Here is a 57,045-nt window from a genome sequence, read left to right as displayed (position 1 = left end):
GTCCTTGGCCTCCCGGAGCGTCACGTCGGCGATCGGCCAGCCGTCCGGGCAGCCCTTGGCGGTGGCGGCGTCGCCCTGGGAGTCGCGGACCACCGCGATCCCGACGAAGATCACGGCGAGGACCGCCAGCAGACCGACGACAACGAGTGCCCGCACTCGCGCAAAACTCATCTGGGCGCTCCCCGGACTCCAGGTGGGTGGCGGCGGCCGCCGGCGGGCCTGCCGCCCGCCCGGCCGTCGGATACGCCGCTGAGGTTAACGGTTGTCCGGCCGTCGCGTGGAAACAGCCGGACATGCCGGCGCGCCACCTCCGAACCAGGTACTACTACCCCTATCTTCGTGTCGCCTGAGTCACATTGGGAACAACTTCCCGTGCGGGGGCGTACATCTCTGCCACGAGGGCGGTATACATGCCTCGCCCGAAGGGGGGGTAAGGTACCGCGCTCGCCGGGGGAGTTTCTCTGGCGGCTTTGACCGGCGGATTGTCGGGTCGGGTGACCGACACAACGGGTGGCCGGCCAGCGGAACCGGAACAGCGTCGTTCGGCGTTACAACCGTACGACCACATCGAAATGGGAGAGTGAAACCGATGGCCACCGACTACGACGCCCCGCGTCGCGACGAGGTCGACCTCGGCGAGGACAGCCTGGAAGAGCTCAAGGCCCGGCGCGTCGACTCACAGTCGGGCGCCGTGGACGTCGACGAGGCCGAGGTGGCCGAGAGCTTCGAGCTGCCCGGAGCCGACCTGGCCGACGAGGAGCTCACGGTCAAGGTACTGCCGATGCAGCAGGACGAGTTCCGCTGCGCCCGCTGCTTCCTGGTGCACCACCGCAGCCAGCTCGCGGTCGAGCGCAACGGCGAGCTCATCTGCCGTGAGTGCGTCTGACCTCGATCCACACCAGCGGCGGCTCCTGAACGGGGCCGCCGCTGTCGGCGTCCCCGTGCACCACTGCTGGAGAACTGCTTGACTCGGAGCGGGTAACCGAACCAGCGACCCGGAGGTCGAGGGCGATGAGCGAGCGAGGCGACGCTCCCGGGCGCGACCCGGAGGAACTGGGCGCCACCGTGGCGGCGTTGACCGCCGACGACATCGCGCCGGCCCGGCGCCGGCAACTGCTCACCCGGCTGGTCGGCCAGGCCCGTGCCCGTGGCCTGGGTGACCTGTTCAAGCCGCGGGCGGCCGTGCGCTGGATGGTCGACACCGTCACCGAGATCGCCCCGCACGTGCCGATCCGGGACCTGGCGACCCTGCGTCGGCACTTCGAGGGCCTGGACGACGAGGCCCTCGCCGACCGGCTGGTCCGCAACGCGGCCCGGGCGACCGCCGGCGTGGGCGCGGCCGGCGGCGGAGTGGCCGCCGTGGAGTGGACTGTCACACCCACCCTGCTCTCGGCACCGGTGCTGCTCGCCGCGGAGACCATCGCGGTGGTGGCGATCGAGCTCAAACTCATCGGCGAGCTGCACGAGATCTACGGCGTGGCGCTGCCCACCGGCCGTGGTCCCCGCGCCGTCGCGCTGGTGCAGTCGTGGGCCAGCCAGCGCGGGGTCAACCCGATGATGCCCGGAGCGGGAATCGGTGCCGTGCTCGGCACCGCGGCCCGCCGTGAGCTGCGCGACACCCTGCTGCGCCGGTTCGGGCGCAACCTCACCACGCTCGGGCCGTTCCTCACCGGGGCGGCCGTCGCCAGCTACCTCAACCGACGGGCCACCCGCGGGCTCGGCGACCAGGTCCGCGACGACCTGCGGCGCAAGCGCCGCGCGCTGCCCGTGCCGCCGCGCTCCCTGCCCGACGCGCCCTGACCCGCACGCGAGCCGCTGCGGCGCCCGCGGTCAGCGCCCGTCGCGGGCGGCGAGGACCGCCTCGGCCAGTTCGACCGGGTGGCGGGTGCTCACCACCCAGAACGGGGTGGGGTCGTCCGGGTCGTCCAGCACCACCTGCACGGCGCCGCCGATCCACGGGCGCTGCACCACGAACGCCAACGGGTCCGCGCCCACCCCCAGCACCTCGCGCCGGCCCGCGGCGTCGAGCGGCACCACGTCGGCCACGTACCGCACGGGGAGGTGGGCGTCGTCGACCAGCAGCTCACCGTCCCGGACGGCGACGCGGATGCGGCCCAGCCACCAGAGCCCCACCACGGTCAGCGGCAGCAGCACCGCGAACGGCAGCCAGGCGCGCACGCCGGGCGCGCCCATCCAGATCTCGGCGGCGAGCAGGCCGGCGGCGGCCAGCCCGGCCAGCCAGAGCCACCACGGCAGGGCGAGCCGCTCGGAATGCTCCGCGCGGCCCGGCCGGGGCGGCGCGGTCGAGGACGAGGACGGCGACAGGCTCACAGTCCGAGGGTACGGCGGACGCCGGCCCGGGTACCCGGCAGGATGGCAGGGTCACCGCCGTACCGGACGGAAGAGGGGAACCGTGACCGACGTCGTACCCGTGCCCGTACGGCAGCTCGACCCCGAGCTGCCGCTGCCCGCGTACGCCCATCCGGGCGACGCCGGGGCGGACCTGGTGGCCGCCGCGGACGTGGAGCTGCCGCCCGGCGGCCGTGCCCTGGTCCCGACCGGGGTGGCGATCGCCCTCCCGGAGGGGTATGTGGGCCTCGTCCACCCCCGGTCGGGGCTCGCGGCCAGGCTCGGTGTGACGGTGCTCAACGCGCCCGGTACGGTCGACGCCGGCTACCGGGGGGAGATCCTCGTGAACCTGATCAACCATGACCGGGCGACTCCGGCGAAGATCTCCCGAGGCGACCGGATCGCCCAGCTCGTTGTGCAGCGGGTGGCGCGGGCGCAGTTCGAGCCGGTGGCCGAGCTGCCCCCGTCCCGACGCGGGACGGGCGGGCACGGCTCCACCGGCGGTCACGCCGGTCTGGTGCCGCGGCCGGCGGACCCGACCGGGGACGGCCGGCGCAGCGAAGAGGTGACAGGGTGAGCGCGGAAAGCGGAGGGCGGACGAAGTGATCTTCTCCCGGAAGCGGGCCGAGGCCGGGCGGCACGCCCGTGACGAGCGGACCACCGAGGTCCTCGACGAGCACCAGATCGAGCAGGCCACTCCGGTCCCCGCCCGTGGCCCGTACGACATCTCCGAGGCGCCCTCCGGCGTGACGCGGCTCGACCTCGGCAGCCTGCACATCCCGGCGGTGGCCGAGGTGGAGGTGCGGGTGCAGGCCGACCAGCAGGGCGTCGTCCAGCAGGTGGTGCTGGTGCACGGCCAGAACGCGTTGCAGCTCGGCGTCTTCGCCGCACCCCGGTCCGAGGGGATCTGGGACGAGGTGCGCGAGGAGATCCGCCAGTCGCTGATCAACGACGGCGCGGCGACCGAGGAGGTCGAGGGGGAGTACGGCACCGAGCTGCGGGCGCGGGTACGCACCCCGGACGGCGTGACCGACCTGCGGTTCGTGGGTGTCGACGGCCCGCGGTGGATGGTGCGGGGCGTCTACCAGGGCGCTGCCGCCACGGACCCGGGAGCGGCCGGGCCGCTGGCCCTCTGCATGGAGGGTCTGGTGGTCGACCGGGGCCAGGAGGCCAAGCCGGTGCGCGAGCCGCTGCCGCTGCGGTTGCCGCGGGAGGCCACCGACGGCGAGGCCGCCGGCCCCGACGGTGGGCGCCCGGCGGAGCAGCCGCGGCAGGTCTGACCCGGCGGGTCACCGGTCCGCCGGCGCCGGCCGGATCGGCGTACGCTGGCGGGACGGTCCGGGCGACACCGGGCACGGGCCCAGTGCCGGCGCGGCCGGTCAGCGAGGAGAGGGTGACGCGGAGGTCATGACGACCGACGAGAGCCGAGGGTCGCTGCGGAGCATCCTGCGACGGTTCACCGCGAGCGAGGCCGAGATCGAGGCGCAGGAGCTGCAGCGGGAGAGCGCCGAGTGCGGCGGCGTGCCGGCCCGGCAGTGCTCGCGGGGTCAGGTGGTCTCGGTCAGCGGGCGGCTCCGCACGGTGGTCTACACGCCGCGGACCAACCTGCCCACGCTGGAGGCCGACCTCTACGACGGCAGCGACGTGGTGACGCTGGTCTGGCTGGGCCGCCGGCACATCGCCGGCATCGAGCCGGGCCGGCACCTGACCGCCCGGGGGCGGGTCGCCGTACGGGACGACCGAAAGGTCATCTACAACCCGTACTACGAACTGGACAACCCGAAGTGACCGCGCGGGAGCCGATGACCACCGGACAGCAGCGGGCCGCGCAGCCGGAGACCACCCCGGAGGACGAGGAGCGCCTGCCCACCATCGCCGAGCAGATGGCCGATCAGCTCGGTGGGTGGCGGGGGCTCGTGGAGTCCAGCATCCCGGTGGTGGTCTTCGTGGTGGCCAACATCATCGGCGAGCTGCGCCCCGCCGTCGTCGCCTCGGTGGCCGTGGCGTTGCTGATCGCCGTGCTGCGCCTGGCGCAGCGCCGCCCCATCCGGCACGCGATCAACGGGCTCTTCGGCATCGCCATCGGCGCGGCCATCGCCTGGCGTACCGGCGACGAGCGCGACTTCTACCTCCCCGGCATCCTCTACGGGGTCGGCTACGGGCTGGTCCTGCTGCTCTCGGCGGCCATCCGCCAGCCGCTGGTGGGGTGGATCTGGTCGGTGCTGGTCGCCAAGGGGCGGTCCGAGTGGCGCGACGACCCGCGGCTGGTGCGGACGTTCACCGGGCTCACCGTGCTCTGGGGCGTGGTCTGGCTGGCCAAGGTCGGCGTGCAGGCCGGGCTCTACCTCGCCCACCAGGACACGGCGCTCGGCGTGGCCCGGCTCGCGCTGGGCTACCCGCCGTACGCGCTGCTGCTGCTGATCACCGTCTGGACGGTGCGACGGGTGACCCGGGAGCCGCAACCGGAGCCGCTGCCCCGAGGCTGACCGGCCGCCCGCCCGGGAAACGGCGGACGGCTGGCCGCGCGGGTCAGCTCGACTCGCGGGTGCGCTCCACGCTGTCGGGGCCGAGGATCACCGCGCGGACGTCGTCCTCCACCTCGGCGGTGCACACGAAGATCAGTTCGTCGCCGGCCTCGATCGGGTCGTCCGGGCTCGGCACCAGCACCCGCTTGCCGCGCAGGACGGCCACGAGCGCGGCGTCACGGGGCAGCGGCACCGCGTGGAGGGGCTGCCCGACGTAGGGCGCGGTCGGCGGCAGGGTGATCTCGACAAGGTTCGCCTCGCCCTGGCGGAAGGTCATGAGCCGGACCAGGTCGCCGACCGTCACCGCCTCCTCGACGAGCGCGGCCATCACCCGGGGCTTGCTCACCGCCACGTCGACGCCCCACTGCTCGGTGAAGAGCCACTCGTTCTCGGCCCGGTTGACCCGGGCCACCACCCGGGGCACCGCGAACTCGGTCTTGGCCAGCAGGGACACCACCAGGTTGACCTTGTCGTCCCCGGTGGCGGCCACCACCACGTCGCAGCGCGCGATATCGGCCTCCTCCAGGCTGGTCAGCTCGCACGCGTCGGCCAGCACCCAGTCGGCGGCGGGCACCCGGTCCGGCCGGAGCATCTTGGGCTGCCGCTCGATCAGCATCACCTGGTGGCCGTTGTCGATCAGCTCCTGGGCGATCGAGCGCCCCACGTTGCCGGCGCCGGCGATGGCGACCCGCATGGCTCACTGCCCTCCTTCCGGCGGCGTCGACGCCACCGACGTGACCGTTGTCACGATGTCATCGGTGACCAGCATGAAGACCTGGTCACCCTCCTGTACCACGGTCGACGTGGTGGGCAGCGTGCCGATGCCGAAGCGGATCAGGTAGGCCACCCGGGCCCCCACCGCCTCCTCCAGCGCGTGCACCGACCGGCCGATCCAGTCCTTGTGCACCGGCACCTCGACGATCGACACCGTGCTGGTCGGGTCGCGGAAGATCTCCACGTTGCCCTCCGGCACCAGGTGCCGCAGCATCCGGTCGGCGGTCCAGCGGACGGTGGCGACCGTGGGGATGCCGAGGCGCTCGTAGACCTGGGCCCGCCGCTGGTCGTAGATCCGGGCGGCGACCCGGGAGACGCCGAACGTCTCGCGGGCCAGCCGGGCGGAGATGATGTTGGAGTTGTCACCGCTGGAGACGGCCGCGAAGGCGTCGGCCCGTTCGATGCCGGCCTGGCGCAGCACGTCGCCGTCGAAGCCGGCGCCGGTCACCGTGATGCCGGCGAAGTCCGGGCCGAGCCGGCGGAAGGCGTCGGCGTCCTGGTCGATGACCGCGACCGAGTGCCCGCGCGCCTCGAGGCTGTGGGCGAGGGTCGAGCCGACCCGCCCACATCCCATGATCACGACATGCACGCTTCCCTCCCAAGCTGCGCGCCCGTCCGCACGGGACCCGTCGTGTGCGAGCCTGCCATGTCCCGGCCGGGAACGGGGACCGACGGTACCGCGCCGGCGCGCACGCACCTTGATCGCCCACCCCCGCACTTCCGCCCGGGTGGACGTACCCTTGGCGTTCGTGGCCAGTCCCACCTCGCTGCTGAAGCGGCTGCTCGTCGGTCGACCGTTCCGGTCCGACCGGCTCCAGCACACCCTCCTGCCGAAGCGCATCGCCCTGCCGGTCTTCGCGTCCGACGCGCTCTCCAGCGTCGCGTACGCGCCCGACGAGATCCTGCTGACGCTGTCGATCGCCGGGGCCTCGGCGTACTTCTACTCGCCGTGGATCGCGCTCGCCGTGGTCGTGGTGATGCTCACCGTGGTGGCCAGCTACCGGCAGAACGTGCACGCCTACCCCTCCGGCGGCGGCGACTACGAGGTGGCCACGGTCAACCTCGGGCCGAAATTCGGCCTCGGGGTGGCGAGCGCGCTGCTGGTCGACTACGTCCTGACGGTGGCCGTGTCGGTGTCCTCCGGGGTGGCGAACCTCGGCTCGGTGGTGCCCTTCGTGGCGACCCACAAGGTGATGATCGCGGTCATCGCGGTGGTGCTGCTGACCGCGGTGAACCTGCGCGGGCTGCGCGAGTCGGGCACGGCGTTCGCCATCCCCACCTACGGTTTCGTGATCGTGATCGGTGGGATGTTGCTCACCGGCCTGATCCGGGTCTTCGTGCTCGGCGACGACCTGCGCGCGCCCAGCGCCGACCTGGTCATCCAGGCAGAGCACAGCGTCACCGGGTTCGCCCTGGTCTTCCTGCTGCTGCGGACGTTCAGTTCGGGCGCCGCGGCGCTCACCGGCGTGGAGGCGATCTCCAACGGCGTCCCGGCGTTCAAGCCGCCGAAGAGCCGCAACGCCGCCACGACCCTGCTGCTGCTCGGCGCGATCGCCGTGAGCATGCTGGTCGGGATCATCTGGCTGGCGCGGCTCACCCACCTCCAGTTCGTCGAGGACCCGGCGAAGCAGATCGTCGCCGGCCCCGACGGCTACGTGCAGAAGACCGTCACCACCCAGCTCGGTGAGGCGGTGTTCGGCTCCGGGTCGATCCTGCTCTACGTCGTGGCCGGGGTGACCGCGCTGATCCTCTTCCTGGCCGCCAACACCGCCTTCAACGGCTTCCCAGTGCTCGGCTCGATCCTCGCCCAGGACCGTTTCCTGCCCCGGCAGTTCCACACCCGGGGCGACCGGCTGGCCTTCTCCAACGGCATTCTCTTCCTCGCCGCCTTCGCGATCTTGCTGATCGTCGGCTTCCAGGCCGAGGTGACCCGGCTCATCCAGCTCTACATCGTCGGGGTCTTCGTCTCGTTCACCGTCTCCCAGGCCGGCATGATCCGGCACTGGAACCGGCACCTGAGGACCGAGCGGGATCCGGAGGCCCGCCGCCGGATGCACCGCTCGCGGGCCATCAACGCCTTCGGCATGGGGCTCACCGGTGCCGTCCTGGTGATCGTGCTGGTCACCAAGTTCCTGCTCGGCGCCTGGATCGCGATCGCCGCGATGGCGGTGATCTACGGGCTCATGCTGGCCATCCGGCGGCACTACGACCGGGTCGCGGAGGAGCTCACGCCGCCGGACGAGGGGCGCGCCGTGCTGCCCGCCCGCAACCACGCCATCGTGCTGGTCAGCAAGCTGCACCAGCCGACGCTGCGGGCCATCGCGTACGCCCGCGCCACCCGGCCCGACACCCTCACCGCGGTGACGGTGAACGTCGACGACAAGGACACCCGGGATCTCCAGGAGGAGTGGGAGCGGCGGGAGCTGCCCGTGCCGCTGACCGTGATCGACTCGCCGTACCGCGAGATCACCCGGCCGATCCTCGACTTCGTCGCCAACACCCGCCGGGAGTCCCCCCGCGACGTCGTCACGGTCTTCATCCCGGAGTACGTGGTGGGGCGCTGGTGGGAGAACCTGCTGCACAACCAGAGCGCCCTGCGGCTGAAGACCCGGCTGCTCTTCGAGCCGGGCGTGATGGTGACCAGCGTGCCGTGGCAACTCGCCTCGACCGCCAACAAGGACCTGAGCCGGCTGGACGCCACGCTGACCCGCGGCCCGGCCCGCGGGCCACGGGTGGCGCCCCGGAGCACGCTGCCGCCGAGCGTGCCCCCGATGGTCTCCGCGCCACCCGGCGAGTCGGGCGGACCGGGTGACGGCCGTGACTGAGCCGGACCGCGCCCCGGCGGGCGGCGAGACGGCCCGCGAGCGGGGCCTGGCCGAGGCGGAGCGGGTCGAGCTGACCGTCGGCCCGGTGGCCCCGGGTGGGCACTGCGTGGCCCGGGTCGACGGGCAGGTGGTGTTCGTCCGGCACGCGCTGCCCGGGGAGCGGGTCGTCGCCGAGGTGACCGAGGTGCACCGGGGGTTCGTCCGGGCGGACGCGGTGACGGTGCTGGAGGCCTCGCCGGACCGGGTCGAGCAGCCCTGCCCGTACGCCCGACCGGGCCGCTGCGGGGGCTGCGACCTGCAGCATGTGGCGCCCGAGGCGCAGCTGCGGTGGAAGGCCGCCGTGGTGCGCGAGCAGCTCGTGCGGCTCGGCGGGCTCACCGACGCCGAGCTGGACGCCCTCGGCGTACGCGTCGAGGCACTGCCCGGCGGGCCGCTGGGCTGGCGGTCGCGGGTCCGGTACGCGGTGGACGCCGCGGACCGCGCCGGCCTGCTCAAGCACCGCTCGCACGAGGTGGTGCCGATCGACCGCTGCCTGATCGCCCACCCGGCGATCCAGCGGCTGCCCGTGCTGGCGGCGAGCGGCACCCGCTGGCCGGACGCCGAGGCGGTGGAGACGGTGGCGTCCACGGGCGGCGACGTGGCCGTCGCGAGTGTCGTCGAGGGCGTCGCCACGCCCGTGCGCGGGCCAGCCACGGTGCGCGAGGTGGCGGTTGGCCGGGAGTGGACCCTTCCGGCGACGGCCTTCTGGCAGGTGCACCCGGCCGCGGCCGACACCCTGGTCGAGGCGGTGCTGGAGCTGGTGGACCCGCGGCCGGGGGAGTCGGCGTGGGACCTCTACGGCGGCGCCGGGCTCTTCGCCGCCGCGCTCGCCGGGCGGGTCGGTGACGCCGGCCGGGTCACCCTGGTGGAGGCGGCCGAGCAGGGCGTCGCGGCGGCCCGGGAGAACCTGCGGGACCTGCCCCGAGTGGAGGTGGTCGCGGCACGCGTCGAGACCGCGCTGGCCCGCCGACGCATCACCGGGCCGGTCGACGTGGTGGTGCTCGACCCGCCGCGCACCGGGGCCGGTTCCCGGGTGGTCCGGGAGCTCGTGGCCGCCGGGCCGCGGGCGATCGGCTACGTGGCCTGCGACCCGGCGGCCTTCGCCCGGGACGTCCGCACCTTCGCCGAGGCGGGCTGGCGGCTGGCCGCGCTGCGCGGGTTCGACCTGTTCCCGATGACCCAGCACGTCGAGCTCGTCGGGCTGCTGCTCCCGCCCCGCTGACCGGGCGGCGGCACCGGATCCGAGGACAGGGGACCCCTCATGAAGATCGTCGGGCTGATGTCGGGCACCTCGTACGACGGGGTGGACGTGGTGGCCGCCGAGTTCGCCACCGAGGGGGAGACGCTCTGGCTGCGCCCCCTGGGGCATCGCGGCCTCGACTACGACGACGAGCTGCGGGCGCGGATCGGCGCGCTGCTGCCCCCGGCGGCCACCACGGTCGAGGCGGTCTGCCAACTCGACAACCGCCTCGGTGAGGTCTTCGCCGAGGCGGCCGCGGTGGGGCTGGAGCTGGCCGGTGGGTCGGCCGACGTGGTCGTCTCGCCCGGGCAGACCGTCTTCCACTGGGTGCGGGACGGTACGGCCCGCGGCACCCTCCAGCTCGGGGCCGTGGCGCGCGTGGCCGCGCGGGTCGGCGTGCCGGTGCTCAGCGACCTGCGTTCGGCGGACATCGCCGCCGGTGGGCAGGGCGCCCCGCTGGTGCCGGCCTTCGACGCTCTGCTGCTGGCGCCGGACGCGGACGGGTCGGTCGGGGACGCCCCACGGGCCGCGCTGAACCTCGGCGGGATCGCCAACCTCACCGTCCTCGCCCCGGGCGCGCCGGTGCTCGGGTACGACGTCGGGCCGGCGAACGCGCTGCTCGACGCCGCCGCACGGCGCTTCCTCAGCCGGCCGTGTGACCTCGACGGGGCGCGGGCGGCCGCCGGCCGGGTGCATCCGGGGCTGCTCGAACGGCTGCTCGCCGAGCCGTACTACGCCGTCGCGCCGCCGAAGTCGACCGGCAAGGAGCTGTTCCACGCCGGTTACCTGGACGACCGGCTCGCGGCGCTCGGGGAGCCGGTGGCCGCCGACGACGTCCTGGCCACGCTGACCGAGCTGACCGCCCGGGTGGTGGCCGCCGAGTGTGATCGGCACGGTGTGGTGGAGGTGATCGCCGCCGGCGGTGGCGTACGCAACCCGACCCTGTGCGCGCGGCTCGCCGCGCTGGGCGCCGGGCGCTGGCGGCTGCGGACGACCGACGAGCTGGGCGTCCCGGCGCAGGCCAAGGAGGCGTACGCGTTCGCGCTGCTCGGCTGGCTCTCCTGGCACGGCCTGCCCGGCGCGATCCCCTCGGTGACCGGGGCGTCCCGCGCCGCCGTCCTCGGCTCCTGGACGCCCTCCGGTCCGGGCCCGCGACCCGCCGCAGCGGTGCCGCCGCGCCGGTTGCGCGTCCGCCCCTGACCGCCCCTGGTCGGCGGCCCGCGACCGGCCGCGCACCGACCGTTCCCGTGTCGGGTCGGGCTGCGGAGTGTCGGCTGGCCGATAGACTCTGCGGTCATGAGTGTTGAAGAGGACACGGCGAACCACCGCCGGCTGCTGGGCACGGTGCGCGGTCCGCAGGACGTCAAGCGGATGTCCACCGAGCAGTTGGGCATCCTCGCGGCCGAGATCCGTGACTTCCTGATCGCGAAGGTGTCCCGCACCGGTGGGCACATCGGTCCCAACCTCGGCGTGGTCGAGCTCACACTCGCGCTGCACCGCGTCTTCGACTCGCCCCGCGACCGGCTCCTGTTCGACACCGGCCACCAGGCGTACGTGCACAAGATCCTCACCGGCCGTCAGGCCGGTTTCGACAAGCTGCGCCAGCGTGGCGGGCTCTCCGGCTACCCCAACCAGGCCGAGAGCGAGCACGACCTCATCGAGAACTCGCACGCCTCCACGGCCCTGTCGTACGCCGACGGCCTGGCCAAGGCGTACGCGCTGCGCGGCGAGTCGCGCGCGGTGGTCGCCGTCGTCGGCGACGGCGCGCTCACCGGCGGCATGTGCTGGGAGGCGCTGAACAACATCGCGGCCGCCGGCAACCCGCTGGTCATCGTGGTGAACGACAACGGCCGCTCGTACGCGCCGACCATCGGCGGCCTCGCCGACCACCTCTCCTCGCTGCGGCTGAACCCGGGCTACGAGAAGGTCCTCGACACCGTGAAGGACGCCCTCGGCTCGACCCCGCTGGTCGGCAGGCCGATGTACGAGGTGCTGCACGCGGTCAAGAAGGGCATCAAGGACGCGGTCGCCCCGCAGGCGATGTTCGAGGACCTCGGCATCAAGTACGTCGGCCCGGTCGACGGCCACGACGTCGCCGCCGTCGAGTCGGCGCTGCGCGCGGCGAAGCACTTCGGCGGCCCGGTCATCGTGCACGCGGTCACCCGCAAGGGCTACGGCTACCGCCCCGCCGAGGAGGACGAGGCGGACTGCCTGCACGGCCCCGGCGCGTTCGACGCCGAGACGGGCCAGCTGGTCGCCGCGCCGTCGGTGAAGTGGACGCACGTCTTCGCCGACGAGCTGGTCGCGATCGCCGACGAGCGACCGGACGTCGTGGGCATCACGGCCGCGATGGGTGAGCCCACCGGCATCGCCACCCTGGCCCGCAAGCACCCGAAGCGGGTGTACGACGTGGGCATCGCCGAGCAGCACGCCGCCACCTCGGCGGCCGGCCTGGCGCTGGGCGGCCTGCACCCGGTCGTGGCCGTCTACGCGACCTTCCTCAACCGCGCGTTCGACCAGGTCCTGCTGGACGTGGCGATGCACAAGCTGCCGGTGACCTTCGTGCTCGACCGCGCCGGCATCACCGGCCCGGACGGGCCGAGCCACTACGGCATCTGGGACATGTCGGTCTTCGGCGTCGTGCCGGGTCTGCGCATCGCGGCGCCCCGGGACGCCGCCACGCTCCGCGAGGAGCTGCGCGAGGCGGTCGCCGTCGACGACGGCCCCACCGTGATCCGCTTCCCGACCGGCACCGTCGCGGCCGACCTGCCGGCCGTGCGCCGCGTCGGCCCGGTCGACGTGCTGGCCGAGTCGACGCGTACCGACGTGCTGCTGGTCGCCGTCGGCGCGTTCGGGCACCTCGGCATGGAGGTCGCCGCCCGGGTGGCCGAGCAGGGCTACGGCGTCACCGTGGTCGACCCGCGCTGGGTCCGTCCGGTCCCGGCCGAGCTGGTCGAGTTGGCGGCCGGGCACCGGCTCGTGGTCTCCGTGGAGGACGGGGTGCGGGTCGGCGGCGTCGGCGACGCGCTCGCCCAGGCGATGCGGGACGCCGACGTCCGGGTGCCGCTGCGTGACCTGGGTGTGCCGGCGGACTGGCACGCCCACGGCAGCCGGGCGCAGATCCTGGCCGACCTGCGGCTCACCGCGCAGGACGTGGCCCGCGACGTCACCGGCTGGATCTCCGGCCTCGACGGCGCGCGCATCGAGTCGGTGCGGGTCACCGCCGACGACGCGGCCGCGCAGAACTGAGCGCAACGGCGGCGGGCGGCCCCGACGGGCCGCCCGCCGCCGCGTTCGCGCCCCACGTGCGGCGCGCCTCGTCGATCACGCAGTTGTGGCACCTCACGAGGTGGCATGAGCGGACGTTCCGGGAACCACCACTGCATGATCGTCGGGCGTAGCGGGCGGGTGGGCGTCGCGGGGGGCGGGTGGGTCAGCGGCCGCCGATGGAGCGGTAGTGCGTCTTCTCCGCGCCGGCCAGGCTGACGGTCTCGGCCCGCTCCGGTTCGGGGAGCACCACCAGCCCGGGCCGTTCGACCAGCAGCGGCTGCCCCGGCGGCACCGACAGGGAGCTGTCCCGGTTGGGCCGCCAGGTCAACACGACCAGCGCCTGCTCGGACACCGGCAGGCGGTAGGCCTGCAACTGGTCGACCCGGTCGGCGGGGGACACCACGGGGGCGCCGCCGTTCGGCGGCCGGTAGACCACGGCGGTCATCGTGTCGGTCGCGCTCTGCCAGGTGAGCTGCTCCAGCTCGCCCGGCTCGCCCCGGCCCACGGTCAACTCACCCAGGGACCGCACGGCCACCTTCGCCATCGGCCACGACTCCGGCACCGCGCCCGGCGCGTCGAGGTCGCCGATCCGGCGCGGGATGCTGCCGAACGGGCCCTCCTCGCCGGCCAGGGCACAGGTGTCCAGCCCGGTCAGCGCCCGCCGGCCGGAGCCGGTCTCGTCGCGCACCAGGGGATAGGCCGGGTCGGCGATGTCGGTGCCGAGGTCGAGCAGGCGATCCGCCTCCCGCCCTCGCGGCAGCGACTCGGTGGACCGCAGGCTCGCCGTGACGGAGACCGCCCGGCACGCCGGCACGTCGACCGGGGCGCTGACGCCGTCCGTGGTCGCGACGGCCCGCCCGTCGGGACCGAGCAGGCCCCGCACCCGGTTGGAGACGAGGTAACGGCGCCCGGTCGCCGTCTGCACCGGCACCACGTCGGAGTAGACCAGGTAGCCCGGGTCCGTGTACTCCCGGGCCCGTACGACGGTGTAGCGGTCGCCGTCGCGGGAGAGCTGCAGCAGCCAGGAGGCGGCGTGGCCGGGCACCTCGGCGGCGACCAGGGCCAGCGGAGCGCCGTCGACCTCCCCGGAGAAGAGGATGCCGGACGAGGGGACGTGCACCCGGTCGTCCGTCGGCGACCGCCACGCGCGTACGGCGTCGGTGATCCGCGCGGTCGCCGTCGCGTCCTCGATCAGGTTGCCGCGCGCCGGCCAGACCGGGAGCGCGCCGTCGAGGCTGTCGTAGCCGGCGCGCAACTCGCCCGGCTGCCGGTCGGCGACCGGGCCGCAGGCCGTCACGGCGAACAGCGCGGTCAGCAGCGCGGTGGCCGTCGTGCCGCGTCGGCGGACTGGAGCCACCTGTACGCCCCCGATCGCTCGCCCGGTCTAGGAAGCGTCATAGTACGAGATGTCCGACGAGTGCGGGCGGGGCACCTCGGGTGGTACCGGAGGCGCAGACCGGACGGCGCACCACAAAGGACCGACGCCACGATTTTCCCGCCTTTTCACCGCTCGGGTAGACTCCGCCGACTGTGACGCCTGTCGAGCCCCGCGCCGCATCCACCCTGGATAACGATGCCGTGGCGGGCGTCCGATCCGATCCGGCCGGGGGTCTGGTGACCCCCGCCGACGACCAGCGCGACGGCCCGGCCGCGGTCGCCACCGTCGACACGCCACCGGCCCGGCCCGAGGACCCGCCTCCGCTCACGGAGGCCGGCCGGGCCGACGTCACCGCCACCGAGCCCACCGACGACCCGTCGTCCCCGCGGACGCCCCGCCGACCGGCAGGGGCGCTGGCGTTCCTGCGTGACCGCCTCGCCACCCGCCGCCGGCAGGACCTGGCCGTGTACGGCCTCTTCCTGCTCGCCGCGCTCTGGGTGACCAGCCGCATCTGGGCCGATCCGGCCGGCCGGGTGGCCTCGCTCTACAGCAGCGACCCGGCTCAGGTGCAGTTCTTCCTCGCGCACTCCGTGCGGGTGGTGCTGCACGGCGAGTTTCCGTTCTACACCGAACAGTTCAACTACCCCGACGGGGTCAACCTGATGGCCAACACGGCCATCCTGGCGCTCGGCATCCCGATGGTGCCGGTGACCCTGCTCTTCGGACCGGCGGTCTCGTTCGTGCTGCTGGTCACGCTCGGCCTCGCCGGCACCGCCGCCGCCTGGTATTTCGTGCTCTCCCGGCACCTCGTCCGCACCCCGCTGGCCGCGGCGGTCGGCGGGTGGTTCTGCGGGTTCTCGCCGGCGATGCTGTCGCACGCCAACTGGCACCCGAACATCATCAGCCAGTACCTGCTGCCGTTCATCGTCTGGCGGGTGCTCGTGCTCACCCGGTCCCGGCGGCCGGTCCGCGACGGGGTGCTGCTCGCCCTCCTGGTGACCGTGCAGGCGTTCATCAACGAGGAGATCCTGCTCTTCACCGCGCTGGCCTGCGGGGTCTTCCTGCTCGCGGTGGTCGTCCAGGAGCCGGCCCGCTGGTCGGCGGCGTGGCGACCGCTGGCCGCCGGGCTGTCCGCGTGCGCCGTGGTGGCGGGAGCGCTGCTGGCGTACCCGCTCTACGTCCAGTTCGCGGGCCCCATGGCGTACCACGGGCTCAGCGACGCCGTACGCGACTACGGCAACGACATCGCGGCCTTCTTCGCCCCCGGGTCGCCGACGATCGGCGGCAACGAGCGGGCGAACGTCAACCTGGCCCCGAACTACTCGGAGGAGAACGCCTTCTTCGGGTGGAGCCTCGGCCTGCTCGCCGTCGGCATCGTGCTCTGGCTGCGGCGGGACGTGATCGTCCGGGCGCTCGCGGCGACCGGCGTCCTGTTCGCCGTGCTCTCCCTCGGCGAGCGGATCTCCTGGTGGCACCGGGAGCTGTTCGTCGGCCCGTGGGAATGGCTCGTACGGCTGCCGCTGCTCGACGCGGTGGTGCCGACCCGGTTCGGCCTCATCACCTCGGTGATGATCGGCATCCTGTTGGCGTTCGCGGTGGAGCGGGCCTGGTCGCTGCGGCTGCCGGACCGGCGTACCGCCCGGACGCTGACCATCGCCGGCCTGGTGCTCGCGCTCCTGCCGATCGCGCCCATGCCGCTGCGGGTGGTCTCCCGCCCGCCGGTGCCGACGTTCATCACCGCGGAGCGCTGGCGGGCGTACGTGGGGCCGGACCAGACGCTGGTGCCCATCCCCGTGCCGAGCATGGGCAACACCCACGGCATGCGCTGGGCCGCCGCCGCGAACCTCGACTTCAAGATCCCGGGTGGGTACTTCCTCGCCCCCCGCAACGGCAACACGGGGGACCCGGGCCGCTTCGGCGGGCGCCCCAGCGGGCTGGGACGCCTGCTGGAGGAGGTGGCCACGACCGGGCGGGCGCCGAAGCTGGACGACCGGCAGCGCCGCCGGTCGCTGGACGAGCTGCGGCACTGGCACGCCGCGGTCCTGGTGCTGCCGGTGAGCCAGCAGAACGCCGAGGCGCTGCGCCGTACCGTCGAGCAGCTGGTCGGCCCCGGCCGCCGGGAGCTGGACGTCTGGGTCTGGGACGTGCGGACGCTGACCGGCCGCACGGCCTGATGCCCGCCGGCACCGCCGCGCCGGTCCGGGCGCCGGCGGACGCGCGCCGTCCCCGCCATCGGGCGTGGACGGTGGACGCGCTGGTGGTCGCTGGCTACCTGGGCCTGGCCGTGCTGCTCACCAGCGGGCAGTGGCGCCGTCCGGACCGGCTGTTCCACCAGGCGGGCGACCAGATCCTCTTCGAGTGGATGCTGGCGCACGCGGCGCGGTCGGTGACCCGGCTGGAGAACCCGCTGCACAGCACGGCGCTGAACGTGCCGGACGGGGTCAACCTGATGGCGAACACCTCCGTGCTCGGCCTCGGCGTGCCGTTGACCCCGGTCACCCTGCTCCTCGGTTCGCAGGCCGCCTTCGAGGTGGTGGTGGTCTGCTGCCTGGCGGGCACGGCCACCGCCTGGTACGTGCTGCTGCGCCGCCGCCTGGTCGCCGCCCCGGCGGCCGCCGCGGTCGGCGGGCTCTTCTGCGGGTTCGCGCCGGGAATGGTCGCCCAGGCCGGCGCGCACCCGCACATGGCCGCCCAGTTCCTGGTGCCGGCGATCCTCGCGTGGGTGTTCCGGCCCGAGCCCGGTCCGGCGATCCGGCCGGGCGTCGTGCTCGGCCTGCTGGTCACCTGGCAGGTGTTCATCGGCGAGGAGACACTGGCTTTCCTGGCCCTGGCCGCCGGCGTGTTCGCGGTCGGGTACGCGCTCGCCGACCGCGCCGCCGCCCGCCGCGCCGCACCGGCCCTGCTGGGCCGCCTCGGTGTCGGCGCGGTGGTCGCCGGGGTGCTGCTCGCCTACCCGCTCTGGTTCCAGTTCCGCGGCCCGCAGCACTACCGCGGCGTGCCCTTCCACGCCTACAGCTACCAGCTCGACGCGGCGTCGTTCACCGCCGCCGCCCGGCAGACCGTGTTCGGCGACGAGCACCCGCCCGGGCTGCTCGCGCCCAACCCGACGGAGGAGAACTCGTTCTTCGGGCCCGTCCTGCTGGTGCTCGCCGTGGTGATCGCGATCCGGCTGTGGCGGCGTCCGCTGGTCCGCGCCCTCGCCGGCTGCGGCCTGCTCTTCGCGCTGCTCTCCCTCGGGGCGGAGATCCGGGTGAACGGGTCGGGCACCGGGGTTCCCGGTCCGTACCGGCTGGTGGCCGGGCTGCCCCTGCTCGACCTCGCGGTGCCGGCCCGCCTCGCGCTGGTCTGCGTGCCGGTGCTGGGCGTCCTGCTGGCGCTCGCGCTGGACCGGCTGCACCCGCCCCGCACCCCGCCCGTGCCGCCGTCGCCCGCCGGGTCGTCCGCGCCCGAGGTGCCGTCCGCGCCGAGCCACCCGAGCGCCCGGGCCCGGCTGCTCTGGACCGGCGCCGTCGTGGCGGCGCTGCTGCCGCTCGTCCCGACCCCCGTCCGCACCGTGCCCGCCGCGCCCGTCCCGGCGTTCCTCACCGACGGGCGGTGGCGGGCGTACGTGCCGCCCGGTCGGACGGTGGTCCCGCTGCCGCCGGTGACCGGCGCGGCGGTCAGCCCGGGGATGCTGTGGTCCGCGCGGGCCGGGCTCGCGTTCGACGCCCCCGGCGGGTACTTCATCGGGCCGAGCGCGCCGGACGATCCGACCGCCCGGTGGGGCGCCCCGGACCGCCCGACCGCGGTCCTGCTACGGCGGGTGGCGGACACCGGTCAGGTACCGGTGATCACCGACGCGCACCGGTGGCAGGCCGTCGAGGACCTGCGCCACTGGCGCGCGGCGGTGGTGGTGCAGGGCGACCTGCGGCACGGCGAGGCGGTCCGGCGTGCGGTCGACGCCCTGCTCGGCCCCGGGCAGGAGATCGACGGCGCCCGGGTGTGGGACGTCCGGGACCGGGTGCGCTGACCCGGTCCCGCCGCCGCTGCGACCGCCGGGGTCAGCCCACCAGCGGGCGTACGTCCCAGAGCCAGACGTCGTCGACCCGCTGCGGCGGCCCGATGAGGCCGGTCATCAGCTCCCGCAGCACGGCCTCCTTCGGGTGGGCGCCGAGCACCACCACCGAGGCCCGCCACCAGCGCAGGTCCTCGACGGCCTGCCGGCGGTTCTCCTCGGTGAGGGCGGGCACCGTGCCGGAGTCCATCGTGGCGTAGACGAGCGTGCTGGTGGGGCGGTTCGGCGCCCCGAAGACGCCCTCGCCCCGCTCGTTGGGGCCGATGAAGTAACCGGCCGGGATCGGGAACTCGTGCCCGGTCAGGGCGCTCCACCGCAGCGTGGGCAGCCCGTGCACGTTGCTCGGGATCGGCAGCGGCACCAGGGTCCGTCCGGCGGGGACGTACGGCCGCCAGCCACCGGCGGTGATGAAGTGCGGTGGCGGCTCCACCGGCTGGGCCGGCAAGGGCCGGGGAACGAGCGGCAGCAGGGCGAGCGTGATGGCCGCGTACCCCACGGGCCGCCACCACCGCCGACGGGCCGGGGCGGGGACGGCCCGCTCCGCCGCCGGTCCGGGCTCGCCACCGCGCGGGATCGGCACCCGGGCGGCGCCCCGGCGGCCGGCGGGGGTGAGCGCGTCCCAGGCGAGCGCGAGCAGCACGCCCACCGCGGCGGCCACCACGAGGGTCAACCGGGTCGGCATCATCATCTCGACCAGCGGCAGGTCGTCGGGGATGTAGCTCCACGGGCCGTTCACCGCGGTCTCCTCGCCGCCCAGCCGGATGCGGGGGCCGAGGGCGGCGACGGCGAAGAGCACCGTGAGCACCGCCAGGATCCGCGCCGCCAGCGACCGGCGGACGAGCAGCACGAGGGCCACCACGGCGACCACCACCAGCGGCCAGCCGAACCAGGAGTTCTGCTCGGTCAGCCCGATGGTCTGCTCGACGGCCGGATCTCCGGCCAGGGTGTCCCGGGGGAAGGTGACGAAGGCCGCCAGGTCCTCGCCCCAGTTGTGGAACACCCCGCCCTGCAGGCCCCGGTAGGACTGCGGCCCGTTGAACTGGAACCAGATCGGGTACGCCGTGAGCAGCAGCGCCACCCCACCGGCCAGGCCGAGCGCCGCGGCGAACGTGCCGGCCACGGCCCGCGTGGCGGCCGGTCGCTGCACCGCGTACGCGAGCACGACCACGAGGCAGGCCAGCGCCGTGAGCAGCAGCATCTCCTCGTTGATGAAGATCTGGTACGCGACCAGCAGGCCGAGCGCGAGCCCGTTGCGCCGCCACCGGCCCGGCTCCCCGAGGCGCAGCACCCGCGACACGATCACGGGCAGCAGGAAGTTGGAGACGAAGTTGGGCTGCCCGTTGGCGTGGTGCACGATGCCGGGCGCGAAACCGAGGAACGCGCCGCCCACGAAGGCCGCCCCGCGCGAGCGCACCAGGTGCCGGGAGAGCATCCAGTAGCTGGTGGCGGCGGTGGCCGCGAGCGCCCCGCCGAGGTAGAGGGCGTACATCACCTGCGGGCCGAGCAGCATGGTCAGCGGGGCCAGCGGCAGCGTGACCCCGAGCAGCGAGGTGTTCGCCATCATGTTCACGCCGAGCGGGGCGTTCTGCCGCGCGGTGAACAGCGGGTTCTCCAGGTGCCGCACCGAGTACGCGCCGTGCGCGAAGAGCCACTCGAACCAGCTGTGGTCGGTGGGCAGGTGCGAGGAGACGCGGCCCTGCACGTCCGCCCAGTAGTTGAGGCAGACGAAAACCCCGAGCACCACATAGGCTCCGAGGGCCAGTACGTCGGAGCGGGCCGGTCGGCGTCGGGGTCGCCGCGGCGGACCGACCTCGACCGGGTCGGTGTCGGCAACTGGTTCGAGTGAGGGGTCTACCACCGGCACGGCCACGACGCGCCATCGTACAGGCCGGATCCGGGGTATTTGCCGGGCCGGTGCGGCCGCGGCCGGTATGCCGGACGTGCGGTCCGGCGCAGCGCCCGACGGGGAGGGGGTGGCCGTGGGCGTCATCGACCTCGGCGAGCTGCGCGAGGGCCCGGACCTGCACCAGAGTCCACCCCGGTCGCGGGCGCGCGCGTCCCGGCGTCCGTTGTGGACGGCTCTCGTGACGCTGCTCGTCCTCGCGCTGCTCGCCACCGACCAGCCGGGGCCGACCCGGATGGCCGCCGTGGTGCCCGGTCCGCCCGGCGCCCGGATGTTCTTCGCGGGGAACCTGCTCGTCGTGGTGGAGCCGGCGGCGCCCGGCGTCCCGCGGGAGGTGGTCGCCTACCCGCTCCCCGGGCGGGCGGGTCCGGTCGTCCAGCGACCGGAGCCTCGGTGGCGGGCGCGGTTGCCGGTCACGGGCGACCCGGTGCGGGTGCGGCTGAGCCAGGCCGTGCTGCTGGTCGCCACCTGGGGCGAGACGCAGCCGGTTCCGGAGACGACGATGCTGGACGCCCGGACCGGGCGGATCGGGTGGCGGCAACCCGGCATGGGGGAGCTCGACGCCGACGGGCGGCTGGTGCTGTGGGCCTTCGGCGACTCCGATCCGGGCGTCCGCGCGGTGGACGTCGTCACCGGTCGGGAACTCTGGTCGGTGCCCACCGTCGACCGCCAGGTGCGGTACGGCATGCGCGACGCGGTGGTCGAGCGGCTGGTGCTGCTCGGGGACGACGGCGGGGTCGAGGTGCGTGCTCCCGCGACCGGCGCCCTGCTGCGCCGCGCCGACCTCGACCTGCCGGGTGTGGACCAGCGCGTCGAGGTGGTGGGCGACCTGCTGCTGCACCTCGACGGTCCGACGGCCGCGGTGACCGCCTACGACCTGGACCGGCTGGAGCGACGATGGACGCTGGCTCTGCCGCTGGCATCGTTCTTCGAGAGCTGCGGCGCCTGGCTCTGCGCGCGCGGGGCGAACGGCGGGCTCCGGGTGCTCGACCCGGTGACCGGCGCCGTCCGGTGGAGCGCGGCCGGGAGGACGGAGTTGGTCACGGCCCGGGAGGAGGCGCTGCTCGTCCTGCCCGACCGCGCGGCCGTCAGCGCGTACGCGGTGCTCGACGCGGCCACCGGTCGGCAGCTCGCCGCGCTGAACGCCAACGAGATGCCGGTCTCGATCGATGACCCGGTCGACCCCCTGGTCGGCATCCGACGCCGTCCCGGCGGCCGCCTGGTCGTCGTCGGGGTGGACGTCGCCTCGGCCCGCGTACGGACCCTCGACGTGATCACAGGGGGCGGCACCGACTGTGTGGCCGGTCCGGGGCTCACGCTGGTCTGTCGGCGCCCGGACGGCACGTCGTACGGCGTCTGGCGGTGGTCGTGGTGAGCACGCCGATGATCGACCTCGGTGAGCTGCGGCACGAGCCGGAGCCGGAGGACCTGCCCCGCCCGCCCCGGTCCGTGGGCCGGCCCCTGCGCTGCGCGCTGGTGCTGCTGCTCGCCCTGACCGCCCTGGCCGGCGGCGCGCCGGCGCCGCGCCGTGACGTGATCGTGCTGCCGGCGGTCCTCGGCGCCCAGTCGATGGTCGCCGAGGACCTGTTCCTGGTGATCGACCCGGTCGGTCCGCAGGGGCGGCAGCGGCGGCTCGACGCGTACCGGCTGCCCGGCGGTGAGCGGGCGTGGCAGGTGCCGCTGCCCGTGCAGGGCCGGTACTGGGGAATGCTGCCGCACGGCGAGCTGCTGCTCGTGACCGGCTACCAGGTCACCGGGGACGCGGGGCCGGGGGCCACTACCATCGCGCTCGACCGGCGCACCGGGGCCCGCCGCTGGCAGCAGCCGGGCAGCCCGATGCCGCTCACCGACGGCTCCCTCCTGCTGGAGACCGGCGACGAGGAGCGGGGCAACACGTTGCGGGCGGTCGACCACTGCTGCGGCACCGTGCGCTGGCGCCGCGACTTCCCGACCGGCCAGGTCAGCTACCAGCTCGACGAGGAGAGCGGCGCCGACCGGTTCGTGCACAGCACGCTCGACGGCCGGGTCGAGGTGGGTGACCTGGCCACCGGTGCCGTGGGCGCGACCGCCGACCTGTGGGGGCCGGCCGACGACCGTGACGTCAGCGTGCAGGTGATCGGTGACCTGCTGCTCACGGTCGGTGGCAACCCTTCCGCGATCACGGCGTACGGCCTGGACCGGCTGGAGCGGCGCTGGCGGACCGGGGTCGACGACGCCCTCTACGCGGCCAACTGTGGCCGGGTCATCTGCGTGCAGGGCCGTGGCGAGGGTGTCACCGCCCTCGACCCGGCCACCGGCCGGCGGCTCTGGGCCGACGAGCGCTGGGGCGGGGTCTGGCCGAGCGGGGACCGGCTGGTGGCCGGTGTGGTGAACAACTCCGGCGGCGGATCGGGCACCGAGCTGCTCGCGGTGCTCGAGCCGACGACCGGGCACGTCCTCGGCTGGTGGGGGCACTGGCAGTTCGCCGGGCCGGGCCGGTTCGACGACGCGTTCCTCGGCATCCGGCCGCATCCCGACGGCGGGCTGCTCCTCGCCGAGCTGCGCATCGCCGACGGGACGACCCGCCTACTGGACGTGCTGCCCGACGCCGCCGGGGACTGCCAGCTCGCCGAGGACCTGCTCATCTGCCGGCGGGTGGACGGCGACTTCGGGCTCTGGCGGTTGCGGCGCTGACCCCGGCCGGCGGTCACCAGTTTGCCTGGGCCGGCGGTGGGGGCAGCGGCACCTCCGCCGGGCGGATGACGTACGCCGTCCCGCCGCTGCCGCGCTGCCACACCGCCTCGAACCGCTCCCGGTCCACGATCCGCCGCACCGCCTCGTCGTCCGGCGCGTACGGGTCGTTGAGCACCGGGTCGCCGTCCACCGTGAAGCCGACCAGCACGATCAGGTGGCCCTTGGTGTCGTACTCCAGCCCGGGCACCTCACCGGCGCGGAACGCGGCCGACACCACGAGCGGGATGCCGGCCGCGACGAACGCCTCCGCCTCGGCCAGCGATCGCAGTCGGGTCACGAACGCGTCCACCCCGTGCAGTCCGGCGTACGCGGTGTTGAAGGCCCAGTTGCCGGCCCCGTCGTAGGAGTGGTCGAAGCAGTGGCGGGCCGCGTGCACCACCATCGGGCGGTGCCCCGGTGGGTCGACCCAGGCGTACCGCTCGGCGGGTGGGGCGGCGCCCCAGAACGAGAGCACCATCGACACGCAGGTGGGACTGCACCAGGAGTCGCCCCCGCCGCCCCAGCGCGGGTGGGGGCCGTGCAACCGCTGCGAGTACCGCGGCACGTCCAGCACGACGCCGCGGGCGCCGCCGTCCGCCTTCCCCGCCGCCGGGCCCGGCTCCGCGGCACGGTCACCGGGCGCCGACCCGCCGGCTCCGCCGGGGGGCGGGGTCGCGTCCGGGCGGCCGGTGGCGACCGCGCCGACCGTACGCAGCACCGGGGTGGACGCGCTCCCGGCCGGCCGGAACAGCGTCACCCGCACCTGCCAGCCGGTGACCGTCGCGTCGCCCACGATCAGCGTGTCGGTGTCCACCCGGGCGGCCGCGTCGCGCTGGCCGGGCACCGACGCCCGGCGCACGGTCCGGTCGTCGGCCGCCCAGCGGCCGAGCACGTACCAGCCGGTGGCGGGCCCGTCCCCGTGCCAGCCGCGCAGCTCCACCTCGACCCAGCAGCCGTCGGCAGTCTGCGCCGTCCAGGACGGCACCACCTCGGCGACGGCGAAACCGACCGGCACCGGCGGTGCCGTCCAGCTGCCCCACTCGTACGCCCGCTCGTCGCCGGCCGGACCGAGTCGCACCCCGGCCGGCTCGGCGAGCACCAGCCCGTTCCCGCCGGCGCGCACCCCGGTCGTGACGCCGGCCCCCTCGTCGGCGGGGAGCCGGAAACCGCGGTAGGCGATGTCCCGCGTCCGGGGCGGGGCTGCTGTGGTCATGGCACGTCCGTTCCGTCGCTGAGCCGAACCCCCGGAAGCATCGCGTACGCCGCCGGCGCCCGGCAACGGCGCCCGGACGCCGCGGTGAGGCACGCTGGTTTGGCGACCGGCACTAGGTTGTCGGTGGTCAGCAGCGAGGAGACGGTCATGCGGGTACTGGTGGTGGAGGACGAGCGCAATCTCGCCGACGCGATCGCGCGCGGGTTGCGCAAGCGGGGCATGGCGGTCGACGTCGCCTACGACGGCGACACCGGGCACGAGATGGCCTTCGTCACCCGCTACGACGTGGTGGTGCTGGACCGTGACCTGCCCGGGGTGCACGGCGACCAGATCTGCGCGGAGCTGGCCGCCTCGGATTCGCTCACCCGGGTGCTGATGCTCACCGCCAGCGGCACCGTGGCGGACCGGGTGGAAGGGCTCCAGCTCGGCGCCGACGACTACCTGCCGAAGCCGTTCGCCTTCGACGAGCTGGTCGCCCGGGTGCAGGCGCTGGGCCGGCGGGCCACCCCGGCCGCGCCGCCGGTGCTCTCCGTGGCCGACCTGGTGCTGGACCCGGCCCGCCGAGTCGCCACCCGCGCCGGCGTGCCGATCGACCTCACGAACAAGGAGTTCGGCGTGCTCTGCGAGCTGCTCAAGGCGCGCGGCGCGGTGGTCTCCAGCGAGGAGCTGCTGGAGCGGGTCTGGGATGCGAACACCGACCCGTTCACGACGATCGTGCGGGTCACCGTCATGACGCTGCGCAAGAAGCTCGGCGACCCGCCGCTCATCGAGACGGTCGTGGGGGCCGGCTACCGCACCGCCGAGGTGGCCGCATGACCGGCCGACCCCGGCTGCGCCCCACCCTGCGGCTGCGGCTCACCCTGCTCAACGGCGTGCTGCTGGTCGGCGCGGGGGCGATCCTGGTGCTGCTGGCCTGGCTTCTGGTGCGCGACGCGCTGCGCCCGACCGACGAACTGCTGCCCGGCACCACCGTGGTGCTCGCCGACGGCCGGTCGCTCGACGCGGCCGAGTGGCAGCGGCGACTGGTCGACGTGTCCTCGGCCGAGCTGCTGGTCAAGGGTCTGGTGGCGCTGCTGGCGATCAGCGTGGTCGGGGTGGCCGGGGCGTACGCGGTCGCCGGCCGGGCGCTGCGCCCGCTGCACCAGGTCACCGCCACCGCCCAACGGCTCGGCGAGGCGACCCTCGACCAGCGCATCGGCTACTCGGGCGCGGACGACGAGGTCGCCGAGCTGGCGAAGACCTTCGACGCGATGCTGGACCGGATCTCGGCCGCGTTCGACGCGCAGAAGCGCTTCGTGGCCAACGCCTCCCACGAGCTGCGGACGCCGCTCGCGGTGATGCGTACGGAGATCGACGTGACGCTGAGCGACGACGAGGCGGACATCGGCGAGTACCGGCGGATGGCCACCGTCGTCCGGGACGCCTCGGAACGCGCCAACGGGCTGGTCGACGCGCTGCTGGTGTTGGCGCGCAGCGAGGCGCAGGCCGGCCACCGGCTCGGTCGACGCACCGAGTGTGACCTGGCCAGCGGCACCGCGAACGCGCTCTCGGCGGTGCGCCGGGAGGTGGAGCGGATCGGCCTGCGGGTGCAGACCTCGCTGGAGACGGCTCCCGTCGTGGGCGACCCGGGGCTGCTGGACCGGCTGGCCGGCAACCTCATCGAGAACGCGGTCCGCTACAACCACCTGCACGGACGGCTCTGGGTGCGTACGGGCAGCGACGGGCAGCACTCCTGGCTCGTGGTGGGAAACACCGGCTTCGAGGTGGACCCGGCGGACGTGCCCGGACTCTTCGAGCCGTTCCGGCGCGGCGGGCGGGAGCGTACCGGGGCGCGCGGCTCCGGGCTCGGGCTCTCCATCGTCCGCGCGGTCTGCGACGCGCACGGTGGCACCGTGCGGGCGATCGCGCAGCCCGGCGGCGGCCTGGAGGTGACGGTCACCCTACCGGCGGCCGAGGTGACCCCGGCCGTCGCGGTCGAGGGACGGACCGGGCCGGAGGCGGCGGGCCGTTGACCCCCGGCCGCCGGGGTTGCGTCGGGCCGTCGTCTCCGGCGATCATGAGGGCCGTCAGCCCGGCGGCGGGAAGGAGGTGCGGTTGATGACCACGACGATCCGTCCCGCGCCCCGTCCCGGTCTCCGCTGACGCCATCCGGTCACGCGGGGCGCGTCCTTCCACCTCGGAGGAGCAACCGTGAGTGCACGGATTCACAACATCAGCATCGACTGTCACGACACCTACGCCCTGGCCGGCTTCTGGGCGCAGGTCTTCGAGTGCCCCCGCCAGCCCGACGACTTTCCCGGCGACCCGGAGGCCATGCTGCTGCCGCCGGGCGGCCCGGAGGTGCTCTTCCTGGCCGTCCCCGAGGGCAAGGCGGTGAAGAACCGGCTCCACCTCGACCTGGAGCCGACCGACCGGACCCGGGACGAGGAGGTCCAGCGGTTGCTCGGCGTCGGCGCTACCCGGGTCGCCGACCACCGGCGGTCGGACGGCTCCGGGTGGGTCGTGCTCGCCGACCCGGAGGGCAACGAGTTCTGTGTGCTCCGCAGCGCCGCCGAGCGCGCCCGGACCGCGACGGAGCCGGGCGTCGCGGCGGCGGGCGCGGAACCGACCGGCGCCACGGTGGACTGAACGGCGGAGGGCCCGGGTCACCCACGCGGTGACCCGGGCCCTCCGGCACTGCTCAGCGCTTCTCGATCTCACCGCGCATCGTGACGAAGTCCGCCTTGACCTCCTCGGCGGTCTTGAAGAAGACCACGATGGCGCCGACGCTGCCCCGGTCCGCCCAGACGCAGACACCCAGCGGCGCGCTCTCCGCCTTGCCGTCGCCGCATCGGGCCTCGCCGCCGAGCGGGCCGGCGGCCACGGGCGTCATCTCCGTGACGGAGAGCTCGGAGCCGAAGCCGGCGACCGCGTCGTCCAGCTCCTTCTTCGGGTCGGCCATCACCCCGGACATGCCGACCACCATCACCAGGTCCTGCTTGGCGGGATCGCCGTAGAACGCGCCGACGGTGCTCGTCTCGCCCTCCGCCGTGGCCTTCATCTCGGCGACCATGCCGTCGGAGAGAGCCTGCAGCTCCGGGTCGGTGATCTTCGGGCGGCCGCCGAGCGTCTCCGGCGTGACCAGCCGCGTCTGGGCCGCCTCGACGCCCTCGGTCACGTCATCCTTGATCGCGAACCAGACGGCGGCCCCACCGCCCAGGCAGAGCACCAGCACCGCGGCGACGGCGATCAGGATGATCTTCCCGGCGCCGGACTTCTTCGGGGCCGGCGGCGCGACCGGCGTCTCACCGTACGGCTGGCCACCCTGCGCGGAGGCGAACCCACCCTGCGGCGGGTAGCCGCCGGGCTGCGGCCCCGGCTGGCCGCCCGGCTGCGCGGCGCCCGGGTAGCCGCCACCCTGCTGCCCGGGGTAGCTGCCGCCCTGTTGGGAGTAGCCGCTCTCCTGCTGCGGGTAACCGCCCCCCTGCTGGCCGGGGTAGCCACCACCCTGCCCACCGGCGTAGCCACCGCCCTGCGCGGGCGGGTGGTTGCCGCCCTGCTGGCCGGGGTAGCCGCCGCCCTGCCCGCCGGGGTAGCCGCCCTGCTGCTGCGGGTAGCCGCCCTGCTGGGGATAGCTGCCGCCCTGGTGGCCCGGGTGACCGGCGGGGCTCTGCGGGTAGCCGGGGTGGCCGCCCTGCTGCGGGTAGCCCTCCGGTTGCTGGTGCCCCGGGTAACCCCCCTGGGGTGGCGGGTACGAACCGTGCCCCGGGGGCGGGGGATAGGAGTCGGCGGGCGGGTACGACATGGGTCAGCTCCCAGATCAGTCAAAGCGGAACGGGTGATCTTATCCAGGTCGACGCCTCCGCCGCTGTCCGCCGAACGGTCCGCCCTGCCCCCACCGGGGGCTGATGGGGTCGCCCTGCCGTCGCCGCGGGACATCCGGCCCCCCGGCGGCCGGAAAGACGATCGCGGTGGCCGGTGGCGTCCGATGGGGACGCCGCCGGCCACCGCGACGCGGGGGAGCGGGACGGGGTCAGGCGGGCAGGCTGGCCGCCCCACGCGGCAGGAACCGCTGGCCGGTCACCCGCTCGGACGTGCCGGTCCGGTCCAGGTAGGGCGTGACACCGCCCAGGTGGAACGGCCAACCGGCACCGAGGATCATGCACAGGTCGATGTCCTGCGCCTCGGCCACCACGCCCTCGTCGAGCATCAGCCGGATCTCCTGCGCCAGCGCGTCGAGGGCGTCCTGCCGGACCTGCTCGGCGGTGCGCGGGCTGTCCCCCACCACCAGCAGCTTCGCCACCTCCGGGTTCACCTCGTCGTCGACGACGATGGGCTGGCCGGAGTCGGCGATCCGCTTCAGGTTCTCGCTGACGCCGAAGCGGTCCGGGAACGCCGCGTGCAGGGTCCCGCCCACGTGGTAGGCCACGGCCGGGCCGACCAGTTGGAGCAGGGCGAGCGGTCGCATCGGCAGACCCAGCGGGTCCAGCGCGCTGTTGGCCACGTCCAGCGGGGTGCCGGCGTCCACGGCGGCGAAGACGCTGCCGAGGAAACGGGTGAGCAGCCGGTTGACCACGAACGCGGGGGCGTCCTTCACCAGCACCGAGGACTTCTTGAGCTGCTTGCCCACCGCGAACGCCGTGGCGAGCGTGGCGTCGTCGGTGCGCTCGCCCCGGACGATCTCCAGCAGCGGCAGCACCGCGACCGGGTTGAAGAAGTGGAAGCCCACCACCCGCTCGGGGTGCTCCAGGTCCTCGGCCATCGCCGTCACCGAGAGGCTGGAGGTGTTGGTGGCCAGCACCGCCTCCGGCTTGACGATCTTCTCCAGCTCGGCCCAGACCTGCTTCTTCACGGCCAGGTCCTCGAAGACCGCCTCGATGACGAAGTCGGCGTCGGCGAAGACGCTCTTGTCGACCGAGCCGCTGACCAGACCGTACAGCTTGGCGGCCGTGCCCTTGTCCATCCGGCCCTTGCTGACCTGCTTCTCGATCTGGGTGTGGACGTAGCCCACGCCCTTGTCCACCCGGGACTGGTCGAGGTCGGTCATCACCACGGGCACCTGGAGGCGGCGGGCGAACAGCAGCGCGAGCTGGCTGGCCATGAGGCCGGCGCCGACGATGCCCACCTTGGTGACCGGGCGGGCGAGGCTCTTGTCCGGCGCCCCGGCCGGGCGCTTGGCCCGCCGCTGCACCAGGTCGAACGCGTACAGGCCGCTGCGCAGCTCCTCGGAGAAGATCAGGTCGGCGAGCGCCTCGTCCTCGGCCGCGGTGCCGGCGGCGAAGTCCGCGTCCTTCGCGGTGTCGAGCAGGTCCAGTGCCTTGTAGGCGGCCGGGACCGCGCCGTGCAGCCGCTGGTCGAGGGTCTGCCGGGCGAAGTAGAGCACGCCCGCCCACATGTCCCGGTCCACCTCCGGCCGGGTCACGGTGATCTGCCCGCGCACCACGCCGGCGGCCCACTCCAGCGACCGCTCCAGGAAGTCGGCCGGCTCCAGCAGGACGTCGGCGATGCCCAGCTCGGCGGCCTGCTTCGGCTTGAGCATCTTGTTCTGCATGAGCGGGTTCTGGATGATCACCTGGGTCGCGGCCGGGATGCCGATCAGGTTCGGCAACAGCTGGGTGCCGCCCCAGCCGGGCACCAGCCCGAGGGAGACCTCGGGCAGGGCCAGCGCCGCGGTGCCGGCGGAGAGCGTCCGGTAGTGGCAGTGCAGGGCCAGCTCCAGGCCGCCGCCCATCGCCGCGCCGTTGACGAACGCGAAGGTGGGGACCGCGCTGTCCTTCAGCCGGGCGAAGACCCGGTGGCCCAGCCGGCCGATCTGAAGCGCCTGCTCCCGGTCGGCGAGCAGCGGCAGGCCGGTGATGTCCGCGCCGACGCAGAAGACGTACGGCTTGCCGGTGACCGCGATGAACGCCGGGTCGGCCGCGAGGGCGGCGGTGATCGCCTCGTCGAGGCTGGTCAGCCCGCCCGGGCCGAACGTGTTCGGCTTGGTGTGGTCGAAGCCGTTGTCCAGGGTGATCAGGGCGGCGGGACGGTCCAGCCCCGGTACGTTCACCTGCCGCAGCAGGGCCTTGGTGACGACCTCGTTCGGTGCGGCGAGCGCGCTCACTTGTTGCCCTCCCAGTGGGGGTTCTCCCAGATCACGGTGCCGCCCATGCCGATGCCGACGCACATGGCGGTGAGGCCGTAGCGCACTTCGGGGTGCTCGGCGAACTGCCGGGCGAGCTGGGTCATCAGCCGTACGCCGGAGGAGGCGAGCGGGTGGCCGATGGCGATCGCGCCGCCCCACTGGTTGACCCGCGGGTCGTCGTCGGCGATGCCGAAGTGGTCGAGGAACGCGAGCACCTGCACGGCGAACGCCTCGTTCAGCTCGAACAGGCCGATGTCGTCGATGGTCAGGCCGGCGATGCGCAGCGCCTTCTCGGTCGAGGGGACGGGGCCGTAACCCATCACCTCGGGCTCGACGCCCACGAAGCCGTACGACACGAGCCGCATGGCGACGGGCAGGCCCAGCTCGCGGGCGGTCTCCTCGGCGGCGATGAGGCTCGCCGTGGCGCCGTCGTTCAGGCCCGCCGCGTTGCCCGCCGTCACCTTGCCGTGCGGGCGGAACGGGGTCTTGAGCGTGGCGAGCTTCTCCATCGAGGTGTCCCGCGGCGCCTCGTCCACGGTGGCCAGACCCCAGCCGGTCTCGGGGTCGCGCACCGCGACGGACACCAGGTCGCCCTGGAGCTTGCCGTTGGCGTACGCCTTGGCGGTCTTCTGCTGCGAGGCGAGCGCGAAGGCGTCGACGCGCTCCTTCGTGATGTGCGGCAGGCGGTCGTGCAGGTTCTCCGCGGTGGCGCCCATGACCAGCGCGGACGGGTCGACCAGCTTCTCCGCGATGATCCGCGGGTTCGGGTCGACGCCCTCGCCCATCGGGTGGCGACCCATGTGCTCGACGCCGCCGGCGATGGCGATGTCGTACGCGCCCATGGCGATGCCACCGGCCACGGTGGTCACCGCGGTCATCGCTCCCGCGCACATCCGGTCGATGGCGAAGCCGGGGACGGTCTTGGGTAGACCGGACAGCAGCGCGGCGGTCCGGCCGATGGTGAGGCCCTGGTCGCCGATCTGGGTGGTGGCGGCGATGGCCACCTCCTCGACCCGCTCCGGCGGCAGCTGCGGGTTGCGGCGCAGCAGTTCGCGGATGCAGCGGATCACCAGGTCGTCGGCGCGGGTGTTGGCGTACATGCCTCCCGCCTTGCCGAACGGGGTGCGGACGCCGTCGACGAAGACGACGTCCCGAACTTCACGGGGCACTGGAGCCTCCTTATCGACCATGATTCGGCGTCGCGCCGCCAGGCGGCACGACTGACGAACGAGGGTCGCCGGCACGGGCGTGGTCCCTCGGATGCTACTTGCCAGTAACCAAAGCCGACACCACCCCCCGTGTGGCCCACCCCACACCCCCGGGACGCCCGGCGCGGCGGGGATCAGGCCTCGGTCGGGGCGGGCGGGTCCGTGAGGGCGGTCGTCAGGTCGGCCACGAGCAGGTCGATCTGCCACTCGCGCGCACCGAACCCGCGCAGCGTCTCCGCCACCGTCGTCACGGTGACCTCCTCGGGCGGCACCCAGGCCAGCCGGCGCACCGAATCCGGGGCGATCAGATTCTCGGCGGGCAGCCGGTGCTCGCCGGAGATCCGCAGCACCACCTCCCGGCACCGGGTCAGCCGTGCCGCGGCCACCGGGTCGCGCTCCGCCCACCGGTGCGGGGGCGGCGGACCCTCGACCACCGGGGCGACCGGCAGCGCCTCGTCCGGCAACTGCCGCGCGTCGTCCAACGCGGCCAGCCAGGTGCGGGCCAGCCGGCGTACCGACCGACCCCCGAAGCCGGGGAGGGTGAGGAGCGTCTTCTCGTCCTTCGGGTCCAGCTCGGCGGCGGCGATGATCGCCGAGTCGGGCAGCACGCGACCCGGCGCCGCGTCGCGCCGCGCCGCGATCTGGTCCCGCGCGTACCACATCGACCGGACCCGGGCCTGGGCGCGCGCCCCCCGCACCCGGTGGATGCCGGAGGTGCGCCGCCACGGCTCGGCGCGCACGCGGGGCGGGCGGGCGCCGGTGCGGACCAGCGCGGCGAACTCCTCCGCGGCCCACTCCGACTTGCCCTGACGGGTCAGCTCCTCGTCGAGCGCGTCGCGCAGGTCGACGAGGAGCTCCACGTCGAGCGCCGCGTACGTCAGCCACGACTCGGGCAGCGGGCGGGTCGACCAATCGGCCGCCGAGTGGTGCTTCTCCAGGGTGAACCCGAGCAGCTGCTCGGTCAGCGCGGCCAGGCCGACCCGCTCGAATCCCGCCAGCCGAGCGGCCAGTTCGGTGTCGAAGAGCCGGCGTGGTCGCAGCCCCAGCTCGGCCAGACAGGGCAGGTCCTGACTGGCCGCGTGGAGCACCCACTCGGCCTCGCCGATCACCTCGTCGAGCGCGGTGAGGTCGGGCAGCGGCAGCGGGTCGATCAGGACGGAGCCGGCGCCCTCGCGGCGCAGCTGCACGAGGTACGCGCGCTGGCTGTAGCGGTAGCCGGAGGCACGCTCGGCGTCGAGGGCGACGGGGCCGGTGCCGGCCGCGAAGCGGGCCACGACCTCGGCGAGCTCCTCCGGGGTGGCCACCGGTTGCGGTGTGCCCTCGCGGGGAGCGGTCAACAGCACGGGCCCGCCGGAGGTCTGGTCGGTCCCCGCGCCCGCCGGCTCCGGCTGAGCCGACGGCGAGTGGTGCGGTTCGTCTCCCGGACGGCTTTCGGCGGCCCGACGGCGCAGGGGTGGTTCGTCGGTCACCTGACAACCCTAGTGCGCGCGGCGAACCCGCGGGTGCAGCCGGGTCCGGTGCGTGTCCGTCCGGTGGCCGACGGCAGCCGTCGGAGGCCGGACATCGGGGGAGACAAAGCCCGTTCGCGCCGGTACGGTCCATCGAGCCGCGTGCGGTCCGGGGACGGCCGCAGGCGGTGGCACCAGGCGTTACGGGGGAAGGTGGCGATCATGACGGCTGGCTACGGTTCGGCTGGCTACGACCCGGCGGAGGAGCGGTCGGAGCGGCTCGATTCCGACGACGCCGCCGCGGCTCCGCCGGCCGAGCGCCCGGGGCCCCTTCCGCCACGGATCGAGCCGCGCGTCACCGCACCCGCCTGGCCGGCGCCGGCAGCGCCCGCGCCCGCGCAGCCGACGGCGTACCCGTCCGGGCCCGTGCTGGGGCAGCCGGGCCCGTCCGGCCCGGTCGGGGGAGCGCCCGCGCCAGGGCAGTCGACGGCGTACCCGTCCGGGCCGGTTCCGGGGCAGCCCGGCCCCTCCGGCCCCGTCCCGGGAGCGCCCGCGTCCCCGGCGGCGACGGCGCCGCACCAGCCCCCGGGGCCGGTCCCGGCCCAGCCCGGGCCGACCCCGGACGGGTGGGCGTCGCCGCCGCACACCGGGCAGTGGGGCGTGCGGACCTCCGCCGCGCCCGCGCCCGCGCCCGGACCGTTCGGACCCGCCGCTTCCGCGCCGTCCCCGGCCGGCAGCCCGTCGGCGGGCCCGGCCGGCGTGCCGGCGCCGGGCCCGGGACCGGCCGGTGGACCGGCGCCCCTGACCGCACCCGCGGCCGCCGGGCCGGCCGGTCCGCTGCCCCCGGCGGGGCCCGGATGGCCGCCGAGCACCTATCCGGGGCAGCCCGCGGGCGCCCCGGGCTACCCGGGTCAACCGGCGGCTCCGGCGCCGCGGGCCCGCCGCGGGCGGTGGCTCACGGTGGCCGCCACGCTGGTCGTCCTGGTGCTGGCCGCGTCGACCGGATTCCAGGCGTACCAGATCGACCGCCTCACCGACCGGCTCGCGGCCACCGACGAGCGGCTGGCCGAGGCCCAGAGCGGCGACGGCGCGCGCCTCGACGGCCTGGAGCAGCGGGCGGAGGCGCTGGAGAAGCAGGCCGGGGCGACCTTCAACCCGGAGGCCGTGGCCGGCGCCGTGCTGCCCAGTGTGTTCCGGGTCCGCGCCGGCCAGTTCACCGGCACCGCGTTCGCGGTCGGCAAGCCCGTTTCCGGTGGCGGGACGAACCTGTTCACCAACTTCCACGTGGTGGAGGCGACGTACGAGGCCGGTGACCGGGAGGTCTTCCTGGAGCGCACGGACCAGCGGTTCCCGGCCACCATCGTGAAGGTCGACAAGACCAACGACATCGCGCACCTGCGCACCACCGGGCGCTTCACCGGCCTGGTGGCCGCGCCGGAGGCCGTGAAGTCCGGCCAGCAGATCGTCGTGGTCGGCGCGCCGCTGGGGCTGGAGGACAGCGTCACCACCGGCGTGGTCAGCGCCTTCCGCGACGCCCGGGACGGCTCCGGGCCGGTCATCCAGTTCGACGCGCCGATCAACCCGGGCAACTCGGGCGGCCCGGTCGTCAACGGCAGCAAGCAGGTGGTCGGCATCGCGACCGCCAAGGCCCGCGACGCCGAGGGCATCGGGCTCGCCGTCCCGATCAAGATCGCCTGCGACGGCTTCAAGATCTGCTGACGCCGACCCCGGCCCGGGTACGCCCCGCACCGTCGTCCGGGGGCGCCCGCGCGCTCGGTGATCCGGGGCGCCGAGCCGCGTCGCGTCCCGTCCCGGGACGCCGCGGGCCACACCCGACACCCGACCCGGTCGTGTTGACCGGCCGTCGTACCACTGAAGGTCCGTAGCGCTGCGCGCGTGGACCGGTCCACCTGGAGGAAGAGATGACCCAACCACCGACCGGGCCGGAGGGCTTCCCGCCGGCGTACCCCGCGCAGCCACCGGCCGCGCCCGGTCAGTCGCCGTCGCCCGGCACATACCCGCAGCCCGGGCCGTACGGGCCCACCCAGCCGACGCCCCCCGGGGTGTACGGCTCGGGGCAACCGCACTCCGCCCCCTACGGTGGCGGTCAGCCCACCGCGCCGATCCCCACCCAGCCCACCGGTCCGACCGGGCCCGCGACGCCGGAGCCGCCGACGCAGCCGTTCTCCGCGCCGCCCGCCGCCGGCTATCCGCCCGCCAGCGCCCCGCCGTACGCCGGCCAGGTCTCCTCCCCGCCGGTCTCCGGTCCCCACTACGGTGCACCGATGTCCGCGCCGCCCGGGTCGGCCCCGCCGTACGTCCCGCCCGCGCCGAGCGCCGGCAGGGGCCGTTCGGTGCTGGTCCTGGCCCTGGTGGCCGCCCTGCTCTTCGTGCTCGGTGGCGTGATGACCGGCCTGTATGTGACCAAGAGCAGCGAGCTGGACCGGACGGAGCGGCGGCTCACCGCCCAGGTCGGTGAGCGCGACGGCATCATCGAGGCGAACGCCAAGGAGATCGAGAAGCTCAAGACCGACCTGCGGGGCGTGCAGGACCGGCTGGCCGACACCGAGCAGGACCTCACGGGCACCCGTAACGACCGGGACGAGCAGGCCCGGCAGAAGAAGGTCATCGCCAACTGCCTGGACAAGCTCACCACCGCGCTCGGCGCGGCGGCGGCCGGCAACAAGAGCGCGTACGACAAGGCCATGAGCGGCATCGACAAGGTCTGCGACGAGGCCGAGAACTACCTCTGACGCCGCCCCGAGGGGTCAGGCCGCGCCGGCGGGGCGACGCTCCGGCAGCGCGGTCACCCCGGGCGGCGGCAGCCCGGCCGTCGAGGCCAGCAGCGCGCACCACGCCAGCAGGTGCGGGGCCAGGTCGTCGTCGACCGGTGTCCAGGAGGCGCGGATCTCGATGTCGCCGACGGCGGGTGGGCCGGCCAGCTCGCCGAACCGGGTCGACATGGTCTGGGTGACGGTGCCGCCGATGGCCCGGTGCGTGGCGTCCTGGGCGTCCAGCGCGTCGGTGAGCCACGTCCAGCCCACCCCGGGCAGCAGCGGGTCGGCGGCGAGGTCGACCTCCAGTTCGGCGGTCACGTAGGTGACCAGCCGCAGGGTGCCCTGCCACGCCTCGTGCCCGGCGGGGTCGTGGAGCAGGATGAGCCGCCCGGTGGCCACCTCGTCCCCGTCGCGGAGCACGCTGGCGGAGAGCGCGAAGGCGTACGGGGCGAGCCGCTGGGGCGCGCCCACCTCCTCCAGCACGATCTCCGACCGGGGCGCCGCGGACCGCAGCCCCGCGACCGCGCGGGCGAAGGTCTCGGGGAGCGCGATCGGGGGGGCCATGCCGGCAGCCTATGCCTCCGCCTCGTCCGGGGTCGTGACGGCGCGCCGAGGCCGCCCGTGGCGACCGGCGTGGAGGGAGGCCCCGCCCCGCCGGATCCGTTGACCGCCCGCCGTTTCCGCGCCGGGCGGGGCGGGTCACAAAGTGGGGGCGGGCCCGACGGGCACGTCCCGGCGCGTGGCACGATGGCCGCGATGAGCACGGACAGCACGGGCATCGCCGCCCGAGACGGAGAAACCGCCCCCGCCGGCCCGGGCGACTCGCCCTTCGTCCGGGCGTGCCGCCGCGAGGCCGGCCCGTACACCCCCGTCTGGTTCATGCGCCAGGCCGGCCGCTCCCTTCCGGAGTACCGGGAGATCCGCGCGAACGTCGCGATGCTGGAGTCCTGCCGGCGCCCGGAGCTGGTCACCGAGATCACCCTCCAGCCGGTCCGGCGGCACGGCGTCGACGCGGCGATCCTGTTCAGCGACATCGTGGTGCCGGTCGCCGCGGCCGGCGTGGACCTCGACATCGTGCCCGGCACCGGGCCGGTGGTGGCCGAGCCGGTCCGCACGGCCGAGGATGTGGAGCGGATCCGCCCGATCGGCCTCGACGACGTCCCGTACGTGGACGAGGCGGTCCGGCTGCTCGTCGCCGAGCTGGGCGACACCCCGCTGATCGGCTTCGCCGGCGCGCCGTTCACCCTGGCCAGCTATCTGGTCGAGGGTGGCCCGTCGCGCACCCACGCGCGGACCAAGGCCCTGATGTACGGCGAGCCGGAGCTGTGGCACGCGCTCTGCGCCCGGCTCGCGGAGGTCACGCTGGCGTTCCTGCGCGTCCAGGTGGCGGCCGGGGTCTCCGCGGTGCAGCTCTTCGACTCCTGGGCCGGCGCCCTGTCCGAGGCGGACTACCGCCGCTACGTGCTGCCGCACTCGGCGAGCGTGCTCTCCGGGCTCGCCGACGCCGGGGTGCCGCGGATCCACTTCGGGGTGGGCACCGCCGAGCTGCTCGGCGCGATGGGCGAGGCCGGCGCGGACGTGGTCGGCGTCGACTGGCGTACGCCGCTGGACGTGGCGACCCGCCGCGTCGGGCCGGAGCGGGCCGTGCAGGGCAACCTCGACCCGGCGGTGCTGCTCGCACCGTGGCCGGTAATCGAGGCCGAGGTGCGCCGGGTGCTGGAGGAGGGCCGGGCCGCGCCGGGACACGTGTTCAACCTGGGCCACGGCGTGCTGCCGGAGACCGACCCCGACGTCCTGACCCGGGTGGTCGCGCTGGTGCACGAGATCACCGCCGCCGCGGCCGAGCGGGGCTGAGCGGCGTGCGGCGGCCCGCGCGGGTGGCGGTGGTCGGTGGTGGGATCGCCGGCCTGGCCGCCGCCGTGCGGCTGCGGGACCGTGCCCCGGAGGGCACCGAGATCACCGTGTACGAGCGGTCCGGCTCGCTCGGTGGCAAGCTGCGCACCGGCGAGCTGGCCGGTCAGCCGGTGGAGTTCGGCGCCGAGTCCTTCCTGATGCGGGATCCGGCCGGCGGGGAGTCCGCCGCCGTGGCGCTGGTCCGTCGGCTCGGGCTGGCCGACCGGATCGTCCACCCGACGGTCGGCCAGGCGGCGCTCGCCGTCGACGGGGCGCTGCGGCCCGTCCCGGGCGGCACCCTGGTCGGCGTACCCGGGGACTTGGCCCGGGTGACGGCGGTCGCGACGCCAACCGCGGCGGCCGACCGCGACGAGGGCCGGCCGCTGCTCGGCCCCGACGAGGACGTGAGCGTCGGCGCGCTGGTGCGGGCCCGGTACGGCGACGAGGTGGTCGAGCGGCTGGTCGACCCGATGCTCGGCGGGGTGTACGCCGGCCGCGCCGACGACCTTTCGCTGGTCACCACGATGCCCGCGCTGGCCCGGACGGCCCGGGTGGAGCACACCCTGGTCGGTGCGGTCCGCGCCGCGCAGGCCGCCGCGCCGCGCGCGCCGGGCGCCCCGGTGTTCGGCACTCTGGCGGGCGGACTCAGCACCCTGGTCGAGGCGGCGGAGCGGGCCAGCGGTGCGACGATCCGCCGGGACGCGACCGTGCGCGAGCTGGTGGCGACGCCCACCGGCTGGCGGCTGACCGTGGGACCGACCCGCGACCCGGAGCTCGTCGACGTGGACGCCGTGGTGCTGGCCGTGCCCGCGCGCCCGGCGGCGCGGCTGCTCGCCGGGCCGGCGCCGGAGCTGGCCGGCACGGTCGGCGCCCTGGACTACGCGAGCGTCGCCCTGGTGACCCTGGCGCTGCCGCGGCCGCCGCTGCCGGAGCTGTCCGGTTTCCTGGTGCCCAGCACCGAAGGGCTGCTGATCAAGGCGTCCACGTTCTTCACCACGAAGTGGGGGCACCTGCGCCGCCCGGACGGGCTGGCCCTCGTCCGTGCCTCGGTCGGCCGCTACGGCGAGGAGGCGCAGTTGCAGCGCCCGGACGAGGACCTTGCCGCGACCGTGCACCGGGAGCTGTCCGCGGTGCTCGGTACGCCGCTGCCCGCGCCGGTGGCCGGGCACGTGCAGCGGTGGGGCGGCGCGCTCCCGCAGTACACGCCGGGGCACACCGATCGGGTGGCCGGGGTGCGCGCCGCGCTGCGGGCGAGCCACCCCACCCTGGCGCTGGCCGGGGCCGGGTACGACGGCGTGGGCATTCCCGTCTGCATCCGCTCCGGCGCGACGGCGGCGGACGAGATCATCACTGCACTGGGAGGATCGGGGACATGACCGAGCAGAGCAACGCGGCCCGGCTGCGGGAGCTGAACGCGACCATCCGCTACACCATGTGGTCGGTGTTCCGGGCCAGCAGCCCGCTGCCGTCCCTGCGGGACAACGTCCGGGGCGAGGTCGAGGCGCTCTTCGAGGAGCTGGCCGGCAAGGACGTGACCGTCCGTGGCACGTACGACGTGTCGGGCCTGCGCGCCGACGCGGACCTGATGATCTGGTGGCACTCGTCCTCCAGCGACGCGCTGCAGGACGCGTACCTGCGCTTCCGCCGCACCACGCTGGGTCGGGCCATGACCCCGGTCTGGTCGCAGCTGGCCCTGCACCGGCCGGCCGAGTTCAACAAGAGCCACATCCCGGCGTTCCTGGCCGGCGAGGAGCCGCGCGCCTACCTCTGCGTCTACCCGTTCGTCCGCTCCTACGAGTGGTACCTGCTGCCGGACGCCGAGCGGCGGGAGATGCTCGCCGAGCACGGCCGGCTGGCCCGCGGCTACCCGGACGTCCGCGCCAACACCGTCGCGTCGTTCGCCCTGGGCGACTACGAGTGGATGCTGGCCTTCGAGGCCGACGAGCTGCACCGGATCGTGGACCTGATGCGCGACCTGCGCGCCTCGGCCGCTCGCCGGCACGTGCGCGAGGAGGTGCCGTTCTTCACGGGCCGGCGTCGGTCGATCGGGGACATCGTCAACTGCCTCGTCTGAGGCGGTGTCGCCGCCGTGGCGGTGCCCCGGTCCGCCGGAGGCCCGCCACCTCGGCGTTCCGGCGCCGGTCGGCGGCCTCAGCGCACCGGTTCGCGCCGCATCGGGACGTGCGGGATGCCGTCCTCGACGAACTCCGGGCCGGCCGCCGTGAAGCCGTGCCGGGCGTAGAAGTCGACCAGGTACGACTGGGCGTCCAGCACGCAGGGCCGGTCACCCACCACGGCCAGCGCCTCCGTCATCAGCCGCCCGGCGTGCCCGCCGGCGCGGGCCGCGGGAGCGACCACCACCCGGCCGATCCGGGCGACGCCGTCCGGGTCGGCCAGGATGCGCAGGTACGCGAGGGGAGCCGCGCCGTCGGTGAGCCAGAGGTGGCGGGTGCCGGGCTCGATGTCGCGCCCGTCGAGTTCGGGGTACGGGCAGTTCTGCTCCACCACGAACACGTCGATCCGCAGCTTCAGCAGGTCGTGGAAGGTGCGGGCGTCCAGGTCGGCGAACGCGGCGGTGCGGAGCTCGATCGTCTGCGGCGGCATCCTGCGATGGTAGGTCGCCCGCCGGCCCGCCCCACGTCCGAGGCGGCCGCGGTGGGCGACCGCAGGGGCCGCCTCAGGCGGGGCGTACGCCCACCGCGTCGCGGATCTCCGCGCCCTGGGCGCCCTCGACGGCCCGCGCGCAGTGCCCGCTGCAGAAGAACCGGCCGTTGACCTCCACCCCGTGCCCGGAGATCTTGATCTGGCAGTGCTCGCAGATCGGCGCCATCCGGTGGATCGCGCACTCGAAGCTGTCGAACGTGTGGGTGTCGCCGCTGACGGTCCGGACCTCGAACGCCATCCAGTAGTCGTTGCCGCAGACCTCGCAGGTCGCCATGAGAACCCCCCGATTCCAGGACAGATGACTTCAGAGTGCGGCAGGTCAGGGCGGCGGCGGGGCGAATGCGGCCATTCGGGCGGGCCCCGACGGCGTGTCGGCCCCGGCGTGTCGCCCGTTGTGCCTGGTAGACCGGCCCGAGCCCCTGGAGGTAATTCGTGATCAAGCGCAATCGACTCTTCGGCAACCAGACCCGGGTCACGTTCTGCCTGCCCCGGGACACCCCGCCCGGGACGGTGAGCGTGGTCGGCTGCTTCAACGACTGGGAGCCCGGCCGGCACGTGCTGGTCACCCGCCGCGACGGCACCCGGACGGTGACGGTCCGGCTCGGTCCGGGGGTGTACCGGTTCCGCTACCTGGCGACGGGCGGGGTGTGGCTCGACGACGACACCGCGGACGAGGTGGACGCGCAGGGCAGCACGCTGGTCCTCTGAGCCATTCAGATACGCCGATTCTTTTATCGATAGAGGTCTTTACTGTTAACAAAGTTTAATTTATGTTTGGGGCATCTTCACCACCCAGCGGAGGTGCCACCATGCGTCGAAGAGTCACCGTCCCGGTCGTGGCGGCGGGCGCCGTCCTGTCCTCGCTCGCCGTCGCGGCGCCGGCCCAGGCGCACGGCTACGTGTCGTCGCCGCCGAGCCGGCAGGCGCTGTGCGCGCAGAACCGGGTCCCGGACTGCGGCCAGATCAAGTACGAGCCGCAGAGCGTCGAGGGCCCGAAGGGCCTGCGCAACTGCCACGCCAACATCGCGCACTTCGCCGTCCTGAACGACGACAGCCGGGGCTGGCCGGCCACCTCGGTCGGCAGCACCGTGACGTTCACCTGGATCAACACGGCCCGGCACGCCACCAGCAACTGGGAGTACTACATCGGCAACACCCGGGTGGCCGTCTTCAACGGCGGCGGCCAGCAGCCCGGCGCCACCGTCTCCCACACGGTCAACCTCAGCGGCTGGTCCGGCCGGCAGAAGCTGCTCGCCATCTGGAACATCGCCGACACGGCCAACGCGTTCTACTCCTGCGTCGACCTGCAGATCGGCGGGGGCGGCGGTCCCACGCCCACGCCCACCCCCACGCCGAGCCCGACCAGGACGCCCACCCCGACGCCGACCCCCACCAACCCGCCTCCCGCGGGCGGCACGTGGACGGCGGGTCGGGCCTACCAGGTCGGCGACCAGGTCACCTACGGCGGGTCGACGTACCGCTGCCGGCAGGCGCACACTGCCATCGCGGGCTGGGAGCCGCCGAACGTGCCCGCACTGTGGAGCCAGATCTGACCGTACGGGCGCGGCCCGGAGCCCCGGCCCCGTGCCGCGCCCCCCTCTGCCGGCCGATGGGGAGATCGTCATGACCCGCCTGACCGCGGTGGTCCCGTTCGTCGCCCTGCTGCTGGCGGCCGGTTGCGCCGGGAGCCCGGCGTCGCCCGCCGCGCCCGCGCCGGCGGTGGCCTCGTCCCGACCCGCCCCCGGTGACACCGCCCCGCCTTCGCCGAGCGGCATCGACCTGATCTTCCTGAACATGATGGCGGCGCACACCGAGCAGACGCTGGAGATCGTCCGGCTGACCCGGGACCGGATCGCCGACCAGGAACTGCGCACGCTGGTCGCCGCGATCGGCGCGACCGAGGCCGACGAGCTGACCACCATGCGCGACTGGCTGCGGGCGGCCAGCCCGGCGCCGGGCGACGCCCGCCGGCACGACCACTCGGGGCACGGCGTCTCCGACACCGACCTCGCCCGGCTGCGCGACGCCACCGGCCCCGACCTCGACCGCGTCCTGCGCGAGGTGCTCGGTGAGCACCAGCAGGCCGCGGCCGACCTGGCCCGGGCCCAGGTGGTCGCCGGCACCGACGAGCGGGTACGGGACCTCGCGCGGCGCATCGAGCAGTCGCGTACCGCCGAGGTGCGGCTCATCACGGAGGAGCCGGCGCAGGGCCGGTGAGCGCCCCCGGCGGCAGACCCCGCCGGGGCTGCCGTGGCTGCCGTGGCGCCGGAGGGCGGGCGGCGGTCGCCGGGTCGGGGCGCCTAGCGGGGTTCCAGACGGATGGAGAGCGAGTTGACGCAGTGCCGGGTGTCCTTCGGCGTGAAGCCCTCGCCCCGGAACACGTGGCCCAGGTGGCTGTCGCAGCGGGCGCAGCGGATCTCCGTGCGGACCATGCCGTGACTGCGGTCCTCGATCTCCTTGACCCGTCCCGGGATCGCGTCGTCGAAGCTCGGCCAGCCGCAGTGCGAGTCGAACTTCGTGTCGCTGGCGAAGAGTTCGAGGCCGCAGGCCCGGCAGTGGTAGACGCCGGGGGTCTTCGTGTCGACGTACTCGCCGGTCCACGGGCGTTCCGTGCCGGCCTGCCGCAGCACCCGGAACTCCTCCGGGGTCAGGCGGACCCGCCACTCGTCCTCGGTGCGGGGCAGTTCGGTGTCTTCCAGACTCACCCGTCAACGGTACGCCGGATGTCGGGGGCGTCGCATATGGTCGCCTGATGGGTGGCACCACGAAGGGCACGGTGACCGAGGTCGAGGTGGCCGGGCACACCGTCCGGCTCACCAGCCCGGACCGCGTGATCTTTCCGCGGCGGGGCTTCACCAAGGCCGACGTCTTCCACTACTACCTCACCGTGGGCGACGGCATCCTGCGCGCCCTGCGCGACCGGCCCACCACCCTGCAGCGCTTCCCCGAGGGCATCGAGGGGGAGATGTTCTTCCAGAAGCGGGTGCCCACCCGGGGCGTGCCGCCCTGGGTGGTGACCGCCCAGATCGCCTTCCCCAGCGGGCGGACGGCGGCCGAGCTGTGCCCCGCCGACCTGGCGCACGTGGCCTGGGCCGCTCAGATGGGCACGGTGGTGTTCCACCCGTGGCCGGTGCGCGCCGGCGACACCGACCGCCCCGACGAGCTGCGCGTCGATCTCGACCCGCAGCCGGGCACCGACTTCGCCGACGCCGCCCAGGCGGCCGGCGAGCTGCGCGTCCTCCTCGACGAGCTGGGCGTCGTCGGCTGGCCGAAGACCTCCGGCGGTCGGGGCGTGCACGTCTACCTGCGCATCCAGCCCCGCTGGTCGTTCGTCGAGGTGCGCCGGGCGACCATCGCGCTGGCCCGGGAGCTGGAGCGGCGCCGCCCCGACCTGGTCACCACCTCCTGGTGGAAGGAGGAGCGCGGCCGCCGGGTCTTTGTGGACTACAACCAGATGGCCCGCGACCGCACGATCGCCTGCGCCTACTCGTTGCGGGCCAACGCCCGGGCCACCGTCTCGGCACCTGTCACCTGGGCCGAGCTGCCCGACGTCGACCCGGACGACTTCGACCTGGTCACCGTCCCGGCCCGGCTGGCCGAGCGTGGCGACCCGCACGCCGCCATCGACGACGACGCGTGGGACATCACCCCGCTGCTCGAGTGGGCCGAGCGCGACGCGGCCGCGGGCCAGGGCGACCTGCCCTACCCGCCCGACCACCCGAAGATGCCCGGCGAGCCGAAGCGCGTCCAACCCTCTCGGGACCGCGACCGCCCCCGCTGAGCGCGGGTCAGCGACCCTCGGCCAGGGCCTCGGCCGCCGCGCTCGCCGAGCGCCCGCACGGCAGGGGCGGTACCGGCCCGGCGGCGGTGGGTAACGATCATGTAACGGGAGGAACCTTTTCCGACCCGTCACCCCTTTCCCTGGTCGATCGGCCCGACGGGGGCCAGGGGAGGGCGTCGGATGAAGCTGGTGTGGAGGCGGGCCCGCGAGGCGCGAGGGCTGTTGGCGGCCGCGGTGATCGCCGCACTGGTCGCGGTCGCCCTCGTGACGGGCCTCTCCGAATACAACCGCCGGGCGGTGGACGCGGGGCAGCGTGCGTTGGTGACAGCCGCCCCGGCCGAGGAGCGGAGCCTGCTCGTGAGCGGGTCGGGTGGGGCCGACGCCACCGAGTTCGCGACCCGCGACCGGGCGGTCCGGGACGAGTTCGCCCGCGGTCTGGGCGGCGCCCCGGTCGCTGTCGCCTCCGCCCGCTACGGCACCGGGCGCGAGCTGACCGGGGACCTCGGCCCGACCGTCCGCCCCGGCGGCGAGGCGGTGTTCGCCAACATGGTCACCCTGGAGGACCTCGCCGGCCACGCCGAGCTGACCGCCGGCGCGTGGCCGGTCGCGGGCGCGCAGCCGACGCAGGTGACGCTTCCCGAGAAGGTGGCGACGGCGCTCGGCCTCACCCCCGGTGAGCGGGTGCCGCTGCGCGACCGGCGTACGGAGCGGGACGGGTCGGTGGTGCTCGCCGGCATCTGGCGCCCCCACGACCCGGCCGACGCGTACTGGCGGCTCGCCCCCGGGGTCGGGTCCGGCGGCGGTGACGAGACCAGCGGCTCGGGCACCTCGTACGGGCCGTTCGCGTTCGACCCCGCCGACTTCACCACGCTCTTCCCCGGCTCGGTCTCGGCCTCCTGGCTGGTCGAGCCGGACCTCACCGCCGTCGACCCGGCCCGGGTGGACGAGGTGCGGCGCGGCGTCGTCACCGTGGCCGCCGACCTGCCGACCGTGGCGGACCTCGGCTCGTCGGCGCAGACCGTCACCCGCATCGACCAGCTGCTGGACCGGATGGCCCGCGCCGACCTGGTGGGCCGCTCCGCGTTGACCACGCCGCTGCTGCTGATCGTGGTGCTCGGCGGGTACGCGCTCGTGCTGGTCGCCGCGCTGCTGCACGAGGACCGGCGCGCCCAGACCGCGCTGCTGCGGGCCCGCGGCGCCGCCCGCCGCCAGATCGCCGGTCTCGCGGCCCGGGAGGCGACCCTGGTGGTCGTGCCGGCCGGGCTGCTCGGTCCGCTGATCGCCGGGGAGGCGCTGCGCCGCCTGCGCCCCGAGGGGTCCGCGCTCGCCGCCGGTGGCAACAGCTACCTGCTCTGGGCGGCCGCGGCGGCCGCCGCCGCGGGCTGCCTGGTCGCCATGGTCGCGCCCACGCTGCGCGGCGCCGGGACGTACGTGGCCGACATGGCGGCGCGGTCCCGACCGAAGCGGGGCGCCGCCGTGCAGCGGGCCAGCCTCGACCTGGCCCTGGTCGCCCTCGCCGTGCTCGCCTGGGTGCAGCTGCACCGGTACGCCTCACCACTGGCCGGGGCCGGTGGCCGGCTCGGCGTCGACCCGCTGCTGGTCGCCGCGCCGACGCTGGGCGTGCTCGCCGGGGCGGTGGTGGCGCTGCGGCTGCTCCCGCCGGCCACGCGGTTCGCCGAGCGGTTCGTCGACCGTCGCCCGTGGACGGCGACGATGTTCGGCATGTGGCAGGCCGGACGACGGCCGCACGCGGGCCCCGTGCTGCTGCTGGCACTCGCCGTCGGCGGTAGCACCCTCGCGTGGTCGCTGGTGACCACCGGGGAGCGCTCGCAGGCCGAGCAGGCCGACCACACCGTCGGCGCCGACCTGCGGCTGACCGAGCGCGGCGGGGCCGCCCCGCCGGAGCGGGCCGGGGAGATCGCCGCGCTCCCCGGCGTCGAGCACGCCCTGCCCGCCTGGCGTGACGAGGTGCGGGTGGGCCGGGACAACCTCCCCATCACCGTGGTCAGTCTCGACGCGGCGTCCGCGTCCGGCACCGTCCGGTTGAGTGACCGGCTGGCCGACGAGCCGGTGTCGGCCGTCTACCACCGCATGGTCCAGGCCCGGGGAGCGCCGGCCGGGATGGAGCTGCCCGCCGGCACCCGGGCCGTCACCGGTGTCGTCCGGACCCCGGTCGTGGACGCGGCGTACCCGCACCAGATCGGCGTGTCGCTGCTCGTCACCACGGGCGTCGGGCACGCGTGGCGGCTGCCCGTCGCCACGGCCGGGAGCGACGGTCGAGCCGTCCCGTTCACCGTCGAGCTGCCGGACGCCGGCGGCGTGCCGCTGCGACTGGCCGGCTTCGAGGCCGACGGTGGGCCGGTGGCGGGCTTCACCTACCAGCTCAACGTGGACGACCTTCGACTGGTCGGCGCGGACGGCGCGGCCCACCCCGCGGCGTTGGACGGCGGCTGGATGATCGTGGCACCGGAGAACTACCCGACCTCGCCCGCGAGGACCAGCGGGGCGTCCCTGTCCGCGGAGAAACGGGTGACGTTCATGGACGGAGGCGCGTTCGCCTTCCAGCCGCCGTCCCGGTTCACCGTGGTGCCCGGTGGCGACCGGACCCCGGTGCCGGCCCTCATGACCCCCCGGGTCCGTGCCGCGCTCAGCGTCGACCCCGGGGAGACCGTCGAGCTGGCGCTCGCCGGGGCCACCGTCCCGGTGAGGCTGATCGGCGAGGTCGACGCGCTGCCGGGCACGGCCGGTGACGGCGTACTGCTGGACCTGCCGACCGCCGTGGACACGCTCATCCGGGCGAGCGGCACGGTCCGGCCGACCTCGGAGTGGTGGCTGGCCGCGTCCGGCCCGGCCGCCGCCGACGCCGCGCGGGCCGCCGCCGCACTGCCCGGGGTGACCGTCCTCGACCGGCGGCAGGTCGCGCAGGCGGCGGAGGAGGACCCGTACTGGCGGGGCGCCCGCACCGGCCTGCTCGCCGCCGCCATCGGGTCGGTACTGCTCGCCCTGGTCGGCCTCATGGTCGACGTCTGGGCCACCGCGCGGCACCGGCTGACCGAGTTCACGGTGCTGCACACGCTCGGCGCGACCCCCCGGCTGCTGGCCCGGGCGCTGCTCGCCGAGCAGACGTTCCTGGCCGGCATCGGCGTCGGGGTGGGGCTGCTGCTCGGTGCGGCGGTGGGCGCCACCATGGCGCCCCTGGTGATCCTGACGCCGTCGGCCGGCCGGCCGGTGCCCGAGGTGGCCTTCACCCTGCCCTGGGCGCCGATCGGGTCGACCGCGGTCGGCCTGCTACTGGCGGCGCTCGCCGCCAGCGCCTTCATCGCCACCGGCATCCGGCAGCGGGTCGCCGCGGCACAGCTTCGGATCGGGGGAGAACGGTGAGCATCGGCACGATCGTCCGCCGGATCCGGGCGTACGGCGGGCAGTTCCTGTTGCTCGGGGTCCTGACGCTGGTGGTCACGCTGCTGATCGGCGGCGTGCCCCGGGTCACCAACCGGCTCGGCGAACAGGGGCTGCGGGAGCACCTGGCGCAGCAGCCGCCGGCCCTGCGCGACATCACCTACCAGGCCGGGCTGTCGGGCGGCCCGGTCCCGTCCGGCGCCCGGGCGGGGCAGGGCAGGCTGGACGACGTCCAGGAGGGGATGCCGCCCGAGGTGCGGGACGCGGTGTCCGAACGCTGGTACGCCGCCGAGACCCCGATGGGCCGGCTGACCGGGCCCGACCTCAAGCGGAACAACGTCCTCGTCGACCTCAGCCTGAGGGCGATGCCCGCCGTGCCGGAGTCGGCCACGCTGGCCGACGGGCGGTGGCCGGCCGACGACGCGCCGCGCGGCGAGCCGGTGCAGGTGGCGCTCAGCGAGGAGACCGCCCGGAAGCTGGACCTGCGGGTCGGTAGCGCGCTGCGGCTCACGCTGCTCAACAGCGGACTTCCGGTCACCCCGGTGGTCGTCGTGGGGATCTTCACGCCGAAGGACCCCTCCGACGGCACCTGGGACAGCGTCCCCCAGCTGCTGCGCGCCGCCGAGCCGCAGGGGGACGGCGAGCCGTTCCTCACCGTCGGACTGACCAGTGTGAACGCCCTGGACGGCCGGGCGGCCGACGGGTGGCCCCTGGCGTACAGCTGGCGGTACCGGATGGGCGTCGACGCCGTCGACGCGGAGCGGCTGGACGCCGTCATCGACGGGCTGCAGCGGCTGCAGCCCACCGCGCCGGTCGGGATGAAGGTGGTCCACGGGGCGGACGTGCCGCTGCGAGAGTTCCGCGACTCCCTCGCCTCGGCCCGTACGCTGCTCGCGGTGATCGCCACCGGCGTGCTCGCCACCCTGGCCGGCCTCGTGGTGCTCGCCGTCGGGCTGGCCGTACGACGTCGCCGGGCCGAGTTCGCGCTGCTGCGGGCGCGCGGTGGCGGACCGGTCGCCGTCGCCCGGCGCACCCTCGCCGAGTCGCTGCTGGTGATCCTGCCGGCGGCAGCGCTCGGTTGGCTGCTCGGGATGCTCCTGCCGGGCACGCCCGACGGGACAGGCCCGTACGCGGCGGCGGCGACCGCGCTGCTCACCCTGGCCCTTCCGGTGGCCGCGCTCGTCGCTCCGGCCGCCGCCGGCCGCGGTGACCTGGTCCAGATGCGCCCGTCGGCGCGTCGGCTCACGCTGGAGGGGTTCGTCCTGCTGCTTGCCGGGCTCGCCGTGCTGCTGCTGCGTCGCCGTGGCCTCACCCTCGGAGAGGTGGATCCGCTGCTGGTGGCGGTGCCGGTGCTGCTGGCCGTGGCGGTGGCGGTGCTCGCGCTGCGGGTCTACCCGTGGCCGCTGCGGCTGGTCGGCCGCCTGGCGGCGCGTACCCGGGGCAGTGTGGCTTTCCTCGGCACCGCGCGCGCCGGCCGGTCGATGGTGGCGACACCGCTGGTCGTGGTGGTGCTGGCCATCGCCACCGCCGGGTTCTGCGCGGTGGTCGCCTCGGGGATCGAGACCAGCCGGGACCGGGCCGCGACCGGGTCGGTGCCCGGGGACGCGCTCGTCGAGGGGCAGCGGCTGGCCCCGGAGACGGCCGACGCGCTGCGCGAGCTGCCCGGAGTGCGGGCGGTGGCGGCGCTGCTCAGGGAGCCGGGCCGGCGGTTGGCCCGCAACGCGGGCGGTGCGGACGCGCGGATCGGCCAGGTGGACGTGGTGATGGTGGACGGCCCGGCCCTCGCCCGCGTCGCGCGGGAGGCCGGTCGGGACGTGTCGGTGCCCGCGGCGCTGCTCGGCGGGGCGGGTGACGGGCCGCTGCCCGCCCTGGTCTCGCCGGCGGTGGCCGCCGACCTCACCCGCGCCGGGCTGGCGGAGTCCGCGTTCGCCACCGCCCAGGGCCAGCGGTACGAGTTCCGCGTCGCCGGCACGGTGGACCGCTTCCCCCTGGTGCGGCCCGGAACGGAGCGGTTCGTCGTGCTGCCCTGGCAGGCGCTGCCGGCACGCCACACGGCCGTGGTGCCGACGGGATTCGTGGTCGCCGGCTCCGACCTCGACGCGGAATCGCTGGCGCGGGCGGGCGACGAGGGGCAGTCGCGGTACCAGAGCACTGGCGTGGTGACCGGCGGCGAGCGCCCGCTGGACGTGGAGGTGCGCACCTGGTCGGAGACCCGCGACCAGCTCGGCGGTGGCGGGGCCAACGGCCTGCTGGTGTTCGCCTTCGCCGCCGGAGCGGTCGGGGGGATCGTGCTCGGCCTGCTCGCCATCGCGTTCACCGTGCTGGCCGGCGCCCGATCGCGGGGGCAGGTGCTGTCCCGGCTGCGTACCCTCGGGCTGTCCCGCCGGCAGTGGCGCGGCCTGCTCCTGGTCGAGCTGGCCCCGCTGGTCGGCGTCGCGGTGCTCACCGGCGCGGTGGTGGGGGCGCTGCTGCCGCTGCTGCTCACCCCGCTGCTCGGCCTGTCCGCCTTCACCAGCGGCACGCCGGTCCGGGTGGCGTTCGAACCGGGCCTGGTGGCCGCGGTAGTCGCGCTCGGGGCGGTCGCCCTCGGCTTCGCGGTCGCCGTCGAGGCCCTGAACAACCGCCGGCTGCGCCTCGGTGAGGTGCTCCGGCTCGGAGAGGAGAGCTGACATGACCGCAACCGCGGCGACACCGGTGCCGGATCTGGCGGCCCTGCAACAGCGGGCCGCGCAGCGCGCGGCCGAGCGGGCCGGCGGGCGGGACCGCCTGCGTGGACACATCGTCTGCGACGGGCTGGTCCGCATCTTCAAGACCGAGGGGGTGGAGGTGGTCGCCCTGCAGGGGCTCGACCTGGTCATCGACCGGGGAGAGCTGGTCGCGATCGTCGGCGCCTCCGGCTCCGGCAAGTCCACCCTCCTGAACATCCTCTCCGGGCTCGACACCCCCACCGCGGGGATCGCCCGGGTCGCCGGGTACGACCTGCTCAACCTCTCCGCCAAGCGGCGGCTGAGCTACCGGCGGAAGACGGTCGGCTTCGTCTGGCAGCAGACGGGGCGAAACCTGCTGCCGTACCTGACCGCGCTGGAGAACGTGGAGCTGCCCATGCAGCTGGCCGGCCGGCGCGGCGGGCGGGCGCGCCGGGAGCGTGCCCGGGAGCTGCTCGACCTCGTCGGCGTCGGCTACTGCGCGGACCGGCGTCCGGGCCAGCTCAGCGGCGGCGAGCAGCAGCGGGTGGCGGTGGCGGTGGCGGTCGCGAACGACCCCGAGGTGCTCTTCGCCGACGAGCCGACGGGTGAGCTGGACGAGGCCACCGGCGCGGACGTCTTCGCGGCGCTGCGCACCATCAACGCCGAGCTGGGCGTCACCGTCGTCGTGGTCACCCACGACCAGGCCGTGGCCGGCCAGGTCCGGCGTACCGTCGCGATCCGCGACGGCCGGACCGCCTCGGAGGTACGGCGCACCGCCCGCATCGGCGCGGACGGGAACACCGAGCTGGTCAGCGAGGAGTACGCGGTGCTCGACCGGACCGGCCGGATGCAGCTGCCGGCCGCCTTCGTCGAGGCGCTGGAGTTGCGGGACCGGGTGCGGCTCAACCTGGAGCCGGACCACGTGCAGGTGCGGTCGGGCGACCAGGCCGGCACCGAGGGGAAGGCGCAGTGATGAACGGGCGGAACGCGACGGCGAGCAGCTGGGACGGCACGGCGGTGGACGGTCGGGGTGGCCGCACGATCGTCCCCGTCACCGACGACGTGGTCCGGGTCGAGGGGGTGAGCCGGACCTTCGGCCGCGGCGAGCACGCCGTGCACGCGGTGCGCGACGTGTCGTTCACGGCGGCGCGGGGTGAGCTGCTCGCCATCCGGGGCCGCTCCGGCGCCGGCAAGACGACCCTGCTGAACCTGGTCGGCGGGCTGGACCGGCCGGACAGCGGCCGGGTGGTGGTGGCCGGGCACGAGGTGACCGGCGCGGGGGAGCGGGAACTGCTCCAGCTGCGTCGCGGCACCATCGGCTTCATCTTCCAGACCTTCGGTCTCGTGCCGATCCTCTCCGCCGCCGAGAACGTCGGGGTGCCGCTGCGGTTGGCCCGGGTGCCCGCCGCCGAGCGGGAGGAGCGGGTCGCCATGCTGCTCGAACTGGTCGGGTTGGGCGGGCACGCGGCGCAGCGGCCGTACGAGCTCTCCGGCGGCCAGCAGCAGCGGGTGGCGGTGGCCCGCGCCCTGGCGAACGAGCCGGACCTGCTGATCGCCGACGAGCCGACCGGTCAGCTGGACTCGGAGACCGGACGGTCCATCATGGACCTGCTCCGGGCGGTGGTGCACGCTCGCGGCACGACGGTCCTGGTCGCCACGCACGACCCGAACCTCATCGAGCTGGCCGACCGTACCCTGACCCTCCGCGACGGTGCCCTGGCCGAATCCTGACCCCCACCCCGCGCCCCCGTGCCCCCGGCCCCCGCCCTGGCCCCGTCGATCATGCACTTGTGGCGCCTGTTGAAGGCCGTTACGCGCCTTTGTTCACCGCCACAACTGCATGATCGACCGGCCGGGCCGGGCCGGGCCGGGCCGGGGCGGGCCGGGCCGGGGTGCGGGTGGGGCGGTGGGGGGTTAGAGGGGGAGTTTCATGCCCTCGTGGCTGGCGACGAAGCCGAGGCTCAGGTAGAACCGGTGCGCGTCGTGGCGGGACTTGTCGGTGGTGAGTTGCACGAGGGCGCAGCCCCGCTCGCGGGCCTGGTCGATCGCCCAGGTCATCATCTGCCGGCCCAGCCCCCTGCCCCGCCGGTCGGAGCGGACCCGGACCGACTCGATGAGCGACCGCTCGGCGCCGTGCCGGCCCAGACCCGGGATGTACGTGATCTGGAAGCAGCCGACCACCTGACCGTCGTCCTCGGCGACGATCAGCTGGTTGCGCGGATCGGCGGTGAGGTCCGCGAACGCCTTCTCGTACGCGGCGTCGACCTCGGTGAAGTCACGCGCCTTGCCGAGCACGTCGTCGGCGAGCAGGGCGAGCACGGCGGGCAGGTCGGCCCGGACGGCCTCCCGGAAGATCACGTCAGCCATGCCGCGAGCCTGACACACCGATCGTCGCCGATGGGCGGCCGGCGTGCCCCGGCGGGAGGCCCGCCAGGACCACTGCCCGCCCCCTGGTGACCTCCGGTCCGTCAGCGGGCCGGGCAGCGGAGGCCTTCGCGGGGGACCTTGAGGTCGATCAGATAGGCGTCGACGGCGTCGGTGACGCACGCCGTCTGCGGGTAGGCGGTGTGCCCCTCACCCTCCCAGGTCAGCACCCGCCCCACGCCGAGCATCGAGGCGAGCGCGCCGGTCTGCTCGTACGGGGTGGCCGGGTCACCGGTCGTGCCCACCACCACGATGGGCGGGGCGCCGTTCGCCGCCCCGGTCGGGTACGGGTCGCGCGCGCCCGGCCACTGCGCGCAGGAGAGCATGCCCACGGCCAGGGCCGGTCCGAACAGCGGGTACTTCTCCCGCCACTGCGACTGCAACGCGCGGATCTGCGCGACGGTGGGCTTCTCGTCCTCGTCGGCGCAGTTGATCGCGAGGTTGGCGTCGAAGAGGTTCGAGTAGTGGCCGTCCGAGTCGCGGCCCGCGTACGCGTCGGCGAGCCGGAACACGTCCGCCGGGTCGCCGCCCTCCAGCCGGTCGATCGCCCGCGCCAGCTCCTGCCACCCGGTCTCCGTGTAGAGGGAGGAGATGATCGCGTAGAAGACCCACCCGGCGGTGGCCTCGCGCCCGTCGTCGTCGCGCACCGGTGAGACGCGAGCCTTGTCGATGGCGGCGGTCACCGCACCCCGCGCGTCCGGGGCGATCGGGCAGCGGCCGGCGTTCGCCGCGCACCAACGGGTGAAGTTGCCGAACGCCCGCTCGAAGCCCTTGGCCTGGCTCTCCGAGCCGGCCACCAGGCCCTGCCGCGGGTCGACCGCGCCGTCGAGCACGAGCGCCCGCACCCGCTGCGGAAAGAGCTGGGCGTACGTGGCGCCGAGCAGCGTCCCGTACGAGTAGCCCAGGTAGGTCATCTTGTCGTCGCCGACGGCGGCGCGGACGGCGTCCATGTCGCGGGCCGCCTGCTCGGTGCCGTAGAGCGGCAACTGGTCGCCGTACTTCGCGCCGCAACCCTGCCCGATCTGCCGGTTGAGGGCCACGAATCCGTCGAACGACTCCTGGCTGCGCGGATCGGGGTCGTAGCCGAAGCTCGCGTCCAGGTCGTTGTCGGAGATGCACTTGACCGGGCTGGACCGGGACACCCCGCGCGGGTCGAAGCCGACGATGTCGAACCGGTCGGTGACGGCGGCGGGTAACCCGCCGAACGCCGGCCCGAAGGAGAGGTAGACGGCGGTGTCCACGCCGGAGCCGCCCGGCCCGCCCGGGTTGATCAGCAGCGAGCCGAGCCGGTCGCGTTGCTTCGTCGAGCGGACCCGGAGCAGGGCGATCTCGAAGGTCTCACCGGACCCCGGACCCGCGGTGGCGCCGCTGCCGGTGCCCCAGTTGCGGGGCACCGCGATCCGGGCGCACTCGTAGCGCATGTCGGGCGCCTGCCGCCCGACGAGATCCTCGGCGGTCTCGGGGCAGGCCCGCCAGGTCGGCGCGGTGCCCGGGGCGGCCACCTCGCCGGCGGCCTCACCCGTGGACTCGGCGCGGGGCGCGAACGCCGGCAGTGTGCAACCGGCGGTGAGCAGCGCCGCCACGGCGAGAGCGGCGAGAGTGCGGCGGACCCGGCGGATCCGGTCGGTGCTGCGGGACACGAGTGGGGCCCTCCGTGATCGTCTCGCCGTCAGGCTACGCGGGACGCGCGGTGGCCGGGTCGACGGTGGCCGTCGGGTCGCCCCGCAGCACCTGGTCGACGTCGAACCGCACGGGGCGGTCGAGCTGCTCGTAGCGGCAGGACCGGGGATCGCGGTCGGGCCGCCAGCGGACGAACTGCGCGGTGTGGCGGAAGCGGTCGCCCTCCATCGCGTCGTAGCCGACCTCGAGCACCAGCTCCGGGCGGAGCGGCTCCCACTCCAGATTCTTGGTGCCGGTCCACCGGCTGACCCCGCCCGGGATGCGCTGGCCGCGTTCGTGGTCGCCGTGCACCCACGGGTGCTCCCCACCCGTGTCCCGGTAGGGGGCCAGCTCATCGAGGAGCTCGGCGCGGCGGGCCATGCTGAACGACGCGGACACGCCGACGTGGTGCAGCACGCCGTCGTCGTCGTAGAGGCCGAGCAGCAGGGAGCCGACCACGGGACCGGACTTGTGCCAGCGGAAACCGGCGACCACCACGTCGGCGGTACGCGCGTGCTTGACCTTGAACATGAGCCGCTTGCCCGGCTCGTAGGGGAGGTCGGCCGGCTTGACGATCAGCCCGTCGAGCCCCGCGCCCTCGAAGACGTCGAACCAGCGGTGCGCCGTCTCGGGATCGGTGGTCACCTGCGTGACGTGCACCGGCGGGCGCACACCCGCGAGCGCCGCCTCCAGCCGGGCCCGGCGCTGCGGGTAGGGCTGGTCGAGAAGCGCCTCGTCGTCGATCGCCAGCAGGTCGAACGCCACGAAGTCGGCGGGCGTCGTCTCGGCCAGCAGCTTCACCCGGGAGGCCGCCGGGTGGATGCGCTGGCCCAGCATCTCGAAGTCGAGCCGGGGCGCCCCGCCGGGGCCGTCCCGGCGGATCACGATGAGCTCGCCGTCGACCGCGCACCGCTCCGGCAGCTGTCGCCGGGCCTGCTCGACGACCTCGGGGAAGTAGCGGGTCATCGTCTTCCCGCCCCGGCTGGCCAGCTCGACCTCGTCACCGTCGCGGAAGATGATGCACCGGAAGCCGTCCCACTTCGGCTCGTAGGTCATCCCGGGCGCGGTGGGGATCCGCGGGACGCTCTTGGCCAGCATCGGCTCGACCGGCGGGTTGATGGGCAGCTTCACGGCGACCAGTCAACCAGACGGTACCGACAACCGTGAGGCACATCACCGGCCGCCGGTGCGCGTCGTGTCCGCCGTCGTCCCGCTCATCACCCGCCGGGCGAATCGGAAAGCCGCAGGTCAGAGCTAGTTTCGCCGGGTGCCGGAGTGGAGTTGCGCGTGCTGCGGGCGGTACCGGGTGAGCGTCGAGCTGATCCATGGCCGCTACCGCTACCGGCTGGTGCACCGGTATCCGCGACAGTTCGGCGGCGGCAAGAACGTGCTCGGCGAGGTCGGCTCGGTCGCCGAACTCGAGGACCTGCTGCGGCGGCACACCCCGGTGACCCTCGCCGACCTCCACGAGGCGGCCTGACCGGCTCCCGGGTCGAGGGCGCCCGCCGCCCACCTGTCCGCGCGCCCTCCGCCGGGCCGCCGACGACCGTAGGCTGACCGGGCGGGCGCGTGCGGAGGAGGTTCGGAATGCGGGCACTGACGTATCCGGACGTCGGCGCCACCCGCACCGGCGTCCTGCCGCCCGGATGGCGGCACGTCCGGCACCGGACCAGGTTGCCCGACGGGTGCTACCCGGCCGCCGGCGCCGCCGTGCTCGGCTGGCGGCTGCACCGGGCGGCGGGCATCCGGATCGAGGCGGACGGGCCCCGCGCGGCCCCCGGCGTACGGGTGGTCTCCGGGCTGGGCGTGGGCCGGCTGCGGCTGCGGGCCCCGTGCGAGGTGGTCTGGGTCGCCGACGACGGGCACCGGGCCGGCTTCGGCTACGGCACGCTGCCCGGGCACCCGGTGCGCGGCGAGGAGGCGTTCGTGGTCACGCGGGACGCGTCCGGCGCGGTCTGGTTCGAGGTTCTCGCGTTCAGCCGTCCCGCCGGGTGGGCCGTGCGCGCCGCCGGGCCGGTGGGGCGGGCCTTCCAGCACGCGTACGCCTGGTGGCTCGGCCGGACCCTGCGGCGGCTCTGCGGGGCGCGCTGACCGCACGCGCCGGCGGCGTACCCCCCCCGACGGCCGGTGGCGGCGGACTCGGTGGCGGCCCCGAGCCGGTCAGAAGCGCGCGAAGGAACGGATGGGGGCCCGGGGGCCGTACTTCGGTGCCTGGATGCCGGCGGCCTCCAGGAGGACGCAGACCCGGCCCCGGTGGCCCCGGAACGGCTCCAGCAGGCTGAGCATCCGGGCGTCGTCGGCGCGTGGTTCGCCGGCCAGGGCCCAGGCGACGGTGTTCGGCACGTGGTAGTCGCCGACGCTCACGGCGTCCGGGTCGCCGTACGCCACCCGGACCACCTCGGCCGCGGTCCACGCACCGATGCCGGGCACGGCGGTCAACCGGCGGGTCGCCTCCGCGGCGTCCGCGCACCGCTCCAGCCGGTCGGCGACGGCGGCGGCCCGGCGCAGCGTCTCGGCCCGCCGCTGCTCCACGCCGAACGGGTGGAAGACCCAGTAGGGGGTGGCCGCGATCGCCGCCGGCTCCGGAGGGAGCAGCAGCGGCACCGGGCCGGGTGCCGGCTCCCGGAAGTGGCGGACCGTCGCGGAGTAGGCGCGGTACGCCTCCTTGCCGGTGACCTTCTGTTCGAGGACCGCGCGGAGCACCCGGGGGAAGACCAGCC

The 57,045-nt window shown here is 74.8% G+C and carries 51 protein-coding genes (2 of these 51 cut by a window edge); 32 read left to right on the top strand and 19 right to left on the bottom strand.

Annotated features, from left to right (window positions below):
* Positions 1 to 156, bottom strand: the beginning of a protein-coding gene (locus SM573_RS01600) for a LytR C-terminal domain-containing protein (protein WP_474612483.1). It extends 357 nt beyond the left edge of the window; only the first 156 of its 513 coding nucleotides appear in the window; it begins with the start codon at positions 154 to 156; its stop codon lies beyond the left edge, outside the window.
* 433 nt (positions 157 to 589) lie between these two features.
* Between SM573_RS01600 and SM573_RS01595 the strand changes: the two genes are divergently transcribed.
* Complete coding sequence (locus SM573_RS01595; protein ID WP_007075406.1) at positions 590 to 886, top strand: DUF4193 domain-containing protein; 297 nt, start codon at positions 590 to 592, stop codon at positions 884 to 886.
* Positions 887 to 1,011: 125 nt separating this feature from the next.
* On the top strand, positions 1,012 to 1,800 hold the full coding sequence (locus SM573_RS01590) for a hypothetical protein (RefSeq protein WP_474615257.1): 789 nt from the start codon (positions 1,012 to 1,014) through the stop codon (positions 1,798 to 1,800).
* 30 nt (positions 1,801 to 1,830) lie between these two features.
* Here the strand turns inward: SM573_RS01590 and SM573_RS01585 are convergent, their stop codons facing one another.
* A complete protein-coding gene (locus tag SM573_RS01585; protein WP_474615714.1) occupies positions 1,831 to 2,325 on the bottom strand; it encodes a DUF3093 domain-containing protein in 495 nt (164 codons plus the stop codon).
* A gap of 88 nt (positions 2,326 to 2,413) precedes the next feature.
* On the opposite strand from SM573_RS01585, the gene dut reads away from it, so the two are divergent.
* The 4 genes from dut to SM573_RS01565 all read left to right on the top strand — a co-directional run bounded on the left by dut (position 2,414) and on the right by SM573_RS01565 (position 4,835).
* Positions 2,414 to 2,926, top strand: a complete 513-nt coding sequence (dut, locus tag SM573_RS01580) for a dUTP diphosphatase (RefSeq protein ID WP_474612348.1) — start codon at positions 2,414 to 2,416, stop codon at positions 2,924 to 2,926.
* Between the two features lie 25 nt (positions 2,927 to 2,951).
* A complete protein-coding gene (locus SM573_RS01575; RefSeq protein ID WP_474612347.1) occupies positions 2,952 to 3,629 on the top strand; it encodes a DUF3710 domain-containing protein in 678 nt (225 codons plus the stop codon).
* Positions 3,630 to 3,756: 127 nt separating this feature from the next.
* A complete protein-coding gene (locus SM573_RS01570; RefSeq protein WP_474612346.1) occupies positions 3,757 to 4,137 on the top strand; it encodes an OB-fold nucleic acid binding domain-containing protein in 381 nt (126 codons plus the stop codon).
* 14 nt (positions 4,138 to 4,151) lie between these two features.
* Positions 4,152 to 4,835, top strand: a complete 684-nt coding sequence (locus tag SM573_RS01565) for a DUF3159 domain-containing protein (protein ID WP_474615256.1) — start codon at positions 4,152 to 4,154, stop codon at positions 4,833 to 4,835.
* Positions 4,836 to 4,878: 43 nt separating this feature from the next.
* On the opposite strand, the gene SM573_RS01560 is transcribed toward SM573_RS01565, so the two are convergent.
* On the bottom strand, positions 4,879 to 5,568 hold the full coding sequence (locus tag SM573_RS01560) for a potassium channel family protein (protein ID WP_474615255.1): 690 nt from the start codon (positions 5,566 to 5,568) through the stop codon (positions 4,879 to 4,881).
* 3 nt (positions 5,569 to 5,571) lie between these two features.
* Entirely contained in the window at positions 5,572 to 6,237 is a 666-nt protein-coding gene (locus SM573_RS01555; RefSeq protein ID WP_474612343.1) for a potassium channel family protein, read from the bottom strand.
* A gap of 160 nt (positions 6,238 to 6,397) precedes the next feature.
* Here SM573_RS01555 and SM573_RS01550 point away from each other — a divergent pair, with 160 nt between their 5' ends.
* The 4 genes from SM573_RS01550 (at position 6,398) to dxs (ending at position 13,001) form a co-directional block, all read left to right on the top strand.
* The gene (locus SM573_RS01550) at positions 6,398 to 8,473 is read left to right on the top strand and encodes an APC family permease (protein WP_474615254.1); all 2,076 of its coding nucleotides are present in this window, start codon (positions 6,398 to 6,400) and stop codon (positions 8,471 to 8,473) included.
* A complete protein-coding gene (locus tag SM573_RS01545; protein WP_474615253.1) occupies positions 8,466 to 9,734 on the top strand; it encodes a class I SAM-dependent RNA methyltransferase in 1,269 nt (422 codons plus the stop codon). Before SM573_RS01550 ends, SM573_RS01545 begins: the two co-directional genes overlap by 8 nt.
* Before the next feature lie 39 nt (positions 9,735 to 9,773).
* On the top strand, positions 9,774 to 10,952 hold the full coding sequence (locus SM573_RS01540; RefSeq protein ID WP_474615252.1) for an anhydro-N-acetylmuramic acid kinase: 1,179 nt from the start codon (positions 9,774 to 9,776) through the stop codon (positions 10,950 to 10,952).
* 96 nt (positions 10,953 to 11,048) lie between these two features.
* Positions 11,049 to 13,001: a 1-deoxy-D-xylulose-5-phosphate synthase gene (gene dxs / locus SM573_RS01535; protein WP_474612339.1), complete on the top strand. Its 1,953-nt coding sequence runs from the start codon at positions 11,049 to 11,051 to the stop codon at positions 12,999 to 13,001.
* Positions 13,002 to 13,185: 184 nt separating this feature from the next.
* On the opposite strand, the gene SM573_RS01530 is transcribed toward dxs, so the two are convergent.
* Positions 13,186 to 14,379, bottom strand: coding sequence for a hypothetical protein (locus tag SM573_RS01530; RefSeq protein WP_474612338.1), 1,194 nt, complete (start codon positions 14,377 to 14,379; stop codon positions 13,186 to 13,188).
* 257 nt (positions 14,380 to 14,636) lie between these two features.
* On the opposite strand from SM573_RS01530, the gene SM573_RS01525 reads away from it, so the two are divergent.
* Positions 14,637 to 16,574: a DUF6311 domain-containing protein gene (locus tag SM573_RS01525; RefSeq protein ID WP_474612481.1), complete on the top strand. Its 1,938-nt coding sequence runs from the start codon at positions 14,637 to 14,639 to the stop codon at positions 16,572 to 16,574.
* A complete protein-coding gene (locus tag SM573_RS01520; protein ID WP_474615251.1) occupies positions 16,574 to 18,409 on the top strand; it encodes a DUF6311 domain-containing protein in 1,836 nt (611 codons plus the stop codon). The genes SM573_RS01525 and SM573_RS01520 overlap by 1 nt, the downstream gene beginning before the upstream one ends.
* 31 nt (positions 18,410 to 18,440) lie before the next feature.
* Here the strand turns inward: SM573_RS01520 and SM573_RS01515 are convergent, their stop codons facing one another.
* Positions 18,441 to 20,324 carry a DUF6311 domain-containing protein gene (locus SM573_RS01515; protein WP_474615250.1) on the bottom strand — a complete coding sequence of 628 codons (1,884 nt, stop codon included), beginning with the start codon at positions 20,322 to 20,324 and terminating at the stop codon, positions 18,441 to 18,443.
* Positions 20,325 to 20,433: 109 nt separating this feature from the next.
* Here SM573_RS01515 and SM573_RS01510 point away from each other — a divergent pair, with 109 nt between their 5' ends.
* Both SM573_RS01510 and SM573_RS01505 read left to right on the top strand, forming a co-directional pair.
* On the top strand, positions 20,434 to 21,732 hold the full coding sequence (locus SM573_RS01510) for an outer membrane protein assembly factor BamB family protein (protein WP_474612335.1): 1,299 nt from the start codon (positions 20,434 to 20,436) through the stop codon (positions 21,730 to 21,732).
* Positions 21,729 to 23,030 carry an outer membrane protein assembly factor BamB family protein gene (locus tag SM573_RS01505; RefSeq protein ID WP_474615249.1) on the top strand — a complete coding sequence of 434 codons (1,302 nt, stop codon included), beginning with the start codon at positions 21,729 to 21,731 and terminating at the stop codon, positions 23,028 to 23,030. The genes SM573_RS01510 and SM573_RS01505 overlap by 4 nt, the downstream gene beginning before the upstream one ends.
* Positions 23,031 to 23,043: 13 nt before the next feature.
* Here the strand turns inward: SM573_RS01505 and SM573_RS01500 are convergent, their stop codons facing one another.
* Positions 23,044 to 24,282, bottom strand: coding sequence for a peptidase C39 family protein (locus SM573_RS01500; protein ID WP_474615248.1), 1,239 nt, complete (start codon positions 24,280 to 24,282; stop codon positions 23,044 to 23,046).
* A gap of 147 nt (positions 24,283 to 24,429) precedes the next feature.
* Between SM573_RS01500 and SM573_RS01495 the strand changes: the two genes are divergently transcribed.
* The 3 genes from SM573_RS01495 to SM573_RS01485 all read left to right on the top strand — a co-directional run bounded on the left by SM573_RS01495 (position 24,430) and on the right by SM573_RS01485 (position 26,910).
* Complete coding sequence (locus tag SM573_RS01495; protein WP_474612332.1) at positions 24,430 to 25,098, top strand: response regulator transcription factor; 669 nt, start codon at positions 24,430 to 24,432, stop codon at positions 25,096 to 25,098.
* Positions 25,095 to 26,294, top strand: a complete 1,200-nt coding sequence (locus tag SM573_RS01490) for a sensor histidine kinase (RefSeq protein WP_474612331.1) — start codon at positions 25,095 to 25,097, stop codon at positions 26,292 to 26,294. The genes SM573_RS01495 and SM573_RS01490 overlap by 4 nt, the downstream gene beginning before the upstream one ends.
* Positions 26,295 to 26,472: 178 nt before the next feature.
* The gene (locus SM573_RS01485) at positions 26,473 to 26,910 is read left to right on the top strand and encodes a VOC family protein (protein WP_474612330.1); all 438 of its coding nucleotides are present in this window, start codon (positions 26,473 to 26,475) and stop codon (positions 26,908 to 26,910) included.
* Between the two features lie 52 nt (positions 26,911 to 26,962).
* On the opposite strand, the gene SM573_RS01480 is transcribed toward SM573_RS01485, so the two are convergent.
* From SM573_RS01480 to SM573_RS01465, 4 genes are all read right to left on the bottom strand, one after another.
* On the bottom strand, positions 26,963 to 28,066 hold the full coding sequence (locus tag SM573_RS01480; RefSeq protein WP_474615247.1) for a hypothetical protein: 1,104 nt from the start codon (positions 28,064 to 28,066) through the stop codon (positions 26,963 to 26,965).
* A gap of 228 nt (positions 28,067 to 28,294) precedes the next feature.
* Complete coding sequence (locus tag SM573_RS01475) at positions 28,295 to 30,364, bottom strand: 3-hydroxyacyl-CoA dehydrogenase NAD-binding domain-containing protein (protein ID WP_474615246.1); 2,070 nt, start codon at positions 30,362 to 30,364, stop codon at positions 28,295 to 28,297.
* A complete protein-coding gene (locus SM573_RS01470; protein WP_474612327.1) occupies positions 30,361 to 31,554 on the bottom strand; it encodes a thiolase family protein in 1,194 nt (397 codons plus the stop codon). The genes SM573_RS01475 and SM573_RS01470 overlap by 4 nt, the downstream gene beginning before the upstream one ends.
* 173 nt (positions 31,555 to 31,727) lie before the next feature.
* Entirely contained in the window at positions 31,728 to 33,062 is a 1,335-nt protein-coding gene (locus SM573_RS01465) for an HRDC domain-containing protein (RefSeq protein WP_474612326.1), read from the bottom strand.
* Positions 33,063 to 33,263: 201 nt separating this feature from the next.
* On the opposite strand from SM573_RS01465, the gene SM573_RS01460 reads away from it, so the two are divergent.
* Together SM573_RS01460 and SM573_RS01455 are read left to right on the top strand one after the other, a co-directional pair.
* Positions 33,264 to 34,760: a S1C family serine protease gene (locus tag SM573_RS01460; RefSeq protein WP_474615245.1), complete on the top strand. Its 1,497-nt coding sequence runs from the start codon at positions 33,264 to 33,266 to the stop codon at positions 34,758 to 34,760.
* A gap of 203 nt (positions 34,761 to 34,963) precedes the next feature.
* Positions 34,964 to 35,794, top strand: coding sequence for a hypothetical protein (locus SM573_RS01455; RefSeq protein WP_474612325.1), 831 nt, complete (start codon positions 34,964 to 34,966; stop codon positions 35,792 to 35,794).
* 15 nt (positions 35,795 to 35,809) lie between these two features.
* Here SM573_RS01455 and SM573_RS01450 read toward each other — a convergent pair whose 3' ends face one another.
* Positions 35,810 to 36,382, bottom strand: coding sequence for a DUF3000 domain-containing protein (locus SM573_RS01450; protein ID WP_474612324.1), 573 nt, complete (start codon positions 36,380 to 36,382; stop codon positions 35,810 to 35,812).
* A 192-nt stretch (positions 36,383 to 36,574) separates the two neighbouring features.
* Here SM573_RS01450 and hemE point away from each other — a divergent pair, with 192 nt between their 5' ends.
* Genes hemE through hemQ form a run of 3 tightly spaced genes read left to right on the top strand, consistent with a single transcriptional unit; the run spans position 36,575 to position 39,785 of the window.
* Complete coding sequence (gene hemE / locus SM573_RS01445; protein ID WP_474612323.1) at positions 36,575 to 37,672, top strand: uroporphyrinogen decarboxylase; 1,098 nt, start codon at positions 36,575 to 36,577, stop codon at positions 37,670 to 37,672.
* A 5-nt stretch (positions 37,673 to 37,677) separates the two neighbouring features.
* A complete protein-coding gene (gene hemG, locus SM573_RS01440) occupies positions 37,678 to 39,087 on the top strand; it encodes a protoporphyrinogen oxidase (RefSeq protein WP_474612322.1) in 1,410 nt (469 codons plus the stop codon).
* Positions 39,084 to 39,785, top strand: coding sequence for a hydrogen peroxide-dependent heme synthase (gene hemQ, locus SM573_RS01435; RefSeq protein WP_474612321.1), 702 nt, complete (start codon positions 39,084 to 39,086; stop codon positions 39,783 to 39,785). The genes hemG and hemQ overlap by 4 nt, the downstream gene beginning before the upstream one ends.
* Before the next feature lie 77 nt (positions 39,786 to 39,862).
* On the opposite strand, the gene SM573_RS01430 is transcribed toward hemQ, so the two are convergent.
* Both SM573_RS01430 and SM573_RS01425 read right to left on the bottom strand, forming a co-directional pair.
* On the bottom strand, positions 39,863 to 40,315 hold the full coding sequence (locus SM573_RS01430) for a GNAT family N-acetyltransferase (protein ID WP_474615244.1): 453 nt from the start codon (positions 40,313 to 40,315) through the stop codon (positions 39,863 to 39,865).
* Between the two features lie 73 nt (positions 40,316 to 40,388).
* Positions 40,389 to 40,649: a Prokaryotic metallothionein gene (locus SM573_RS01425; protein ID WP_474612319.1), complete on the bottom strand. Its 261-nt coding sequence runs from the start codon at positions 40,647 to 40,649 to the stop codon at positions 40,389 to 40,391.
* A gap of 158 nt (positions 40,650 to 40,807) precedes the next feature.
* On the opposite strand from SM573_RS01425, the gene SM573_RS01420 reads away from it, so the two are divergent.
* From SM573_RS01420 to SM573_RS01410, 3 genes are all read left to right on the top strand, one after another.
* Complete coding sequence (locus tag SM573_RS01420; protein ID WP_474612318.1) at positions 40,808 to 41,083, top strand: isoamylase early set domain-containing protein; 276 nt, start codon at positions 40,808 to 40,810, stop codon at positions 41,081 to 41,083.
* A gap of 101 nt (positions 41,084 to 41,184) precedes the next feature.
* Complete coding sequence (locus tag SM573_RS01415) at positions 41,185 to 41,928, top strand: lytic polysaccharide monooxygenase (protein ID WP_474612317.1); 744 nt, start codon at positions 41,185 to 41,187, stop codon at positions 41,926 to 41,928.
* A 70-nt stretch (positions 41,929 to 41,998) separates the two neighbouring features.
* Positions 41,999 to 42,592, top strand: coding sequence for a DUF305 domain-containing protein (locus tag SM573_RS01410; RefSeq protein ID WP_474612316.1), 594 nt, complete (start codon positions 41,999 to 42,001; stop codon positions 42,590 to 42,592).
* An 83-nt stretch (positions 42,593 to 42,675) separates the two neighbouring features.
* Here the strand turns inward: SM573_RS01410 and msrB are convergent, their stop codons facing one another.
* Entirely contained in the window at positions 42,676 to 43,080 is a 405-nt protein-coding gene (gene msrB, locus SM573_RS01405; protein WP_474612315.1) for a peptide-methionine (R)-S-oxide reductase MsrB, read from the bottom strand.
* A gap of 47 nt (positions 43,081 to 43,127) precedes the next feature.
* Between msrB and ligD the strand changes: the two genes are divergently transcribed.
* The 5 genes from ligD (at position 43,128) to SM573_RS01380 (ending at position 51,973) form a co-directional block, all read left to right on the top strand.
* Complete coding sequence (gene ligD / locus SM573_RS01400) at positions 43,128 to 44,156, top strand: non-homologous end-joining DNA ligase (protein WP_474615243.1); 1,029 nt, start codon at positions 43,128 to 43,130, stop codon at positions 44,154 to 44,156.
* Between the two features lie 180 nt (positions 44,157 to 44,336).
* The gene (locus SM573_RS01395) at positions 44,337 to 47,537 is read left to right on the top strand and encodes an FtsX-like permease family protein (protein ID WP_474615242.1); all 3,201 of its coding nucleotides are present in this window, start codon (positions 44,337 to 44,339) and stop codon (positions 47,535 to 47,537) included.
* On the top strand, positions 47,534 to 50,224 hold the full coding sequence (locus tag SM573_RS01390) for an ABC transporter permease (protein ID WP_474615241.1): 2,691 nt from the start codon (positions 47,534 to 47,536) through the stop codon (positions 50,222 to 50,224). The genes SM573_RS01395 and SM573_RS01390 overlap by 4 nt, the downstream gene beginning before the upstream one ends.
* Position 50,225: 1 nt before the next feature.
* Positions 50,226 to 51,215, top strand: a complete 990-nt coding sequence (locus SM573_RS01385) for an ABC transporter ATP-binding protein (RefSeq protein WP_474612311.1) — start codon at positions 50,226 to 50,228, stop codon at positions 51,213 to 51,215.
* The gene (locus SM573_RS01380; protein ID WP_474615240.1) at positions 51,215 to 51,973 is read left to right on the top strand and encodes an ABC transporter ATP-binding protein; all 759 of its coding nucleotides are present in this window, start codon (positions 51,215 to 51,217) and stop codon (positions 51,971 to 51,973) included. The genes SM573_RS01385 and SM573_RS01380 overlap by 1 nt, the downstream gene beginning before the upstream one ends.
* Positions 51,974 to 52,156: 183 nt before the next feature.
* Here the strand turns inward: SM573_RS01380 and SM573_RS01375 are convergent, their stop codons facing one another.
* The 3 genes from SM573_RS01375 to SM573_RS01365 form a co-directional block, all read right to left on the bottom strand.
* Positions 52,157 to 52,609: an N-acetyltransferase family protein gene (locus SM573_RS01375; protein ID WP_474612309.1), complete on the bottom strand. Its 453-nt coding sequence runs from the start codon at positions 52,607 to 52,609 to the stop codon at positions 52,157 to 52,159.
* 101 nt (positions 52,610 to 52,710) lie between these two features.
* On the bottom strand, positions 52,711 to 54,285 hold the full coding sequence (locus SM573_RS01370) for an alpha/beta hydrolase (protein WP_474612479.1): 1,575 nt from the start codon (positions 54,283 to 54,285) through the stop codon (positions 52,711 to 52,713).
* 55 nt (positions 54,286 to 54,340) lie between these two features.
* Positions 54,341 to 55,456: an ATP-dependent DNA ligase gene (locus SM573_RS01365; RefSeq protein ID WP_474612308.1), complete on the bottom strand. Its 1,116-nt coding sequence runs from the start codon at positions 55,454 to 55,456 to the stop codon at positions 54,341 to 54,343.
* A 136-nt stretch (positions 55,457 to 55,592) separates the two neighbouring features.
* On the opposite strand from SM573_RS01365, the gene SM573_RS01360 reads away from it, so the two are divergent.
* Positions 55,593 to 55,805 (top strand): hypothetical protein, encoded by a 213-nt coding sequence (locus SM573_RS01360; protein ID WP_474612307.1) that lies wholly within the window; start codon positions 55,593 to 55,595, stop codon positions 55,803 to 55,805.
* Between the two features lie 107 nt (positions 55,806 to 55,912).
* A complete protein-coding gene (locus tag SM573_RS01355) occupies positions 55,913 to 56,416 on the top strand; it encodes a DUF1990 family protein (protein WP_474615239.1) in 504 nt (167 codons plus the stop codon).
* 69 nt (positions 56,417 to 56,485) lie between these two features.
* Here the strand turns inward: SM573_RS01355 and SM573_RS01350 are convergent, their stop codons facing one another.
* A protein-coding gene (locus SM573_RS01350; protein WP_474612478.1) for a DNA-3-methyladenine glycosylase family protein crosses the window boundary here: on the bottom strand, positions 56,486 to 57,045 show its 3' portion. The gene runs 358 nt beyond the window's last position; 560 of the gene's 918 nt are visible here — the last part of the coding sequence; its start codon lies off the right edge, out of view — the gene reads right to left on this strand; the stop codon is at positions 56,486 to 56,488.

The organism is Micromonospora xinjiangensis (assembly GCF_056150165.1).
This window is presented reverse-complemented; position numbering and strand designations above follow the sequence as displayed.

Coding starts and splice junctions, on each gene's coding strand:
- SM573_RS01595 (WP_007075406.1), top strand. CDS start 590: ATGGCCACCGACTACGACGCCCCGCGTCGCGACGAGGTCGACCTCGGC.
- SM573_RS01590 (WP_474615257.1), top strand. CDS start 1,012: ATGAGCGAGCGAGGCGACGCTCCCGGGCGCGACCCGGAGGAACTGGGC.
- SM573_RS01570 (WP_474612346.1), top strand. CDS start 3,757: ATGACGACCGACGAGAGCCGAGGGTCGCTGCGGAGCATCCTGCGACGG.
- SM573_RS01565 (WP_474615256.1), top strand. CDS start 4,152: ATGACCACCGGACAGCAGCGGGCCGCGCAGCCGGAGACCACCCCGGAG.
- SM573_RS01560 (WP_474615255.1), bottom strand. CDS start 5,568: ATGCGGGTCGCCATCGCCGGCGCCGGCAACGTGGGGCGCTCGATCGCC.
- SM573_RS01540 (WP_474615252.1), top strand. CDS start 9,774: ATGAAGATCGTCGGGCTGATGTCGGGCACCTCGTACGACGGGGTGGAC.
- dxs (WP_474612339.1), top strand. CDS start 11,049: ATGAGTGTTGAAGAGGACACGGCGAACCACCGCCGGCTGCTGGGCACG.
- SM573_RS01520 (WP_474615251.1), top strand. CDS start 16,574: ATGCCCGCCGGCACCGCCGCGCCGGTCCGGGCGCCGGCGGACGCGCGC.
- SM573_RS01500 (WP_474615248.1), bottom strand. CDS start 24,282: ATGACCACAGCAGCCCCGCCCCGGACGCGGGACATCGCCTACCGCGGT.
- SM573_RS01495 (WP_474612332.1), top strand. CDS start 24,430: ATGCGGGTACTGGTGGTGGAGGACGAGCGCAATCTCGCCGACGCGATC.
- SM573_RS01490 (WP_474612331.1), top strand. CDS start 25,095: ATGACCGGCCGACCCCGGCTGCGCCCCACCCTGCGGCTGCGGCTCACC.
- SM573_RS01480 (WP_474615247.1), bottom strand. CDS start 28,066: ATGTCGTACCCGCCCGCCGACTCCTATCCCCCGCCCCCGGGGCACGGT.
- SM573_RS01460 (WP_474615245.1), top strand. CDS start 33,264: ATGACGGCTGGCTACGGTTCGGCTGGCTACGACCCGGCGGAGGAGCGG.
- SM573_RS01455 (WP_474612325.1), top strand. CDS start 34,964: ATGACCCAACCACCGACCGGGCCGGAGGGCTTCCCGCCGGCGTACCCC.
- SM573_RS01450 (WP_474612324.1), bottom strand. CDS start 36,382: ATGGCCCCCCCGATCGCGCTCCCCGAGACCTTCGCCCGCGCGGTCGCG.
- hemE (WP_474612323.1), top strand. CDS start 36,575: ATGAGCACGGACAGCACGGGCATCGCCGCCCGAGACGGAGAAACCGCC.
- hemQ (WP_474612321.1), top strand. CDS start 39,084: ATGACCGAGCAGAGCAACGCGGCCCGGCTGCGGGAGCTGAACGCGACC.
- SM573_RS01430 (WP_474615244.1), bottom strand. CDS start 40,315: ATGCCGCCGCAGACGATCGAGCTCCGCACCGCCGCGTTCGCCGACCTG.
- SM573_RS01425 (WP_474612319.1), bottom strand. CDS start 40,649: ATGGCGACCTGCGAGGTCTGCGGCAACGACTACTGGATGGCGTTCGAG.
- SM573_RS01415 (WP_474612317.1), top strand. CDS start 41,185: ATGCGTCGAAGAGTCACCGTCCCGGTCGTGGCGGCGGGCGCCGTCCTG.
- SM573_RS01410 (WP_474612316.1), top strand. CDS start 41,999: ATGACCCGCCTGACCGCGGTGGTCCCGTTCGTCGCCCTGCTGCTGGCG.
- ligD (WP_474615243.1), top strand. CDS start 43,128: ATGGGTGGCACCACGAAGGGCACGGTGACCGAGGTCGAGGTGGCCGGG.
- SM573_RS01395 (WP_474615242.1), top strand. CDS start 44,337: ATGAAGCTGGTGTGGAGGCGGGCCCGCGAGGCGCGAGGGCTGTTGGCG.
- SM573_RS01385 (WP_474612311.1), top strand. CDS start 50,226: ATGACCGCAACCGCGGCGACACCGGTGCCGGATCTGGCGGCCCTGCAA.
- SM573_RS01380 (WP_474615240.1), top strand. CDS start 51,215: ATGAACGGGCGGAACGCGACGGCGAGCAGCTGGGACGGCACGGCGGTG.
- SM573_RS01375 (WP_474612309.1), bottom strand. CDS start 52,609: ATGGCTGACGTGATCTTCCGGGAGGCCGTCCGGGCCGACCTGCCCGCC.
- SM573_RS01355 (WP_474615239.1), top strand. CDS start 55,913: ATGCGGGCACTGACGTATCCGGACGTCGGCGCCACCCGCACCGGCGTC.